56 protein-coding genes and 1 other RNA gene (2 of these 57 only partly in view) are annotated in these 56,121 nt (G+C 63.5%); 42 read left to right on the forward strand and 15 right to left on the reverse strand.

The annotated features are described in order from the left end of the window. From K8374_RS03940 to K8374_RS03950, 3 genes are all read left to right on the forward strand, one after another. A protein-coding gene (locus K8374_RS03940; RefSeq protein ID WP_224458008.1) for a MoaD/ThiS family protein crosses the window boundary here: on the forward strand, positions 1-129 show its 3' portion. 117 nt of this gene lie to the left of the window's left edge; 129 of the gene's 246 nt are visible here — the last part of the coding sequence; the start codon falls outside the window, past its left edge; its stop codon occupies positions 127-129. Between the two features lie 2 nt (positions 130-131). Then, positions 132-578 carry a molybdopterin synthase catalytic subunit MoaE gene (gene moaE, locus K8374_RS03945; RefSeq protein ID WP_224458009.1) on the forward strand — a complete coding sequence of 149 codons (447 nt, stop codon included), beginning with the start codon at positions 132-134 and terminating at the stop codon, positions 576-578. Positions 579-765: 187 nt separating this feature from the next. Beyond that, a complete protein-coding gene (locus tag K8374_RS03950) occupies positions 766-1,542 on the forward strand; it encodes an ABC transporter substrate-binding protein (protein ID WP_084857201.1) in 777 nt (258 codons plus the stop codon). Between the two features lie 36 nt (positions 1,543-1,578). On the opposite strand, the gene K8374_RS03955 is transcribed toward K8374_RS03950, so the two are convergent. The 3 genes from K8374_RS03955 to K8374_RS03965 all read right to left on the reverse strand — a co-directional run bounded on the left by K8374_RS03955 (position 1,579) and on the right by K8374_RS03965 (position 4,370). Further along, positions 1,579-2,205 carry a transcriptional regulator gene (locus tag K8374_RS03955; protein WP_043207432.1) on the reverse strand — a complete coding sequence of 209 codons (627 nt, stop codon included), beginning with the start codon at positions 2,203-2,205 and terminating at the stop codon, positions 1,579-1,581. A 73-nt stretch (positions 2,206-2,278) separates the two neighbouring features. Continuing rightward, positions 2,279-3,409 carry an NAD(P)/FAD-dependent oxidoreductase gene (locus tag K8374_RS03960; protein ID WP_224458010.1) on the reverse strand — a complete coding sequence of 377 codons (1,131 nt, stop codon included), beginning with the start codon at positions 3,407-3,409 and terminating at the stop codon, positions 2,279-2,281. A 10-nt stretch (positions 3,410-3,419) separates the two neighbouring features. Further along, positions 3,420-4,370, reverse strand: coding sequence for an ornithine cyclodeaminase family protein (locus K8374_RS03965; RefSeq protein WP_224458011.1), 951 nt, complete (start codon positions 4,368-4,370; stop codon positions 3,420-3,422). A 528-nt stretch (positions 4,371-4,898) separates the two neighbouring features. Here K8374_RS03965 and K8374_RS26285 point away from each other — a divergent pair. Both K8374_RS26285 and K8374_RS26290 read left to right on the forward strand, forming a co-directional pair. Continuing rightward, positions 4,899-5,396 carry an IS110 family transposase gene (locus tag K8374_RS26285; protein ID WP_318010858.1) on the forward strand — a complete coding sequence of 166 codons (498 nt, stop codon included), beginning with the start codon at positions 4,899-4,901 and terminating at the stop codon, positions 5,394-5,396. Beyond that, a complete protein-coding gene (locus tag K8374_RS26290) occupies positions 5,393-5,827 on the forward strand; it encodes a transposase (protein WP_318010859.1) in 435 nt (144 codons plus the stop codon). Before K8374_RS26285 ends, K8374_RS26290 begins: the two co-directional genes overlap by 4 nt. A 133-nt stretch (positions 5,828-5,960) precedes the next feature. On the opposite strand, the gene rhlB is transcribed toward K8374_RS26290, so the two are convergent. Beyond that, on the reverse strand, positions 5,961-7,397 hold the full coding sequence (rhlB, locus tag K8374_RS03975) for an ATP-dependent RNA helicase RhlB (protein ID WP_224458012.1): 1,437 nt from the start codon (positions 7,395-7,397) through the stop codon (positions 5,961-5,963). 101 nt (positions 7,398-7,498) lie between these two features. Further along, positions 7,499-8,155: an alpha/beta hydrolase gene (locus K8374_RS03980; RefSeq protein WP_224458013.1), complete on the reverse strand. Its 657-nt coding sequence runs from the start codon at positions 8,153-8,155 to the stop codon at positions 7,499-7,501. 335 nt (positions 8,156-8,490) lie between these two features. Here K8374_RS03980 and K8374_RS03985 point away from each other — a divergent pair, with 335 nt between their 5' ends. The 4 genes from K8374_RS03985 (at position 8,491) to K8374_RS04000 (ending at position 12,647) form a co-directional block, all read left to right on the forward strand. Next, entirely contained in the window at positions 8,491-9,519 is a 1,029-nt protein-coding gene (locus K8374_RS03985) for an amino acid ABC transporter substrate-binding protein (protein WP_196144377.1), read from the forward strand. 66 nt (positions 9,520-9,585) lie between these two features. Next, on the forward strand, positions 9,586-10,764 hold the full coding sequence (locus K8374_RS03990; RefSeq protein ID WP_224458014.1) for an amino acid ABC transporter permease: 1,179 nt from the start codon (positions 9,586-9,588) through the stop codon (positions 10,762-10,764). A 10-nt stretch (positions 10,765-10,774) separates the two neighbouring features. Further along, positions 10,775-11,872 (forward strand): amino acid ABC transporter permease, encoded by a 1,098-nt coding sequence (locus K8374_RS03995; RefSeq protein WP_224458015.1) that lies wholly within the window; start codon positions 10,775-10,777, stop codon positions 11,870-11,872. Between the two features lie 10 nt (positions 11,873-11,882). Then, positions 11,883-12,647, forward strand: coding sequence for an amino acid ABC transporter ATP-binding protein (locus K8374_RS04000; RefSeq protein ID WP_084857219.1), 765 nt, complete (start codon positions 11,883-11,885; stop codon positions 12,645-12,647). Between the two features lie 115 nt (positions 12,648-12,762). Here the strand turns inward: K8374_RS04000 and algW are convergent, their stop codons facing one another. Continuing rightward, positions 12,763-13,923, reverse strand: coding sequence for a Do family serine endopeptidase AlgW (algW, locus tag K8374_RS04005; protein ID WP_084857221.1), 1,161 nt, complete (start codon positions 13,921-13,923; stop codon positions 12,763-12,765). Positions 13,924-14,210: 287 nt separating this feature from the next. Here algW and K8374_RS04010 point away from each other — a divergent pair, with 287 nt between their 5' ends. The 5 genes from K8374_RS04010 to K8374_RS04030 all read left to right on the forward strand — a co-directional run bounded on the left by K8374_RS04010 (position 14,211) and on the right by K8374_RS04030 (position 19,401). Continuing rightward, a complete protein-coding gene (locus tag K8374_RS04010) occupies positions 14,211-14,969 on the forward strand; it encodes a Nif3-like dinuclear metal center hexameric protein (protein ID WP_084857223.1) in 759 nt (252 codons plus the stop codon). A gap of 260 nt (positions 14,970-15,229) precedes the next feature. Beyond that, the gene (gene cysD / locus K8374_RS04015) at positions 15,230-16,147 is read left to right on the forward strand and encodes a sulfate adenylyltransferase subunit CysD (protein ID WP_084857225.1); all 918 of its coding nucleotides are present in this window, start codon (positions 15,230-15,232) and stop codon (positions 16,145-16,147) included. Positions 16,148-16,163: 16 nt separating this feature from the next. Beyond that, the gene (cysN, locus tag K8374_RS04020) at positions 16,164-18,065 is read left to right on the forward strand and encodes a sulfate adenylyltransferase subunit CysN (protein WP_224458016.1); all 1,902 of its coding nucleotides are present in this window, start codon (positions 16,164-16,166) and stop codon (positions 18,063-18,065) included. A 155-nt stretch (positions 18,066-18,220) separates the two neighbouring features. After that, positions 18,221-18,595 (forward strand): tail fiber domain-containing protein, encoded by a 375-nt coding sequence (locus K8374_RS04025; RefSeq protein ID WP_224458017.1) that lies wholly within the window; start codon positions 18,221-18,223, stop codon positions 18,593-18,595. A 635-nt stretch (positions 18,596-19,230) separates the two neighbouring features. Then, the gene (locus K8374_RS04030) at positions 19,231-19,401 is read left to right on the forward strand and encodes a hypothetical protein (RefSeq protein WP_224458018.1); all 171 of its coding nucleotides are present in this window, start codon (positions 19,231-19,233) and stop codon (positions 19,399-19,401) included. 221 nt (positions 19,402-19,622) lie between these two features. On the opposite strand, the gene K8374_RS04035 is transcribed toward K8374_RS04030, so the two are convergent. Further along, positions 19,623-20,102: an Lrp/AsnC family transcriptional regulator gene (locus K8374_RS04035; protein ID WP_224458019.1), complete on the reverse strand. Its 480-nt coding sequence runs from the start codon at positions 20,100-20,102 to the stop codon at positions 19,623-19,625. Positions 20,103-20,229: 127 nt separating this feature from the next. On the opposite strand from K8374_RS04035, the gene K8374_RS04040 reads away from it, so the two are divergent. Both K8374_RS04040 and mdeB read left to right on the forward strand, forming a co-directional pair. After that, positions 20,230-21,441, forward strand: coding sequence for a methionine gamma-lyase (locus K8374_RS04040; protein ID WP_224458020.1), 1,212 nt, complete (start codon positions 20,230-20,232; stop codon positions 21,439-21,441). Positions 21,442-21,583: 142 nt separating this feature from the next. After that, complete coding sequence (mdeB, locus tag K8374_RS04045) at positions 21,584-24,277, forward strand: alpha-ketoglutarate dehydrogenase (protein WP_411969596.1); 2,694 nt, start codon at positions 21,584-21,586, stop codon at positions 24,275-24,277. Between the two features lie 137 nt (positions 24,278-24,414). Here the strand turns inward: mdeB and K8374_RS04050 are convergent, their stop codons facing one another. Continuing rightward, positions 24,415-24,852: a YhcB family protein gene (locus K8374_RS04050; protein ID WP_196144368.1), complete on the reverse strand. Its 438-nt coding sequence runs from the start codon at positions 24,850-24,852 to the stop codon at positions 24,415-24,417. A gap of 135 nt (positions 24,853-24,987) precedes the next feature. On the opposite strand from K8374_RS04050, the gene K8374_RS04055 reads away from it, so the two are divergent. The 3 genes from K8374_RS04055 to zapE all read left to right on the forward strand — a co-directional run bounded on the left by K8374_RS04055 (position 24,988) and on the right by zapE (position 28,177). Continuing rightward, entirely contained in the window at positions 24,988-25,623 is a 636-nt protein-coding gene (locus K8374_RS04055; RefSeq protein WP_224458021.1) for an alpha/beta hydrolase, read from the forward strand. Between the two features lie 25 nt (positions 25,624-25,648). After that, positions 25,649-26,998 (forward strand): tryptophan--tRNA ligase, encoded by a 1,350-nt coding sequence (locus tag K8374_RS04060; RefSeq protein WP_224458022.1) that lies wholly within the window; start codon positions 25,649-25,651, stop codon positions 26,996-26,998. An 84-nt stretch (positions 26,999-27,082) separates the two neighbouring features. Next, complete coding sequence (gene zapE, locus K8374_RS04065) at positions 27,083-28,177, forward strand: cell division protein ZapE (RefSeq protein ID WP_196156782.1); 1,095 nt, start codon at positions 27,083-27,085, stop codon at positions 28,175-28,177. A gap of 95 nt (positions 28,178-28,272) precedes the next feature. Here the strand turns inward: zapE and K8374_RS04070 are convergent, their stop codons facing one another. Beyond that, on the reverse strand, positions 28,273-29,169 hold the full coding sequence (locus K8374_RS04070; protein ID WP_224459267.1) for a GlxA family transcriptional regulator: 897 nt from the start codon (positions 29,167-29,169) through the stop codon (positions 28,273-28,275). Between the two features lie 298 nt (positions 29,170-29,467). Next, complete coding sequence (locus K8374_RS04075; RefSeq protein WP_224458023.1) at positions 29,468-30,508, reverse strand: NADP(H)-dependent aldo-keto reductase; 1,041 nt, start codon at positions 30,506-30,508, stop codon at positions 29,468-29,470. 257 nt (positions 30,509-30,765) lie between these two features. Here K8374_RS04075 and rplM point away from each other — a divergent pair, with 257 nt between their 5' ends. From rplM to K8374_RS04110, 7 genes are all read left to right on the forward strand, one after another. Further along, entirely contained in the window at positions 30,766-31,194 is a 429-nt protein-coding gene (gene rplM, locus K8374_RS04080; protein ID WP_043207468.1) for a 50S ribosomal protein L13, read from the forward strand. Between the two features lie 14 nt (positions 31,195-31,208). After that, on the forward strand, positions 31,209-31,601 hold the full coding sequence (gene rpsI / locus K8374_RS04085; RefSeq protein ID WP_054893989.1) for a 30S ribosomal protein S9: 393 nt from the start codon (positions 31,209-31,211) through the stop codon (positions 31,599-31,601). Positions 31,602-31,868: 267 nt separating this feature from the next. Beyond that, on the forward strand, positions 31,869-32,462 hold the full coding sequence (petA, locus tag K8374_RS04090) for a ubiquinol-cytochrome c reductase iron-sulfur subunit (protein WP_084857248.1): 594 nt from the start codon (positions 31,869-31,871) through the stop codon (positions 32,460-32,462). Then, a complete protein-coding gene (locus tag K8374_RS04095) occupies positions 32,462-33,673 on the forward strand; it encodes a cytochrome b (RefSeq protein WP_084857251.1) in 1,212 nt (403 codons plus the stop codon). The genes petA and K8374_RS04095 overlap by 1 nt, the downstream gene beginning before the upstream one ends. Further along, positions 33,673-34,455 (forward strand): cytochrome c1, encoded by a 783-nt coding sequence (locus K8374_RS04100; RefSeq protein WP_084857253.1) that lies wholly within the window; start codon positions 33,673-33,675, stop codon positions 34,453-34,455. The genes K8374_RS04095 and K8374_RS04100 overlap by 1 nt, the downstream gene beginning before the upstream one ends. 122 nt (positions 34,456-34,577) lie before the next feature. Then, a complete protein-coding gene (locus K8374_RS04105; protein WP_224458024.1) occupies positions 34,578-35,201 on the forward strand; it encodes a glutathione S-transferase N-terminal domain-containing protein in 624 nt (207 codons plus the stop codon). A gap of 10 nt (positions 35,202-35,211) precedes the next feature. Further along, positions 35,212-35,631, forward strand: coding sequence for a ClpXP protease specificity-enhancing factor (locus K8374_RS04110; RefSeq protein WP_084857257.1), 420 nt, complete (start codon positions 35,212-35,214; stop codon positions 35,629-35,631). 52 nt (positions 35,632-35,683) lie between these two features. On the opposite strand, the gene K8374_RS04115 is transcribed toward K8374_RS04110, so the two are convergent. The 5 genes from K8374_RS04115 to K8374_RS04135 all read right to left on the reverse strand — a co-directional run bounded on the left by K8374_RS04115 (position 35,684) and on the right by K8374_RS04135 (position 39,474). Next, complete coding sequence (locus tag K8374_RS04115) at positions 35,684-35,902, reverse strand: YgdI/YgdR family lipoprotein (RefSeq protein WP_084857259.1); 219 nt, start codon at positions 35,900-35,902, stop codon at positions 35,684-35,686. Positions 35,903-36,028: 126 nt separating this feature from the next. Next, a complete protein-coding gene (locus K8374_RS04120) occupies positions 36,029-36,607 on the reverse strand; it encodes a BON domain-containing protein (protein ID WP_224458025.1) in 579 nt (192 codons plus the stop codon). Continuing rightward, entirely contained in the window at positions 36,604-37,197 is a 594-nt protein-coding gene (locus tag K8374_RS04125) for a phosphoheptose isomerase (RefSeq protein WP_043207486.1), read from the reverse strand. The genes K8374_RS04120 and K8374_RS04125 overlap by 4 nt, the downstream gene beginning before the upstream one ends. 88 nt (positions 37,198-37,285) lie before the next feature. Next, positions 37,286-37,657 carry a YraN family protein gene (locus tag K8374_RS04130; RefSeq protein ID WP_224458026.1) on the reverse strand — a complete coding sequence of 124 codons (372 nt, stop codon included), beginning with the start codon at positions 37,655-37,657 and terminating at the stop codon, positions 37,286-37,288. After that, the gene (locus K8374_RS04135) at positions 37,657-39,474 is read right to left on the reverse strand and encodes a penicillin-binding protein activator (protein ID WP_224458027.1); all 1,818 of its coding nucleotides are present in this window, start codon (positions 39,472-39,474) and stop codon (positions 37,657-37,659) included. The genes K8374_RS04130 and K8374_RS04135 overlap by 1 nt, the downstream gene beginning before the upstream one ends. A gap of 220 nt (positions 39,475-39,694) precedes the next feature. Here K8374_RS04135 and rsmI point away from each other — a divergent pair, with 220 nt between their 5' ends. The 16 genes from rsmI to ftsA all read left to right on the forward strand — a co-directional run. Continuing rightward, complete coding sequence (gene rsmI, locus K8374_RS04140) at positions 39,695-40,537, forward strand: 16S rRNA (cytidine(1402)-2'-O)-methyltransferase (protein WP_224458028.1); 843 nt, start codon at positions 39,695-39,697, stop codon at positions 40,535-40,537. Positions 40,538-40,604: 67 nt separating this feature from the next. Continuing rightward, positions 40,605-40,964: RNase P RNA component class A (rnpB, locus tag K8374_RS04145), an RNA gene on the forward strand. Between the two features lie 310 nt (positions 40,965-41,274). Next, positions 41,275-41,730: a division/cell wall cluster transcriptional repressor MraZ gene (gene mraZ / locus K8374_RS04150; protein ID WP_011535546.1), complete on the forward strand. Its 456-nt coding sequence runs from the start codon at positions 41,275-41,277 to the stop codon at positions 41,728-41,730. Continuing rightward, positions 41,727-42,674, forward strand: coding sequence for a 16S rRNA (cytosine(1402)-N(4))-methyltransferase RsmH (rsmH, locus tag K8374_RS04155; RefSeq protein WP_411969597.1), 948 nt, complete (start codon positions 41,727-41,729; stop codon positions 42,672-42,674). The genes mraZ and rsmH overlap by 4 nt, the downstream gene beginning before the upstream one ends. Further along, complete coding sequence (gene ftsL, locus K8374_RS04160) at positions 42,671-42,964, forward strand: cell division protein FtsL (protein ID WP_070092339.1); 294 nt, start codon at positions 42,671-42,673, stop codon at positions 42,962-42,964. Before rsmH ends, ftsL begins: the two co-directional genes overlap by 4 nt. Beyond that, a complete protein-coding gene (locus tag K8374_RS04165) occupies positions 42,964-44,718 on the forward strand; it encodes a peptidoglycan D,D-transpeptidase FtsI family protein (protein WP_224459269.1) in 1,755 nt (584 codons plus the stop codon). The genes ftsL and K8374_RS04165 overlap by 1 nt, the downstream gene beginning before the upstream one ends. Then, the gene (locus K8374_RS04170) at positions 44,718-46,205 is read left to right on the forward strand and encodes a UDP-N-acetylmuramoyl-L-alanyl-D-glutamate--2,6-diaminopimelate ligase (protein ID WP_224458029.1); all 1,488 of its coding nucleotides are present in this window, start codon (positions 44,718-44,720) and stop codon (positions 46,203-46,205) included. Before K8374_RS04165 ends, K8374_RS04170 begins: the two co-directional genes overlap by 1 nt. Then, complete coding sequence (locus tag K8374_RS04175) at positions 46,198-47,565, forward strand: UDP-N-acetylmuramoyl-tripeptide--D-alanyl-D-alanine ligase (RefSeq protein WP_224458030.1); 1,368 nt, start codon at positions 46,198-46,200, stop codon at positions 47,563-47,565. Before K8374_RS04170 ends, K8374_RS04175 begins: the two co-directional genes overlap by 8 nt. Next, on the forward strand, positions 47,565-48,647 hold the full coding sequence (mraY, locus tag K8374_RS04180) for a phospho-N-acetylmuramoyl-pentapeptide-transferase (protein WP_084857275.1): 1,083 nt from the start codon (positions 47,565-47,567) through the stop codon (positions 48,645-48,647). Before K8374_RS04175 ends, mraY begins: the two co-directional genes overlap by 1 nt. A gap of 6 nt (positions 48,648-48,653) precedes the next feature. After that, positions 48,654-50,000: a UDP-N-acetylmuramoyl-L-alanine--D-glutamate ligase gene (gene murD, locus K8374_RS04185; RefSeq protein WP_224458031.1), complete on the forward strand. Its 1,347-nt coding sequence runs from the start codon at positions 48,654-48,656 to the stop codon at positions 49,998-50,000. Continuing rightward, on the forward strand, positions 49,997-51,211 hold the full coding sequence (gene ftsW / locus K8374_RS04190) for a putative lipid II flippase FtsW (RefSeq protein ID WP_084857279.1): 1,215 nt from the start codon (positions 49,997-49,999) through the stop codon (positions 51,209-51,211). Before murD ends, ftsW begins: the two co-directional genes overlap by 4 nt. Next, entirely contained in the window at positions 51,201-52,280 is a 1,080-nt protein-coding gene (gene murG / locus K8374_RS04195; RefSeq protein ID WP_224458032.1) for an undecaprenyldiphospho-muramoylpentapeptide beta-N-acetylglucosaminyltransferase, read from the forward strand. Before ftsW ends, murG begins: the two co-directional genes overlap by 11 nt. Next, positions 52,273-53,727: a UDP-N-acetylmuramate--L-alanine ligase gene (gene murC, locus K8374_RS04200; RefSeq protein ID WP_224458033.1), complete on the forward strand. Its 1,455-nt coding sequence runs from the start codon at positions 52,273-52,275 to the stop codon at positions 53,725-53,727. Before murG ends, murC begins: the two co-directional genes overlap by 8 nt. Beyond that, entirely contained in the window at positions 53,724-54,680 is a 957-nt protein-coding gene (locus tag K8374_RS04205) for a D-alanine--D-alanine ligase (protein WP_084857285.1), read from the forward strand. Before murC ends, K8374_RS04205 begins: the two co-directional genes overlap by 4 nt. 5 nt (positions 54,681-54,685) lie before the next feature. Next, complete coding sequence (locus K8374_RS04210; RefSeq protein WP_224458034.1) at positions 54,686-55,555, forward strand: cell division protein FtsQ/DivIB; 870 nt, start codon at positions 54,686-54,688, stop codon at positions 55,553-55,555. A gap of 14 nt (positions 55,556-55,569) precedes the next feature. Further along, positions 55,570-56,121, forward strand: partial view of a cell division protein FtsA gene (gene ftsA / locus K8374_RS04215; protein ID WP_224458035.1) — the 5' portion only. It continues 705 nt past the right edge of the window; the window shows 552 of its 1,257 coding nt (coding positions 1-552); it begins with the start codon at positions 55,570-55,572; its stop codon lies off the right edge, out of view.

The following is a 56,121-nucleotide window of genomic DNA, read 5'->3' on the forward strand; positions in this document are numbered from 1 at the left end:
GGCGGGCAGTATGAGGTGCTGGCGGACCAGAACCTGATGTGCGCGCGCAATCAGGATTTGTGCAAGCCCGACGAGCCGGTTGAAGAGGGGGACGAAGTGGCGTTCTTCCCGCCGGTAACCGGGGGCTGACCATGGGTATTCGGGTTCAGCAGCAGGCGTTCGATCCCGGCGTGGAAACCAATGCCATGCATGCCGCCAACGTTGGCGTCGGCGCGGTGGTGGCGTTCGTGGGCTACGTGCGCGATTTCAACGATGGCCAGGACGTGGCGGGGATGTTCCTCGAACACTACCCGGGCATGACCGAGAAGGCCCTGGCCAAGATCGTCGTCGAGGCCGAGCAGCGCTGGCCGTTGCTCAAGGTCGAGGTGCTGCACCGCATCGGTTCGCTGCAGCCGGGCGAGCCGATCGTCTTCGTCGGCGTGGCCAGCGCCCACCGTCAGGCGGCGTTCGACGCCTGTAACTTCATCATGGATTACCTGAAGACCCGGGCGCCGTTCTGGAAGAAAGAAGACACCCAGGATGGGCCGCGTTGGGTGGACGGCAAGCAGAGCGACCAGGACGCTGCCGGTCGCTGGTGAACCGGCCGGGCATGGGCGGGCCGGCATCCAGCCTGCCCTTGCCGTACGTTGCGGTTGGTAGTTGAGTTTCTATACAAAAAAGTCCAGTATGGAATCATAAGTACAAAATGATTCCAGGCAGCCTTGCGCCTGTCACTTTTCCTCTGTCTTGCACCACACCTCCAATAACGAGCGAGAGAGATCCCCCATGAGAAAGCTCACCCTGATCAGTGGTCTGGCCCTGGGCCTGTTGGCCGGTAGCAACCTGTACGCTGCCGAGAACGTCCTGCGTATCGGTATCGAGGCCGCCTACCCGCCATTTGCTTCGAAAAACGACAAGGGCGAAATCGTGGGCTTCGACTACGAGATCGGCAATGCCCTGTGCGCGCAGATGAAGGTCAAGTGTGTCTGGCACGAGGTCGAGTTCGACGGGCTGATCCCCTCGTTGAAGGTCAGGAAGATCGATGCGGCTTTGTCGTCGATGACCATCACCAAAGAGCGCAAGCAATCGGTGGACTTCACCCACAAGTACTACTTCACCTCATCGCGTCTGGTGATGAAGAAAGGGGCGGTGGTCGATGACCAATACCAGAGCCTCAAGGGCAAGACCATCGGCGTGCAGCGTGCCACCACCACCGACCGCTACGCCACCGAAGTGCTCGAGCCGATGGGGGTGAAGGTCAACCGCTACAGCAACAACGAAGAGATCTACATGGACCTGGCGTCCGGGCGTGTGGATGCCATTTTTGCCGATACCATTCCCCTGGAGGACTTCCTGTCAATGCCTCGTGGCGCCGATTTTGCCTTCGTAGGGCCGGAGCTGAAGGACCCCAAGTACGTCGGTGAAGGTGCCGGGATCGCAGTGCGCAAAGGCAACACCGAACTGGTGAGCCAGCTCAATAGCGCCATCGATGCCATCCGTGCCAATGGTGAATACCAGAAGATCCAGGCCAAGTACTTCAAGTCGGATATCTACGGCGACTGAAACAGGCCCGGCAATCGTCAATGAAGGCCTGACCGCTCAGGCCTTCAGCTCCTTCAGGTGCTTGTACACCGTCGCCCGTCCCATTCCCAGCACGTTGGCCACGTAGTTGGCCGCGCTCTTGCCCTTGAAGGCGCCCTCGGCATGCAGGGCCAGGACCAGCTCGCGCTTGTGATCGCGGGTCAGCAGGTTAAGGCTCAATTGACGTTGGCGCAGCCAGCCGTTGAGGAAGGTGTTGATGCGTTCCTGCCAGTCGTCGCGAAACAGCGCGTCGGGTTGGGGAATCAAGCGGCTGGGCGAAAGGAACAGGTCCAGCGCCGCCTTGGCGTTCTCGAACAGTGAGATATTCAGGTTGATGCACAGCATTGCCAGGGGCGTGCCTGCGGCATCGCGCAACACGGTGCTCAGCGAGCGGATCTTCTGCCCGTCCCAGTTGAGTTTTTCGTAAGGGCCGATGTTGGTTTCATCGGTGCCGTGTTCGAGCATGTCTTCCAGGGCCGCATCGTCGCCAATCTCGCGCTTGGACAGGTTGTTGGCGATGTAATCGATCTTCTGCGTGCGCAGGTCGTGCAGTACCACTTCGGCATGGGGGAAGAACAGCGTGGCGATGGCATCGGCGATGGCCCGGTAGTTGTCCAGGGCCGGGTCAGGGCGAGGGGATGGCATTGAGGCAGGCTCCAGGTTGTGTCAGCGCCCTGCGGCCAGGGCGCAGCGAGTGTGCCGCAATCGCGGCGGCGCGTCATCCCGACAGACGCGCCGGGGACAGCATGGCGGCCGTCAGGCCAAAGCCATGCAGGTGTTCTGGTAGCGCCTCGCCACGCACCAGAGCGGCGCTGGCCTGGCCCATGGCGGGTGAGGTCTGGATGCCGTAGCCGCCCTGGCCCGCGACCCAGAACAGCCCAGGTACCTGCGGGTCGAAGCCGGCGACCAGGTCGCCGTCGGCAACGAAACTGCGCAACCCGGCCCAGGTGCGGGTAGGGCGGCGGATGCGCAGGGTGGTGGCTTCCTCGATTTGATAGATGCCTAGGGCGATGTCGAGTTCTTCGGGCTGTACATCGTGCGGCTCCACCGGGTCGGCGTTGGCGGGAGAGCCAAGCAGCATGCCGGCATCCGGCTTCATGTAGAAGGACTCATCGAGGCTGACCAGCATCGGCCAGTGGTGGCAGTCGACGTCCTCGGGGGCGGCAAAGATGAAGGCAGCGCGGCGCTTGGGTTGCAGGCCGAGGGGGCGAGCGCCGGCCAACATCCCGATATGGTCCGCCCAGGCGCCCGCGGCGTTGATCAGCACTGGAGCGCTGAAACTGCCGTGGTTGGTATGCACCTGCCACAGCCCTTGGGCGTCACGCTCCATACGTTGCACCTCGCAATCGCTGCGCACCTCGCCCTGCTGCCGGCGAATGCCCCGCAGGTAGCCCTGGTGCAGGGCATCGGTGTCGATGTCGCTGGCGCTCGGGTCGTAGAGGGCGCCATGGACCCTGTCCCGACGCAGCACCGGCAGGCGGGCGCAGGCCTGGTCGGCATCGAGCAGCTCGAATTCGGGCACGCAGGCTTTGGCGCTGAGGTACTGGCGTTGCAGTTCGGTGGGGTCGCCGTTGAAGTCCACGGTCATCTCACCGCGCGGGGTGAGCAGTGGGTGCTCGGCGAAACCACTGGGCGGATGATCGAAAAAGGTGCGGCTGGCGAGGGTCAGGGCGCGTACCTGGGGTGTGCCATAGGCGGCGGTGTAGAGCGCCGCCGAACGGCCGGTGGAGTGATAGCCGGGCTGGGATTCGCGCTCGAGCACAAGCACGCGGCCATGGGCCGCGAGCCAGTAGCCGGTGGAGGCGCCGGCGATACCCGCGCCCACGATGATGTAGTCGGCAGTCTGCATGCTGTTCTCCTCAGGCTTCGCGCAGCAACTGATACAGCGCATTGGCCAGGGCAATGTCCTCCAGGCCCAGTCCGATGGAGCGGAAGAAGGCATGGCGTTGGTAGGCGGGCACGGGGGCCTTGCCACTGAGCAGTTGCGGCAGGTCGCCGACGATCGCATCTGCCTGCCACCCCAACTGTTCGGCGGCGATGCGCATTTCGCCCGCGCTGGCGGGGGTGGTTACCCGGTAATCGCAGTAGATATCCATCTCGGCCAGGCAGGCTGGCGGGATTTCATGGGCGCGCACGGCATTGGTGCTGATCGAGGTAATCAGCGCAGGTTTGCTCAGCGTGCGTGGGTCGATGACTGGCACGGCCGAGGAGGTGCAGAGCATGATCACGTCGGCATCGTCCAGGGCCTGATCCAGGTTTTCCAGCAGTTGCAGGCGACTGTCGAGGCTGGCCAGTTGTTCGCGTTGCGCCGCGCTCTGCTGGTGCAGGCTGGGGGAATACAGGCGAATGTCCTGCCAGTCGCGCAGGCCGCGCACGTAGTGCAGGTGAGCGCGGGCGATCGGGCCGCTGCCGATCACCGTCAGGCGACGGGCATGGCCTGGGGCCAGGGCGTCGATGGCCACGGCAGTGGTGGCGGCGGTGCGTGCGGTGGTCAGTTCGCCGGCGTCGCAGAGCATCAGAGGTTGACCGTTGTCCATGGACATCAGCAGGGTCCAGGCAGTGACCAGGGGGCCTTGGTCGCGAACGATATAGGGCGAGGTCTTCACCCCGTAGACCCGCTCCGTGGCCAATACGCCGCCATAGTTGATGAAGTCGCCCCGGCCAGCCGGAAACTCCACCAGTTGCTGGGGCGGCTGTACCGCCTGGCCGGCGGCCAGGTCACGGAACAGGTTGCGCAGGATGTGTGGAACATCCACCTGGGCGAGCAATTGGCGTGCGTGTTGTTGATCGACGACGAGGGGCGCGGTCATGCGAGACTCCAGATAAACTATTTTTTCCATTATGGACTTTTTGTTTATTTGGACAATATCGCAGGCGTAAAAAGGTTGGGTACAACAGTGGCAAAAAGGGAGGGGGCTGAGGAAAAGCGCTGGGGCTTTGCCCAGGAGACAGGCACGGCGGCTTGGCGCAGTTCTATTGAAGATTACCCGCCCTTCGGGCTGCGCTGTCGCAGAGAACCATGGGTTAGCGCTGCCCTCCTGTGGGTGCGGGCTTGTCCCGCGATTAGGTCGGGCCCGATATCACTGTCGCCTGGCAAGGGCTTCGCCCTTGATCGCGGGGCAAGCCCGCTTGTGTCTTCGCAAGAGGTAAGGTGTTAGGTGAGAGGGGTGGACGGCAAGCTGCTAGCTCGCGGTGCCATGAGCACGGGTAGGAGCCGAGCTGCCGTCCACTCTTCTCGCTCTGGCTCAAGCTCGAACAGTTGACTGAGTCCGACCTCGAACAACAAGCGTGAGCCAGGCCAGAGCGACCTCTCATCTTCAAGACTAGAGGCTTTACTCATGTCTGCCTATGCCGGAATCGATGTTTCCAAAAATACCTTGCAAGTGGCCCTGTATCCCGAGGCCTCCGAGCTTTGCGTGACCAATGATGCTGCAGGGCTCGAAGTTATCGCCCAACATTTCAAAGCCCATGCGGTCGAGCGTGTGCTGGTCGAAGCTACCGGCGGTTACGAAAAGCTGTCGATCCGGTTGCTGGCCAAGGCCGGTTTGAAAGTGCAGCGAATCAATCCTGCCCGGGCACGTCAATTCGCCCTAGCCATGGGCAAGCGAGCCAAGACTGACCCTATCGATGCACGGATGCTAGCCTTATTTGCCTCCGCCTTGGAGGACAAGCATTTCGTTGTACCTGACGAGGCTCGCGAGCACCTGACCGAACTGGTCAATCAGCGCGATAGCTGGTCCAGCAACGCGATGACAATCGTCGCCGCATCAAGCAGGCCTCGCTGCCTGTTGTGCTGGAGCACTATAAAACGCTCGAATCGACATTACGCGTCTTGATCAAGGCATGCGATGAACAGATCGCTGAGCAGAGTCGCCGTGTCGATGCAGACCTATTCGAACGCTTGAGCGAGATCAAGGGTGTGGGCAACGTCACCATTGCCAGTCTGTTCTGCTATCTGCCGGAACTGGGTGATCTGAACCGTGCGCAAGTAGCTGCCCTGGCGGGTGTGGCGCCCTACAACAACGACAGTGGGACCAAAAACGGAAAGCGCCATGTCTACGGCGGCCGGGCGAAACTGCGTCGTGCGGCCTACATGTGCACCTTGGTGATGGCACGCGTGAATCCAGATTTTAAAGCGCGATGGGCCCGGCTGCGCGCGAGCGGTAAGCCAGCAAAAGTAGCGCTGGTGGCATGCATGCGCGTGCTGCTGGTGAGGCTCAATGCCATGGTGCGTGATGGAACGCCATGGCGTGATCAGCCTGTCTGAAGGCACATCGGGTAGGCAGACTGGTGTCTGCCTACCGCTGATACGTGCATTGGTCGGGTGGAAGTGAAAGACAGTTGGCTCCTACAGGGCTCTGCACGTTCGCAATGGGGCACCAGGTGCCCCAGATTGGGGCTCAGTGATGCTTGCGCGGCACCGGCTTTAGCAGTTCGTCGGGCGGCATTTCGCACTTGATCTTGCGCCCCAGTAGCTCCTCGATGGCCGGTAGCTGGTAGGCGTCGTCCTCGCCCGCGAAACTGATCGACACGCCATTGGTGCCGGCCCGGCCCGTGCGGCCGATGCGGTGCACGTAGTCGTCCGGGTCTTCCGGCAGGGTGAAGTTGATCACGTGGCTGATACCATCGATGTGAATACCGCGGCCGGCCACGTCGGTGGCCACCAGCACGGCGATGCGGCCTTCACGGAAGCTTTCCAGGGTGCGGATGCGCTTGTGCTGCGGCACGTCGCCTGACAGCTGGGCGGCGTTGATGCCGTCGCGCACCAGGCGCTCCTCGACCCGCCGCACTTCGTCCTTGCGGTTGGCGAATACCATCACCCGTTCCCACTTGTTCTGGGTCACCAGGTTGTACAGCAGCTTGTACTTGTCGCTCGAGGCCACGGCATAGACGTGCTGCTCGACCGTTTCGCTGGCCACGTTCTCCGGCTCGATCTCGACGATGGCCGGGTTGGTGGTCCACTGCTTGGCCAGGTTCATCACATCGTCGGTGAAGGTGGCCGAGAACAGCAGCGTCTGGCGTTCGCTCTTGGGTGGGGTCTGGCGGATGATCTGGCGCACCTGCGGGATGAAGCCCATGTCGAGCATGCGGTCGGCTTCGTCCAGCACCAGTACCTCGACCATGTCCAGGTGCACCTCGCCGCGCTGGTGGAAGTCCAGCAGACGGCCCGGGGTGGCCACCAGGATGTCGCAATGGCGCGCTTCCAGTGCCTTGAGCTGCTTGTCGAAGTCCATGCCGCCCACGAACGTCATCACGTTCAGGCCGCTGTACTTGGTCAGGGCCATGGCGTCCTTGGCGATCTGCACCACCAGCTCACGGGTCGGCGCGATGATCAGCGCACGCGGCTCACCCATGTAGCGTTCTTTGGGCGGTGGGGTCTGCTGCAGCTGGGAGATGATCGAGATCAGGAACGCCGCAGTCTTGCCGGTGCCGGTCTGGGCCCGGCCGATGGCGTCCTTGCCACGCAGGGTATGGCCCAGCACCTGGGCCTGGATCGGTGTGCAGTAGGGGAAGCCCAGGTCGTGGATGGCATGCATCAGCTCGTTGGACAGCTTGAAGTCATGGAAGCGGGTCTTGCCTTCCTGGGGCTCGACCACGAAGTCTTCCGGCTTCCACAGGCTGGCCTGGGGCTTTGGCTTGCGCTCGCGGCGCGGCTTGTCCTTGGCTGCGGGTTTGTCTGCGCGCGGGGCAGCTGCCGGTGCTGGCGTTTCGACGGGTTGCACGGCCGCTGTCGGCGGCTCTGCCGCGGGCGGAGGGGTAATCACGTTGGCAACGGGCGCGACGGCCTGCGGGGCAGCGTCGGGCTTGCCGAATATTTTCTTGAGTGCCTTGAGCACGATCGTCTCGTCAACTGGTTAAGGAATGTACGCCGGGCAGTGTAATGCAAGAACCGGGCGCGGCGTAGTGGAGTGCGCCGACAACTACAGGCGAACCCTGCTTATTGCAGCTGCTTGCCCAGCCAGTCGTGGATATCGCCGAGTTCCTCGACCACCACTTCGTGTTCCATCGGGTATTCATGCCAGCGGGCGGCGACACCCCAGCTGTTCAGGTATTCGAAGGCGGTACGGCCCATGGAGGGGATCACCACCGGGTCGTGCACACCGTGCAGGCACAGGGCTGGGGTACGTTGCTGGCAGGCGCTCAGCTGGTGGGTATCACTGAAGGTCGGGGCGTAGGTAGACAGCGCGATCACGCCACCCAGCGCCTCCTGCCACTTTATATAGGCTGTATGCAGGACCACGGCGCCGCCTTGGGAAAAACCGGCCAGGAAGATTCGGGTCAGGTCGATGCCCTTGGCCCGTTCCGCTTCGATCAGGCCGATGATCTGCTCGGCCGATTCCTCCAGTTGCGCCTCGTCGATCGCGCGTGCCGGGGTCATGGCCTTGATGTCGTACCAACTGGGCATGGCGTAGCCGCCATTGATGGTCACCGGCCGGGTGGGTGCCTGGGGCATGACGAAGCGGGTGCTGAGCAGGCGCTCCTGCATGAATTCGGCCACAGGTAGGAAGTCGTAACGATCGGCCCCCAGGCCGTGCAACCAGATCACACAGGCGTCGGCGGTGTTCTGGGGTTCGAGGATCAACGGGTTGGTCATGGCTGCTCCGAAAGTGTGCGTACGCCCAGGTTCTGGTGCGTGAAAAGAAGGCGTGCATGGGTAATGCCACAAGAAGATGTCGCAACTCTACAACTTTTCCGCATTGACGACCGCTTAAACGCTCGAGTCCAGAACTGTGGTACGCCCTTTGCTACGGATCAACCGATGCGAAGGGATAGACCGGCGACGGTAACACCCTTGTGCGGATAGAAGGCTGTCATCAGAACAGCTCATTGCACCATTGACCCAATAACAAGCCAACCAGGGTCGGATGCGCCTCATAAGGGTGCGGTGCAATTCCGGCTCGATACAACAAGAGCGATTGGAGGTTGAGAATGAAGATGTTGAAAACCACCCTGGCAGTCCTGACCGCTGCCGCCGCGCTGGGCGCCACCAGTTTCGCCCAGGCCGGCGCGACCCTCGATGCGGTCAAGAAGAAGGGCTTCGTCCAGTGTGGCGTGAGTGACGGCCTCCCGGGCTTCTCGGTACCGGACAGCACCGGCAAGATCGTCGGTATCGACGCCGATGTGTGCCGCGCCGTGGCAGCGGCGGTGTTCGGCGATGCCACCAAGGTCAAGTTCAGCCAGCTCAACGCCAAGGAACGCTTCACCGCGCTGCAGTCGGGCGAAGTCGACGTGCTGTCGCGCAACACCACCTGGACCAGCTCGCGCGATGCCGGCATGGGCCTGGTGTTCGCCGGTGTCACCTACTACGACGGCGTCGGTTTCCTGGTCAACAAGAAGCTGGGCGTGTCCAGTGCCAAGGAGCTCGATGGCGCGACTATCTGTATCCAGGCCGGTACCACCACCGAGCTGAACGTCTCGGACTTCTTCCGCGCCAATGGCCTGAAGTACACCCCCATCACCTTCGACACCTCCGACGAAAGTGCCAAGTCGCTGGAGTCCGGCCGTTGCGACGTGCTGACCTCGGACAAGTCGCAGCTGTTCGCCCAGCGCTCGAAGCTGGCCGCACCGAGCGAATACGTGGTCCTGCCGGAAACCATCTCCAAGGAGCCGCTGGGCCCGGTTGTGCGCAAGGGCGACGAGGAGTGGTTCAGCATCGTCAAGTGGACCCTCTTCGCCATGCTCAACGCCGAGGAAGCGGGCATCACCTCGAAGAACGTCGAGGCCGAGGCCAAGTCCACCAAGAACCCCGACGTTGCCCGCCTGCTGGGCGCCGACGGCGAATACGGCAAGGACCTGAAGCTGCCCAAGGACTGGGTGGTGCAGATCGTCAAGCAGGTAGGCAACTATGGCGAAGTGTTCGAGAAGAACCTGGGCCAGAGCACCGACCTGAAGATCGACCGTGGCATGAACGCCCTGTGGAACAACGGCGGCATCCAGTACGCGCCTCCAGTGCGCTGATGGCTGCACCCTGCGGCGGCATCCCGCCGCCGCAGGTTGTTCGATCCCATCCTTGCGGGGCATTTCATGCAAAATCGAATCGGCGCGCAGAAGGGGTTTTCCCTGAGCGATCCACGTGTGCGCGCGTGGCTGTTCCAGGTGGTCACGGTGGTGTTTGTGGTCGGCCTGGGCTGGTACCTGTTCCATAATACCCAGGCCAACCTGCAACACCGGGGCATCACCTCGGGCTTCGACTTCCTCGAGCGCAGTGCGGGCTTCGGCATCGCCCAGCACCTGATTCCCTACGTGGAGTCGGACAGCTATGCCCGGGTATTCGTCATCGGCCTGCTCAACACGCTGCTGGTGACCTTAATCGGCATCATCCTGGCCACGCTGCTGGGCTTCGTCATCGGCGTGGCGCGGCTGTCGCCGAACTGGATGATCAGCAAGCTGGCGACCGTGTACGTGGAAACCTTCCGCAACATCCCGCCGCTGCTGCAGATCCTGTTCTGGTACTTCGCCGTGTTCCTCACGCTGCCGGGGCCACGGGGCAGCATCAACCTCGACGACACCTTCTTCATCAGCAACCGGGGCCTGAACATGCCCGGCGCGACCCTGGCCGAAGGCTTCTGGCCGTTCGTGCTGGCGCTGGTGCTGGCGGTCGTCGCCATCGCGCTGATGGTGCGCCTGGCCAACAAGCGTTTCGACGAGACCGGCGAGCCGTTCCACAAGTTCTGGGTGGGACTGCTGATGTTCATCGGTATCCCCGGCGTCTGCGTGGCATTGTTCGGCAGCCCGGTGCACTGGGAGGTGCCACAGCTCAAGGGCTTCAACTTCGTTGGCGGCTGGGTGCTGATTCCCGAATTGCTCGCCTTGACCCTGGCGCTGACCATCTACACGGCGGCGTTCATCGCCGAGATCGTGCGCTCGGGCATCCGCTCGGTCAGCCATGGCCAGACCGAGGCCGCGCGTTCGCTGGGCCTGCGCGAGGGGCCGACCCTGCGCAAGGTGATCATCCCCCAGGCCTTGCGGGTGATCGTGCCGCCGTTGACCAGCCAGTACCTGAACCTGGCGAAGAACTCATCCCTGGCGGCCGGCATCGGCTATCCAGAGATGGTCTCGCTGTTCGCCGGTACCGTGCTCAACCAGACCGGTCAGGCGATCGAGGTGATCGCCATCACCATGAGTGTCTATCTGGCCATCAGCCTCAGCATTTCGCTGCTGATGAACGGGTACAACAAGCGCATCGCGCTGATCGAGCGATGAGGGTACGCCTGTGACAGCCCATGTTTTCAAACCTGACATGCCGCCACCGGTGAAGACCGTCGGCGCGCTCGCATGGATGCGTGCCAACCTGTTCTCCAACTGGCTCAACACCGTGTTGACCCTGTTCGCCCTGTACCTGGTCTGGCTCATCGTGCCACCGCTGGTGCAGTGGGCGTTCATCGATGCCAACTGGGTCGGTACCACCCGGGCCGACTGCACCCAGGAGGGCGCCTGCTGGGTGTTCATCCAGCAGCGTTTCGGCCAGTTCATGTATGGCTACTACCCGGTGGAGCTGCGCTGGCGGGTCGATCTGACCGTCTGGCTCGCCGTGCTCGGCGCCGCGCCGCTGTTCATCAAGCGCTTCCCGCGCAAGGTGGTCTACGGCCTGGGCTTTTTGGTGCTGTACCCGATCCTGGCCTATACCCTGTTGCACGGCGGCTATCTGGGCCTTGCCACGGTATCCACCAGCCAGTGGGGCGGCCTGATGCTGACCCTGGTGATCGCCACCGTCGGTATCGTCGGTGCCTTGCCGCTGGGCATCCTCCTGGCGCTGGGGCGGCGTTCCAACCTGCCGGCGGTGAAGGTCGTCTGCGTGACCTTCATCGAGTTCTGGCGGGGTGTGCCGCTGATCACCGTGTTGTTCATGTCCTCGGTGATGCTGCCGTTGTTCCTGCCCGAGGGCATGAGCTTCGACAAGCTGCTGCGGGCCATGATCGGGGTGATCCTGTTCCAGTCGGCCTACATCGCCGAGGTGGTCCGTGGTGGCCTGCAGGCCATCCCCAAGGGCCAGTACGAAGCGGCCGCGGCCATGGGCCTGGGCTACTGGCGGGCGATGGGGCTGGTGATCCTGCCCCAGGCGCTCAAGCTGGTGATCCCCGGCATCGTCAATACCTTCATCGCCCTGTTCAAGGACACCAGCCTGGTGATCATCATCGGCCTGTTCGACCTGCTCAACAGCGTCAAGCAGGCCGCCGCCGACCCGGCCTGGCTGGGCATGGCCACCGAGGGCTATGTGTTCGCTGCCCTGGTGTTCTGGATTTTCTGTTTCGGTATGTCCCGCTACTCCATGCACCTGGAGCGCAAGCTGGACACTGGCCACAAGCGTTAGGAGTTTCGAAATGAGTGAAGCGAGCAAGCAGCCTGTCGGCCCCGAAGGCATCATCCAGATGCAGGGTGTGAACAAGTGGTATGGGCAGTTCCACGTGCTCAAGGACATCAACCTGAACGTGCGCCAAGGTGAGCGTATCGTGCTGTGCGGGCCTTCCGGTTCCGGTAAGTCGACCACCATCCGCTGCCTCAACCGCCTGGAAGAGCACCAGCAGGGTCGTATCGTGGTCGATGGCGTGGAGCTGACCAACGACCTCAAGCAGATCGAGGCGATCCGTCGTGAGGTGGGCATGGTGTTCCAGCACTTCAACCTGTTCCCGCACCTGAGCATCCTCGAGAACTGCACCCTGGCGCCGATGTGGGTACGCAAGATGCCCCGGCGCAAGGCCGAGGAAATCGCCATGCACTACCTGGAGCGGGTGCGTATTCCCGAACAGGCGCACAAGTATCCGGGGCAGTTGTCCGGCGGCCAGCAACAGCGCGTGGCGATCGCCCGGGCGCTGTGCATGAAGCCCAAGATCATGCTGTTCGACGAGCCGACCTCGGCGCTGGACCCGGAGATGGTCAAAGAGGTGCTCGATACCATGGTGGGCCTGGCCGAGGACGGCATGACCATGCTCTGTGTGACCCACGAGATGGGCTTTGCCCGGACGGTGGCGAACCGGGTGATCTTCATGGACAAGGGCGAGATCGTGGAACAGGCGGCACCGGATGACTTCTTCGACCGGCCGCGCAGTGACCGGACCAAGTTGTTCCTCAGCCAGATCCTGCATTGATGTGTTGGGGCCGCGTTGCGGCCCTTTCGCGGCACAAGGCCGCGCCTACCGGGAGACACGCGATTTCCTGTAGGCGCGGCCTTGTGCCGCGAACGAGCTGCAAAGCAGCCCTGGCTTACTTCTGTTCCTGCGCCGCAACCGGCGCGGGTGGCGGCCGCAGCCCCACTTCGGCGATCAGCTTGAGCTGCTCGCCATTGCGCATCACTTCGATGGAAATCTTCTCGTTGGGCTTGATCCGCGCCACCTGGTTCATCGACTTGCGCCCGTCACCGGCCGGTTCACCGTTGATGCTCAGGATCACGTCACCGAGCTGCAGGCCTGCACGTTGCGCCGGGCCGTCGCGGAAGATACCCGCCACCACGATGCCCGGGCGGTCCTTCATGCCGTAGGACTCGGCCAGTTCCTGGCTCAGCGGCTGTACCTCGATGCCCAGCCAGCCACGGATCACCTGACCGTGCTCGACGATCGACTTCATGACCTCCAGTGCCAGCTTGACCGGGATGGCGAAGCCGATGCCCTGAGAGCCACCGGACTTGGAGAAGATCGCGGTGTTGATGCCGATCAGGTTGCCGTTGGCATCGATCAGCGCCCCGCCCGAGTTGCCCGGGTTGATCGCCGCGTCCGTCTGGATGAAGTCTTCGTAGTTGTTCAGGCCCAGCTGGTTGCGGCCGGTGGCGCTGATGATGCCCATGGTCACGGTCTGGCCGACGCCGAAGGGGTTGCCGATGGCCAGGGACACGTCGCCGATGTGGATGGTGTCGGAGCGGCCGATGGTGATGGCCGGCAGTTTCTTCAGGTCGATCTTCAAGACCGCGAGGTCGGTTTCCGGGTCGCTGCCGATCACCCGCGCGAGGGTTTCACGGCCGTCCTTGAGCGCCACGACGATCTGGTCTGCGCCGCTGGTCACGTGGTTGTTGGTCAGCAGGTAGCCTTCGGGGCTCATGATCACCGCCGAACCCAGGCTCGACTCCCAGCGCCGTTGCTTGGGCAGGTTGTCGCCGAAGAAGCGGCGGAACTGCGGGTCTTCGAACAGCGGGTGCGAACTCTTGTTCACCACCTTGGTGGTGTACAGGTTGGCCACCGCCGGCGCGGCCAGGGTCACGGCGTCGGCATAGGACACCGGCCCCTGCACGATGCGCGAGGTCTGGGGGGCCTGCTGCAGGTTGACGTCCTGGCTGGGCAGGCCGACCCATTCGGGAAAACGCTGGATGATCAGCATGGCGATCAGTACGCCGGTAAGCAGGGGCCATCCAAAAAAACGCAAAGCCTTGAGCATCGAATGAATCCTGGGAGTGGGGCAGGGGCCGGTGGCTGCGCAGCAGGGAGCGAGCGCGCGCGATCATACACTGGTAACAGCGTGGTCGGCGACGCGGTAATCGTGGTGCCGGCTTCGCGGGTAAACCCGATCCCACACAAGGGGCGGGCTTACCCGCGAATGACGGTGCCACGAATGGATCCCCAGGCGATTGCAGCCGGTTTCCCCGAAGCCGGCGACGGCCCATAATGGCGGCCATTATACGGGCGTTGCGCCCACCGAACGTGCAGATTTCGAGGAGATTTTCCATGGCCGTCGCCCTGAGCACCCTGGTGGAGGAAGCCGAGCGCTACCTGGCCAGTGCCAAGATCCAGGATTACTGCCCCAATGGCCTGCAGGTCGAGGGTCGGCCGCAGGTCAGCCGCATCGTCAGTGGCGTCACCGCCAGCCAGGCCTTGCTCGATGCCGCGGTCGAGGCCGAGGCCGACCTGGTGCTGGTGCACCACGGTTACTTCTGGAAAGGCGAGAACCCCTGCATCACCGGCATGAAGCAGCGCCGCCTCAAGACCCTGCTCAAGCATGACATCAGCCTGCTGGCCTATCACCTGCCGTTGGACCTGCACCCGGAGGTGGGCAACAACGTGCAGCTGGCTCGCCAGCTGGACATCACCGTCGAGGGGCTGCTGGACCCGGACAACCCCAAGGTGGTCGGCCTGGTGGGTTCGCTCGCCGAGCCGGTGTCGGCGCGTGATTTCGCTCGGCGGGTGCAGGAGGTCATGGGGCGCGAACCGCTGGTGATCGAGGGCGAGCAAATGATCCGTCGGGTGGGCTGGTGCACCGGCGGTGGGCAGGGGTATATCGACACCGCCATTGCTGCAGGGGTCGACCTGTTCTTGAGTGGGGAGGCGTCCGAGCAGACCTTCCACAGCGCCCGCGAGAACGGCATCAGCTTCATCGCCGCTGGCCACCACGCGACCGAGCGTTATGGCGTCCAGGCGCTGGGCGACTACCTGGCACGGCGTTTTGCGTTGGAGCACCTGTTCATCGACTGCCCGAACCCGATCTGACGGCCTGGCAGGCCCAATCGCGGGACAAGCCCGCGCCCACAGGTACAGCGCTGTTCATGGGGCATGCGCGGTACTTGTGGGAGCGGGCTTGTCCCGCGTTTGGGCCTCAAAGCGGCCCTCGATTCCCCCCAAACCCGTAGTCATATCGTTAGATTCTTTCGGTCTATCCAACCTCCTAAATAGAATCAAGTGCTGTGATACAGTGCCAGCCTCGAACACGGCCCGCTGGCCGTCCATAAGATCGTTTTTCGTGAGTAGCCATGGTCGACAAACTGACGCACTTGAAACAGCTGGAGGCGGAGAGCATCCACATCATCCGCGAGGTGGCCGCCGAGTTCGACAACCCGGTGATGCTGTACTCGATCGGCAAGGACTCCGCCGTGATGCTGCACCTGGCGCGCAAGGCCTTCTTCCCGGGCAAGCTGCCGTTCCCGGTGATGCACGTCGACACCCAGTGGAAATTCCAGGAGATGTACCGCTTCCGCGACAAGATGGTCGAGGAGATGGGCCTGGAACTGATCACCCACGTCAACCCCGAAGGCGTGGCCCAGGGCATCAACCCGTTCACCCATGGCAGCTCCAAGCACACCGACATCATGAAGACCCAGGGCCTGAAGCAGGCGCTGGACAAGTACGGCTTCGACGCCGCGTTCGGCGGTGCCCGCCGCGACGAGGAGAAGTCCCGGGCCAAGGAGCGTGTCTACTCCTTCCGTGACAGCAAGCACCGCTGGGACCCGAAGAACCAGCGCCCGGAGCTGTGGAACATCTACAACGGCAAGGTCAACAAGGGCGAGTCGATCCGCGTCTTCCCGCTGTCGAACTGGACCGAGCTGGACATCTGGCAGTACATCTACCTCGAAGGCATCCCGATCGTGCCGCTGTACTTCGCCGCCGAGCGCGAGGTCATCGAGAAGAACGGCACCCTGATCATGATCGACGACGAACGGATCCTCGAGCACCTCACCGATGAGGAGAAGGCACGTATCGTCAAGAAGAAGGTGCGTTTCCGTACCCTCGGCTGCTACCCGTTGACGGGCGCGGTGGAGTCGGAGGCCGACAGCCTCACCGACATCATTCAGGAAATGCTCCTGACGCGCACTTCCGAGCGCCAGGGCCGCGTCATCGACCACGATGGCGCAGGCTCCATGGAAGACAAGAAACGTCAGGGCTATTTCTAATTCTCAGGGTTACTCCATGTCGCACCAATCCGATTTGATCAGCGAAGACATCGTCGCTTATCTGGCTCAGCACGAGCGCAAAGAACTGCTGCGTTTCCTCACCTGCGGCAACGTGGATGACGGCAAGAGCACCCTGATCGGGCGCCTGCTGCACGACTCCAAGATGATCTACGAGGACCACCTCGAGGCCATCACCCGCGATTCGAAAAAGGTCGGCACCACCGGCGAGGACGTGGACCTGGCGCTGCTGGTCGACGGCCTGCAGGCCGAGCGTGAACAGGGCATCACCATCGATGTCGCCTACCGCTATTTCTCCACTGCCAAGCGCAAGTTCATCATTGCTGACACCCCAGGCCACGAGCAGTACACCCGCAACATGGCCACCGGTGCCTCGACCTGCGACCTGGCGATCATCCTGGTCGATGCGCGCTACGGTGTGCAGACCCAGACCCGCCGCCACAGCTTCATCGCCTCGTTGCTGGGCATCAAGCATATCGTGGTCGCGGTCAACAAGATGGACCTGAAGAACTTCGACGAGCAGGTGTTCGAGTCGATCAAGGCCGACTACCTGAAGTTCGCCGAGGGCATCAACCTCAAGCCGTCGAGCCTGCACTTCGTGCCGATGTCGGCGCTCAAGGGCGACAACGTGGTCAACCGCAGCGAGCGTTCGCCGTGGTACACCGGCCCTGCGCTGATGGAAATCCTCGAGACCGTGGAAGTGGCGGCCGACCGTAACTTCACCGACCTGCGCTTCCCGGTGCAGTACGTCAACCGCCCGAACCTGAACTTCCGCGGTTTTGCCGGCACCATCGCCAGCGGCGTCGTGCACAAGGGTGACGAAGTGGTCGTGCTGCCCTCGGGCAAGAGCAGCCGGGTCAAGTCCATCGTCACCTTCGAAGGCGAGTTGGAAAACGCAGGGCCCGGCCAGGCCGTGACCCTGACCATGGAAGACGAGATCGATATTTCCCGTGGCGATCTGCTGGTGCATGCCGACAACGTCCCACCGGTGACCGACCAGTTCGACGCCATGCTGGTGTGGATGGCCGAAGAGCCGATGCTGCCGGGCAAGAAGTACGACATCAAGCGCGCCACCAGCTACGTGCCGGGCTCTATCGCCAGCATCACTCACAAGGTGGATGTGAATACCCTGGAGCAGGGCGCCGCCAGCGCGCTGCAACTGAACGAGATCGGCCGCGTCAAGGTCAGCCTGGACGCCGCTATCGCCCTGGACGGCTACGACAGCAACCGCACCACCGGTGCGTTCATCGTCATCGACCGCCTGACCAACGGCACCGTCGGCGCCGGCATGATCATCGCACCGCCGGTATTGCCGCACGGCAGCACCGGTCACCACGGCAAGCTGGCCCACGTTTCCACCGAGGAGCGTGCCCTGCGCTTCGGCCAGCAGCCGGCTACCGTGCTGTTCAGCGGCCTGTCCGGTGCAGGCAAGAGCACCCTGGCCTATGCCGTGGAGCGCAAGTTGTTCGACATGGGCCGTGCGGTATACGTGCTCGACGGCCAGAACCTGCGTCACGACCTGAACAAAGGCCTGCCGCAGGACCGCGCCGGCCGTACCGAGAACTGGCGCCGTGCCGCCCATGTGGCGCGCCAGTTCAACGAAGCCGGCATGCTGACCCTGGCGGCCTTCGTGGCGCCGGACGCCGAAGGCCGCGAGCAGGCCAAGGCGCTGATCGGCAAGGAGCGCCTGGTCACCGTCTACGTGCAGGCATCGCCGATCGCCTGCCGCGAGCGCGACCCACAAGGCCTGTATGCCGCCGACGGCGACAACATCCCGGGCGAAAGCTTCCCGTACGATGTGCCGCTGGATGCGGACCTGGTGATCGACACCCAGGTCACCAGCGTCGAAGAAGGTGTCAAGCAAGTGCTGGACGTGCTGCGCAAGCGCGGCGCGATCTGATCTTCGATGCCCCTAGACAACCCCGCTTCGGCGGGGTTTCTTTTTTCGCATTTCGGTAATTTTTCCGCTGGTCATTGTTGAAAAGCCAACTGGTTGCAGTGTGTCTCGTTTCGGCATCCTCGTACGGCAAATAAGCAATCCATGTAGGAAGATTCATGACCATCAAGAAAGTCGCCTCCATCGTGCTCCTCGCACTCTCCGCTACGGTGGCAAGCGTTGCCTACGCCGACATCGGCGCCAAGTGCTGCCCGTTCAGCGACGAGCGTTTGAAGACCAACGTCGAGACCCTGCTGGACTCGACCAATACCTTGACCAAGATCCACGGCGTGCGCTTCAAGTGGAAGGACTCGGGACGCGAGGACATCGGCGTCGTCGCGCAGAACGTCAAAGCGGTATACCCCGAACTGGTGCACGAAAAGGACGGCATGCTGACCGTCGATTACGAGAAGCTGGTGGGCCCGCTGATCGAGTCGGTGCGCGAGTTGAATCAGCGTATCGAAGTGCTGGAAAAGGCCCAGGTCGCCCATTGAGTTCCCGCGCGCTGCGCTGCCTAGAAAACAGGCGGTAGCGCTGCTCCTGTGGGGCGGGCCTGTCCGGCGATCGCGCCAGCCCAGGAATCGCTGCATGCTGCATCCCTGCCCCTACCTCCCGGCATGCTACCCAAGCCGGCAACGTCGCCAGCGTTCTCACAGGAGCATGACCATGAAAACAGCAATGAAGCAGGGCATTATCGACCTCCGTCGTGGTGGAGACGATGATGAGGGCGGGCAGTCCTGGCGCAAGCCGTAAGTCGGGTTGATGGCGGGCAATGATCATGTTGTTCCGCTGATGCAGAGCACCCCGCCAAGGGCTGCTATGCGGCCCATCGACAGGATCACGCAAACCCTCAAGGTGAGCGAGCTCCTTGTTGGAGCGGGCTTGTCCCGCGATGGGTCGCGTAGCGGCCCCAACTGCTTGAATGAGCGCCCTTGAGCCATGGCGGGTGTTTTTTCTTATGGACTGAATTTCAGCCACCTTTCTGCTTTCCTGGCCGTGTTACCCGCTTCAAGCTGTAGGATCTTTTATCCATCGAAAATGCTCTTGATAATCCATCTGCCGCTCGCAGCCTTGCTTGTAAGGGTCCATATCGCACTGGAAATGGATCTCTTGCTTGTCTGGAAGAATCATGGGCATTTCGCCGCTGCATCCACATAGCAAGAACATGGCCATCACTGCTAATTGCCTCATGGGGAGTCCGTCTATTTTTTTTTTGGGCTGGCCGTTTGTGCTCGATAAATTATTGTCGATTAATGGCGCTGAGGTGTGGTTGTTTCGTGCGGGAAAAATCCTTTTGTGATGTAGGATGTTTTTCCAATGGTTAGGTTGGAAGTTGCAGACGAGAGGCAACCCTACCGTTCGACGTTTCATCATGAGCGAGTGCATGAGCACTGCAGCACCCCGGGACGCTTATATGACCCATTTCGGGGACGAATAGCGTCCGCCAGCCATAGGAACCTGCGGCCTGGGCCTCCAAGCTACAAGGTATTATAAAGTAGCTTGGCGGTCGTTATCAGTGATTCAAATATGGGTTTCCGACACCGGTATTACGCGTTTTTCTTTTACCGCCTTGTAGGAAAAACTCGAATAAATTTCCTTCACCCCCGGCAACCGCTGCAACACTTCCCGGGTGAACTCCCCAAACGACTCCAGATCCCGCGCCAATATCTCCAGCAGGAAGTCATACCGCCCGGAAATGTTGTGACAAGACACGATCTCCGGGATCTCCAGCAAACGCTTTTCGAATGCCAGGGCCATTTCCTTGGTATGCGAATCCATCATGATGCTGACGAACGCCGTGACGCCGAAGCCCAGCGACTTGGGCGAAAGAATGGCCTGGTAGCCGGTGATATAGCCGTTGTCCTCGAGCAACTTGACACGCCGCCAGCAGGGCGAGGTAGTCAGGGAAACCTGATCGGCCAGTTCGGCGACGGTGAGGCGGGCGTTGTCTTGCAGGGCCGCGAGCAGGGCGCGGTCGGTGCGGTCCAGGGTCGAAGGCATGTCTTGCCCTCCCATTGTCGTGATTGTTGTTTTTATTCCAAAAAATCTGTGGGTGCGTGGGCGATTTTGGAAAAATACCCGCTGCCTGGTGGCATAAGCTTATAACAAACCACCAGAGGCTGTTGCCATGCGCGACTGCGATAACAAGACCGGTTTTTCCACGCGGGCCATCCACCATGGCTATGACCCGCTGTCCCACGGCGGCGCCTTGGTACCGCCGGTGTACCAGACCGCGACCTATGCCTTCCCGACCGTCGAGTACGGTGCCGCCTGTTTCGCCGGGGAGGAGAGCGGGCATTTCTACAGTCGCATCTCCAACCCGACCCTGGCCCTGCTCGAGCAGCGTATGGCGTCGCTGGAAGGCGGCGAGGCGGGCTTGGCGCTGGCGTCGGGGATGGGCGCCATCACCTCGACGCTATGGACGTTGTTACGCCCGGGCGACGAGCTGATTGTCGGGCGCACCCTGTATGGCTGCACCTTCGCCTACCTGCACCACGGCATCGGTGAGTTCGGCGTGAAGATCCGCCACGTAGACCTCAACGACGAAAGCGCCCTGAAGGCGGCCATCACGGCGAAAACCCGGATGATCTATTTCGAAAGCCCGGCCAACCCCAACATGCAGTTGGTCGATATCGCAGCCGTGGCCGACGCGGTGCGCGGGCATGACATCCACATCGTGGTCGACAACACCTATTGCACGCCCTACCTGCAACGCCCGCTGGAACTCGGCGCCGACCTGGTGGTGCATTCGGCCACCAAGTACCTGAGCGGCCATGGCGATATCACCGCTGGCCTGGTGGTGGGGCGCAAGGCGCTGATCGACCGGATCCGCCTGGAAGGCCTCAAGGACATGACCGGTGCGGTGCTCTCGCCCCACGATGCCTCGCTGCTGATGCGCGGCATGAAGACCCTGACGCTGCGCATGGAGCGCCATTGCAGCAATGCCCAGCAATTGGCCGAGTACCTGGCGCGCCAGCCCCAGGTGGAACTGATCCACTATCCAGGCTTGCCCAGCTTCCCTCAGCATGCGCTGGCCCAGCGACAGATGCGCCTGCCCGGCGGGATGATCGCCTTCGAGCTCAAGGGCGGCATCGAGGCGGGGCGGCGGTTCATGAATGCGCTGCAACTGTTCAGCCGCGCCGTGAGCCTGGGCGACGCCGAATCGTTGGCCCAGCACCCGGCGAGCATGACCCACTCCAGCTATACGCCGCAGGAGCGCGCCCACCATGGCATTTCCGAAGGCCTGGTGCGCTTGTCGGTGGGCCTGGAGGACATCGAAGACCTGATCGCCGATATCGCCCAGGCATTGAAGGCCTGTGCTTTCTCGGGGCAACGCTGAACGCTGTGGGAGCGGGCTTGCCCCGCGATTGGGCCGGTCTTGCCATCGCGGTTGCCTGGCAAGCGCTTCGCGGGACAAGCCCGCTCCTACAGGGACCGCGAAATCAGACAGTGATGCGTTTGTTCTGCGAAGGGGACACCCGATGGTGGCAATGATCAACCCGAACGAGCCATCCTCGGCTCAAGATGTCGATCTGGACAGCGACCCGGCCGAAACGGCTGAATGGTGCGATGCACTCGAGTCTACCCTGGCCCATTGCGGCCCGGCGCGGGCGCGCTACCTGTTGCAGCGCCTGCAGAACTATGCCCTGGAACTGGGTTTGGTGCGCGATGGCCAGCCGTTTTCCGCCTACCGCAACACCTTGCCGGTGGAGCAGCAGGGTGCCTACCCTGGTGACCTGGAGCTGGACGAACGCATCACCGGCATCCTGCGCTGGAACGCCCTGGCCATGGTGGTGCGGGCCAACCACGCCTACGGCGACCTGGGCGGGCATATCGCCAGCTACGCCTCGGCGGCGGAGATCTTCGAGGTCGGCTTCCAGCATTTCTTCCGGGGCGAGGGGGGAGGTGAGCAGCGTACCGGCGACCTGGTGTTCTTCCAGCCCCATTCGGCACCGGGTATCTATGCGCGTGCCTTCCTCGAAGGGCGGCTGAGCGAGGCGCAACTGGCCAACTATCGCCAGGAGGTCGCCGGCAACGGCCTGTGCTCCTATCCGCACCCCTGGCTGATGCCTGATTTCTGGCAATTTCCCACCGGCTCCATGGGCATCGGCCCGCTCAATGCGATCTACCAGGCGCGCTTCATGCGCTACCTGCAGCATCGCGGCCTGGCCGACACGGGCTCGCGGCATGTCTGGGGCGTGTTCGGCGACGGCGAAATGGACGAGCCGGAATCCATCGCTGGCCTGACCCTGGCGGCGCGGGAAGGGTTGGACAACCTGACCTTCATCGTCAACTGCAACCTGCAGCGGCTGGATGGCCCGGTACGCGGCAACGGTCAGATCATCCAGGAACTCGAGGCACTGTTCAGTGGTGCCGGCTGGAACGTGATCAAGGTGCTCTGGGGTTCCGAGTGGGACCCGCTGTTCGCCCGCGACCATGAGCACGTGCTGCTGCGCCAGCTGGCAGCGACGCCGGATGGGCAGTTCCAGACCCTCGGCGCCAAGGACGGCACCTACAATCTCGAGCACTTCTTCAACCAGCACCCGGCCCTGCAGCGGCTGGTGGCGCACATGAGCGCCGAGCAGATCAACGCTCTGAAGCGCGGTGGCCACGATTTTCGCAAGCTGCACGCGGCCTATGCCGCGGCCAAGGCCTGCAAGGGCCGGCCAACGGTGATCCTGGCCAAGACCAAGAAGGGCTACGGCATGAGCAGTGCCGGCGAATCAAGGATGACCGCGCACCAGGCCAAGAAGCTGGATGTCCAGGCGCTGCTGGCGTTTCGGGATCGCTTCCACCTGCCGTTGTCGGACGAGGCGGTGGCGCAATTGCGCTTCTATCGCCCGGCCGATGACAGCCCGGAAATGCTGTACCTGCGCCAGCGTCGAGCGGCGCTCGGTGGGCCGTTGCCGGTGCGGCGCAGCGACTGTCGCCGCTTGCCCTTGCCTGACCTGGAAACCTTCGGCGGTTTCGCCCTGCATGCCCAAGGCAAGGACATGTCCACCACCATGGCGGCGGTGCGCTTACTCGGGCATTGGCTCAAGTCGCCGGAGCTGGGGCCTAGGGTGGTTCCGATCGTCGCGGACGAGGCCCGCACCTTCGGCATGGCCAGCCTGTTCCGGCAGATCGGCATCTATTCCTCGTGCGGGCAACGCTACGAGCCGGAGGATGCAGGCTCGCTGCTGGCCTACCGGGAAGCCAGGGACGGCCAGTTGCTGGAGGAAGGCATCACCGAGGCTGGGGCTATTTCCTCGTGGGTAGCCGCGGCAACGTCCTATGCGGTACATGGCGAGCCGATGCTGCCGGTGTACATCTACTACTCGATGTTCGGCTTCCAGCGGGTCGGCGACCTGATCTGGGCGGCTGCGGACCAGCGTGCCCGCGGCCTGCTGCTGGGCGCCACGGCCGGGCGTACCACCTTGGGTGGCGAAGGGCTGCAGCACCAAGACGGTTCGAGCCTGGTGATGGCCGCGCTGGTTCCCAATTGCCGAGCCTGGGACCCCTGCTTTGCCGGTGAGCTGGCGGTGATCTTCGACCATGCCGCCCGGCGCATGCTGGTGGAGCAGCAGGACGAGTTTCACTACGTGGCGGTGATGAACGAAAACTACCCACAGCCTTCGTTACCCGAGAGCAAGCATGCGGATGTGCTGCGCGGCATGTACCTGTTCGCCAGCCAGCGCTTGCTGCAGTCGCGTGGCACGGTGCGGCTGCTGGGCTCGGGTGCGATCCTGCGTGAGGTTGTCGCCGCCAGTGAGCTGTTGGCCACCGAGTGGCAGGTCGACAGCGAGGTGTTCAGTGTCACCAGCTTCAGCGAGCTGGCTCGCGAGGCGCGGGATGCGCAGCGCACGGCGGTACGCGGACAGGGCGCTGGGCAAAGCCATGTAGGCCGTTGTCTGGCCGGTGATGCGCCCGTGGTCGCGGCCAGCGACTATGCGCGGGCCTGGCCGCAGTTGATCGCCGAGTACGTGCAGGCACCCTACATGACCCTGGGCACCGATGGTTTCGGGCGCAGCGACACGCGCCAGCAACTGAGGCGGTTCTTCGAGGTGGACAGGTTCAGTGTGGTGATGGCGGCGTTGTATAGCCTGGTCAGACAAGGGCGGTTGGGTGAGGGGGTGCTGGAGCAGGCGAGGGCGCGGTATGGCGTGGGCGAGGACATGGCGCCTTGGTATTGCTGAGGCGAGGACTGCGTCCTCTATCGCGGCGCAAGGCGGGGAGCGTCGCCGTGTTTGGAGCGGCCTTGTGCCGCGAAAGGAGGGCGCAGCCCTCCCGGCGGTGTCAATGAAAAAGGCCTCTTGCGAGGCCTTTTCGATGTTCAGCGCTTGAGCCCGTAGCTCTCGTCGAGCATGCCCGGCGAGTTCGGGGTCTTGGGCGCGTAGTCGCGAGGCACCTCGGCGGTGTCCTTCGGCGGGGTCAGGCGGTCACGTGGGCCCTGCGCGGCTTCGGAGTGCAGCGCGGCCAGCAGGCGCTGGCGGGTCAGATCATCCAGGGCCAGGCGGTTGGCGCCGTCGGCCAGGTGATCCTGCACGTCCTGGTAGCTCTGGGTCAGTTTCTTGACCAGGGCTGCAGTGCTGTTGAAGTGGGTGACCACTTCATTCTGGTAATTGTCGAAACGCTGCTGGATATCATCCAGCTGACGCTGGGTATTGCTGGGCGCTGCGTTGGGCAGCAGGCGGGCCACGACGAAGCCGACCACCACGCCGACGACGAGGGCCAGGGTCGGCAACAACCAAACAAGGAGCGAGAGTTCCACGAGTCCTTCCTCTATAAACGGCTTTGCTTTACGTTAACGGCTCAGACCTGCGCTGTATACCGCGAGCGATCGCAAATCAGAACAGAATTCTTCAGCTAGACGAGTCGACCCTTCCCGAGGTCACGGAGTTGTGCCTTGCTTATCCGCGAAACCCCCTTGTTCATCGATGGCCCCTGCGGCCAGCTGGAAGCCTTGTACCTGGATGTGGCCGATGCCCGCGGTGCGGTGCTGATCTGCCACCCGAACCCGGTGCAGGGCGGTACCATGCTCAACAAGGTGGTCTCGACCCTGCAGCGCACCGCCCGCGATGCCGGCTACATCACCTTGCGCTTCAACTACCGTGGCGTGGGCCAGAGTGCAGGCAGCCATGACATGGGCGCCGGCGAGGTCGCCGATGCCGAGGCCGCCGCCGCCTGGTTACGGGCCAAGCATCCTGGCTTGCCGCTGGTGCTGATGGGCTTCTCGTTCGGTGGTTTCGTCGCCGCCAGCCTGGCCGGTCGCCTGGAAGCCGATGCTGTCGAGCTGCAGCATCTGTTCATGATTGCCCCGGCCGTGATGCGCCTGAGCGAGCAGTTCCCGCTGCCCCAGCGTTGCCCGCTGACCGTGGTACAGCCGGAAACCGACGAAGTCGTCGACCCACAGCTGGTATACGACTGGTCCGACAAGCTGCCGCGCCCCCATGAGCTGCTGAAAGTGGCAGAATGCGGACACTTCTTCCATGGCAAGCTGACCGATCTGAAGGATCTGGTGCTGCCGCGTCTTTCGAACTGAGCCAAGCCTGATCAAGCGATAACCCATGACTACGCGCATCCTCACCGGTATCACCACCACCGGCACCCCGCACCTGGGCAACTACGCCGGCGCCATCCGCCCGGCGATCCTCGCCAGCCAGCAGCCCGGTGCCGACTCGTTCTACTTCCTGGCCGACTACCACGCCCTGATCAAGTGCGACGACCCGCTGCGTATCCAGCGCTCGCGTCTGGAAATCGCCGCCACCTGGCTGGCCGGCGGCCTGGACCCGGACAAGGTCACCTTCTACCGCCAGTCCGATATTCCCGAGATCCCCGAACTGACCTGGCTCCTGACCTGCGTGGCCGCCAAGGGCCTGCTCAACCGTGCCCATGCCTACAAGGCCTCGGTGGACAAGAACGTCGAGGCCGGCGAAGACCCGGACGCCGGCGTGACCATGGGCCTGTTCAGCTATCCGGTGCTGATGGCCGCCGACATCCTGATGTTCAACGCCCACAAGGTGCCGGTCGGCCGCGACCAGATCCAGCACGTGGAGATGGCCCGCGACATCGGCCAGCGCTTCAACCACCTGTTCGGCCAAGGCAAGGACTTCTTCGCCCTGCCGGAGGCTGTGATCGAGGAAAGCGTGGCCACCCTGCCGGGCCTGGATGGCCGCAAGATGTCCAAGAGCTACGACAACACCATCCCGCTGTTCACCAGCGCCAAGGACATGAAGGATGCCATCTCGCGCATCGTCACCGATTCCCGAGCCCCGGGCGAGCCGAAGGATCCGGACAACGCTCACCTGTTCACCCTGTTCCAGGCCTTCTCCACCCCGGCGCAATCGGCCGAGTTCCGTGAAGAACTGCTCCAGGGCCTGGGTTGGGGCGAGGCCAAGCAGCGCCTGTTCCAATTGCTCGACGGCCAGCTGGCCGGGCCTCGCGAGCAGTACCACCAGCTGATCGCCCGGCCTTCGGACCTGGAAGACATTCTCCTGGCTGGTGCCGCCAAGGCCCGCAAGATCGCCACGCCGTTCCTCGAGCAGCTGCGCGAAGCCGTTGGCCTGCGTTCGTTCCGCACCGCCGTGCAGGTGTCCACCGAAGTGAAGAAGAAGGCTGCCAAGAGCGCCCGCTTCGTCAGCTTCCGTGATGAAGACGGCAGCTTCCGCTTCCGCCTGCTGGCTGCTGATGGCGAGCAATTGCTGCTTTCGCGCAGCTTCGCCGATGGCAAGAGCGCCGGCGCCGTGAGCAAGCAGCTGCAGCAGGGCGGTGACGCCGATGTGCGCATCGAAGGCCTGGGTTTCTCGCTCTGGCTGAACGGCGAGCAGGTTGCCGACGGGCCGCAGTTCGACAGCGTCGAGGCCCGTGATTCGGCCATCCAGAGCCTGCACGAGGCCCTGGCGCCGCAGCAGGGCTGAGGCAATTCGCCGCAACGCCAATTGCCATTATGCGGGCCTGTCGCTACAGTGACGGCCCGTTTTTTGTTGCCTCGCTAACGAATCATGACGCCCCTCGAACGATATCAAGCAGATCTGAAACGTCCCGACTTCTTCCATGACGCGGCGCAGGAAACTGCGGTGCGTCACCTGCAGCGCCTGTACGACGACCTGCTGGCGGCGCAGAACAACAAGCCGGGCGTGTTCGGCAAGCTGTTCGGCAGGAAGGAACAGGCGCCGGTCAAGGGCCTGTACTTCTGGGGTGGGGTAGGGCGAGGCAAGACCTACCTGGTCGACACCTTCTTCGAGGCGTTGCCCTTCAAGCAGAAGATGCGTACGCACTTCCACCGCTTCATGAAGCGTGTGCACGAAGAGATGAAGACCCTCAAGGGTGAGAAGAACCCGCTGACCATCATCGCCAAGCGCTTCTCCGAGGAAGCCAAGGTGATTTGCTTCGACGAGTTCTTCGTTTCCGACATCACCGATGCCATGATCCTCGGCACCTTGATGGAAGAGCTGTTCAAGAACGGCGTGACCCTGGTGGCGACGTCCAATATCGTCCCCGACGGCCTGTACAAGGACGGCCTGCAACGCGCGCGCTTCCTGCCGGCCATCGCCCTGATCAAGCAGAACACCGAAGTGGTCAACGTCGACAGCGGCGTCGACTATCGCCTGCGCCACCTGGAGCAGGCCGAGCTGTATCACTACCCGCTCGACGATGCTGCCCACGAGAGCCTGCGCCAGAGCTTCCGGGCGTTGACACCCGAGTGCACCCAGGCGGTCGAGAATGACGTGCTGGTGATCGAAAACCGCGAGATCCAGGCCATCCGCACCTGCGACGACGTTGCCTGGTTCGACTTCCGCGCCCTGTGCGACGGCCCGCGCAGCCAGAACGACTACATCGAACTGGGCAAGATCTTCCACGCCGTGCTGCTGAGCAATGTCGAGCAGATGGGCGTGACCACCGACGACATCGCCCGCCGTTTCATCAACATGGTCGACGAATTCTACGACCGGAACGTGAAGCTGATCATCTCGGCAGAGGTAGAGCTCAAGGACCTGTACACTGGCGGGCGTCTGAGCTTCGAGTTCCAGCGCACCTTGAGCCGCCTGCTGGAGATGCAGTCCCACGAGTTCCTGGCGCGAGCGCACAAGCCTTGACCCAATGAATAAGGGGCCGCTCCTACAGGAGATCACGTACCTTCTGTAGGAGCGGCCTTGTGCCGCGAAAGGGCTGCAAAGCAGCCCCCAGGGTGTCAGGCTTCCTGCATGAATTGCTGCCGATACTGGTTCGGCGACAGTTCGGTGTGCTGGCGGAACAACCGCGCAAAGAAGCTGGCATCGTCATAGCCCACTTCGTAGCTGATGGTCTTGATGCTCTTGCGGGTGCTGGAGAGCAAGCCCTTGGCCGTCTCGATGCGCAGGCGCTGCAGGTAGTGCAGGGGCTTGTCACCGGTGGCGCTCTGGAAGCGGCGCATGAAGTTGCGAATGCTCATGCCGTGGTTGCGCGCCACGTCCTCGAACCGGAACTTGTCGGCGAAGTGCTCCTCCAGCCAGTGCTGGATCTGCAGGATGATCAGGTCCTGGTGCAGCTTCTGCCCGCCGAAACCCATGCGCCCTGGGGTATAGCTGCGCTGGACCTCGTAGAGAATGTCCCGGGCCACGGCGCGGGCGACGTTGGCGCCGCAGAAACGCTCGATCAGGTAGATGTACAGATCGCACGCCGAGGTGGAGCCGCCTGCGCAGTAAAGGTTGTCGGCATCGGTCAGGTGCTTGTCCTGGTTCAGGCGCACGTTCGGGAAGCGCTCGGCGAAGCTGTTGAAGAAGCGCCAGTAGGTGGTCGCCTCCTTGCCGTCGAGCAGGCCGGCCTCGGCGAGCCAGAACACGCCACTGGCCTCGCCACACAGCACGGCGCCGCGGGCGTGCTGTTCGCGCAACCACGGCAGGACCTGCGGGTAGCGTTGCTGCAGGGTGTCGAAGTCTTCCCAGAACGCCGGGAGAATGATCACGTCGGCATCACCCAGGCCGCCATCGACCGGCACCTGCACATTGCTGAAGCTGTCTACGGGTTTGCCGTCCGGGCTCACCAGGCAGATGTCGAACATCGGTTGCAGGCCCAGGCCCAATTGCTTGCTGTAGCGCAGGCTGGCCAGGTGGAAGAAATCCTTGGCCTGCATGAGGGTCGAGGCGAACACCTTGTCGATGGCCAGGATGCTGACGCGCCGCAGCGACGCGGAGGGTTGGGTGAACATCATTGTCATTGTTCTTATAGGGTAGAGTGGTCAATCACCGGCTGGATCGTCTTATTTTTTGGCGATTATGTCTACCCTGGCATACCGCGCGGGTTCCTTGATGGGTGTACCCGCTTCCACAAGTGCTCGACAGGCCAGAAAGGCAGTGAGGCCCAGTGGGAGCGGGTTTACCCGCGAACAGGGCGGCTCGGGGCTGCGCTCAAGGCGCCGGGTTGGGCTGCTCCTGATGGATCGCCTCGATGGCCGCGAGCAGTTCGTCGCTCAGGGTCAGGGCCAGGCTGTCCAGGTCGCTCTGCAGTTGCTCGACGCTGGTGGCGCCGAGGATATTGCTGGTCACGAACGGTTGGCGGGTCACGAACGCCAGGGCCATCTGCGCCGGGTCCAGGCCATGGGCCCGGGCCAGTTGTACGTAGCGGCTGCAGGCTGCCACGGTCTGCGGGTTGGAGTAGCGGGCGAAGCGGCTGAACAGGGTCAGGCGCGCACGCTCTGGCCGGGCACCGTCTTCGTACTTGCCCGAGAGCATGCCGAACGCCAGAGGCGAATACGCCAACAGCCCGCACTGTTCACGGATCGCCACTTCCGCAAGGCCCACCTCGAAGCTGCGGTTGAGCAGGTTGTAGGGGTTCTGGATCGACACTGCCCGCGGCCACCCGCGGGCTTCGGCCAGGTGCAGGAACTTCATCGTGCCCCAGGGCGTTTCATTGGACAGGCCGATGTGGCGTATCTTGCCTGCGCGCACCTGTTCGTCGAGCACTTCCAAGGTTTCTTCCAGCGGCGTGAAATGGTCGTGCGGCAAGTGCTGGTAGCCCAGCTTGCCGAAGAAGTTGGTGCTGCGCTCGGGCCAGTGCAGCTGGTACAGGTCGATGCGGTCGGTGTGCAGGCGGCGCAGGCTCTCGTCCAGGGCGGCGACGATGTGCTGGCGGTTGTGCTTGAGCTGGCCATCGCGGATATGGCTGATGCCGTTGCCGGGGCCGGCCACCTTGCTGGCCAGGACCCAATCGTCGCGATCGCCATGGCGGCGGAACCAGTTGCCGATGATGCGCTCGGTGGCAGCGTAGGTTTCCGGGCGCGGGGGCACCGGGTACATTTCGGCGGTATCGATGAAGTTGACCCCACTGGCCTTGGCCAGGGCGATCTGGGCGAAGGCTTCGGCCTCGTCGTTCTGCTCGCCCCAGGTCATGGTCCCCAGGCACAGGGCGCTGACGTTGAGGTCGGTACGGCCGAGCTGGCGGTATTCCATCAGGCATCGTCTCCTTGCAAATGAAGCCATCAAATCAGGTTGAAATTTTTTGCGCAATCTGGATAATTCTGCCCCTCTCCGTGTGGCGGAAGTGATGCACCACCATGCAGGAGGAACCCTTGTCGAACATTGGACGCGCCGACCCGAGCCCCCAATAGCGTCCGTGTGCGGCTGCGCGCTTGCCCTTGGCAAGCTGTGCACTATCCAGTAAGATTCGCCGTCTATTTTTCGCTGGGCGGCCTCTGAGGCTTTAGAGAATGAAAACTTTTACTGCTAAACCGGAAACAGTAAAGCGCGACTGGTACGTAGTTGACGCCGCTGGTCAGACCCTGGGTCGTCTGGCTACCGAAATCGCTCGTCGCCTGCGTGGCAAGCACAAGCCAGAATACACCCCTCACGTTGACACCGGCGACTACATCGTCGTCATCAACGCCGAGCAGGTACGTGTCACTGGTGCCAAGACTTCGGACAAGATGTACTACTCCCACTCCGGTTTCCCAGGCGGCATCAAGGAAATCAGCTTCGAGAAGCTGATCGACAAAGCCCCTGAGCGTGTTATCGAAACTGCGGTCAAAGGCATGCTGCCGAAGAACCCGCTGGGTCGCGACATGTACCGCAAGCTGAAAGTGTACGCGGGTGCTGCTCACCCTCACACTGCTCAGCAGCCTCAAGAACTGAAGATCTAACGGGATAGTTCATTATGTCGGCGACTCAAAATTACGGCACTGGCCGTCGCAAGACCGCAACCGCTCGCGTTTTCCTGCGTCCGGGTACTGGTAACATCTCCATCAACAACCGTCCTCTGGACACCTTCTTCGGCCGCGAAACCGCTCGCATGGTTGTTCGCCAGCCGCTGGAGCTGACCGAGACCGTCGAGAAGTTCGACATCTACGTCACCGTCGCCGGTGGTGGTGTCAGCGGTCAGGCCGGTGCGATCCGTCACGGTATCACCCGCGCGCTGATGGAATACGACGAAACCCTGCGTGGCGCTCTGCGTCGTGCTGGCTACGTCACCCGCGACGCTCGTGAAGTCGAGCGTAAGAAAGTGGGTCTGCGTAAAGCGCGTAAGCGTCCTCAGTACTCCAAGCGTTAATACCGCTTCGGCAGTCGAAAAAAAGCCCGGTTCCATATTTGGAACCGGGCTTTTTTTATGTCTTGAACTAACCTGTCAGCATGTCAGTGACAACTTGCCGCATAGACACAGATCAAGCAAAGCGAGGGTTGCAGCCCGACCGGGGGGTAATCACCTTGTCAGTGTGTGGACTTGTTCCTTACCATTGCGGCCAATTTTTAGTGCCACAGACATTACTAAGTAGATGCCTGATCCAACAGGCCAAAGCAGCTGATGGGAGAGGACTGAATGAGCAATGACGGCGTCAACGCAGGCCGGCGCCGCTTCCTCGTAGCCGCCACATCCGTGGTAGGCGCAGCGGGGGCAGTGGGGGCTGCGGTACCGTTCGTGGGGTCATGGTTCCCCAGTGCCAAGGCGAAAGCCGCAGGTGCACCGGTGAAGGTCAATATCGCCAAGGTCGAGCCGGGTCAGCAAATGGTGGCTGAGTGGCGGGGGCAACCTGTTTTCATTGTGCGACGAACCGAGGAGATCCTCGGCAACCTGAAGAAGATCACCGGGGATTTGTCCGACCCCGAGTCCAAGTCGTCGGTGCAGCCGACCTATGTCGATCCGCAGAACCGCGCCATCAAACCCGAGATTCTCGTTCTGGTCGGCCTGTGTACCCACCTGGGCTGCTCGCCCACGTTCCGTCCTGAAGTCGCACCCGCCGACCTGGGGCCGAAATGGGTGGGGGGCTACTTCTGCCCTTGCCATGGTTCGCACTACGACCTGGCTGGTCGCGTCTACAAGGCGCAGCCGGCACCTCTCAACCTGCCAGTGCCTCCGCACTCGTACGAGTCGGATGACATCATCGTCATCGGCGTCGATCAGGAGAACGCATGATGAGCAAGTTCATGGACTGGATTGATGCTCGCTTCCCCGCTACCAAGATGTGGGAAGACCACCTGAGCAAGTATTACGCGCCCAAGAACTTCAACTTCTTCTACTTCTTCGGCTCCCTGGCCTTGTTGGTGCTGGTCAACCAGATCGTCACTGGCGTCTGGCTGACCATGAGTTTCACGCCGTCGGCCGAAGAGGCGTTCGCCTCGGTCGAATACATCATGCGCGACGTGGAGTACGGCTGGATCCTGCGCTACCTGCATTCCACCGGCGCTTCGGCGTTCTTCATCGTGGTGTACCTGCACATGTTCCGCGGGCTGCTCTATGGCTCGTACCAGAAGCCGCGCGAGCTGGTCTGGCTGTTCGGCATGCTGATCTACCTGGCGCTGATGGCCGAGGCGTTCATGGGCTACCTGCTGCCTTGGGGGCAGATGTCCTACTGGGGCGCGCAGGTGATCATCTCGCTGTTCGGTGCCATTCCGGTGATCGGCGACGACCTGACCCAATGGATCCGCGGTGACTACCTGATCTCGGGCATCACCCTGAACCGCTTCTTCGCCCTGCACGTGATCGCCTTGCCGATCGTCATACTGGGCCTGGTGGTGTTGCACATCCTGGCACTGCATGAGGTGGGTTCCAACAACCCCGATGGCGTCGACATCAAGAAGAACAAGGACGAGAACGGCGTGCCGCTCGATGGCATTCCTTTCCACCCGTACTACACCGTGAAGGATATCGTCGGGGTGGTGGTGTTCCTGTTCGTGTTCTGCGCCGTGGTGTTCTTCTTCCCTGAAATGGGTGGCTACTTCCTGGAGAAACCGAACTTCGAGCAGGCGAACGCGTTCAAGACCCCCGAGCACATCGCGCCGGTATGGTACTTCACGCCATTCTACGCGATCCTGCGCGCCGTTCCTGACAAGCTGTTCGGCGTCATCGCCATGGGCGCCGCCATTGCCGTACTGTTCGTGTTGCCCTGGTTAGACCGCAGCCCCGTGCGCTCCATGCGCTACAAGGGCTGGCTGAGCAAGATCTTCCTGCTCGTGTTCTGCGTGGCCTTCATGATCCTGGGTGTGCTGGGCGTACTGGCGCCGACGCCGGGTCGGACCTTGCTGTCGCAGGTCTGCACCGTGCTGTATTTCGCCTACTTCCTCCTGATGCCGTTCTACACCAGGCTCGAGAAGACCAAACCGGTTCCGGAAAGGGTGACTGGCTGATGAAAAAGCTAATAGCAGTATTGTTCCTGGCAGTGATGCCCGCCTTGTCCTTCGCCGCCAGCGAGCACGGCCCGGTGCTGGACAAGGTCGATATCGACCTCACCGACAAGGCCGCCATGCAGGACGGCGCGCGTACCTTCGCCAACTATTGCATGGGGTGCCACAGCGCCAAGTTCCAGCGTTACGAGCGGGTCGCCGACGACCTGGACATCCCGCACGAGCTGATGCTCGAGAAGCTGGTGTTCACCGGGGCGAAGATCGGCGACCACATGAAGATCGGCATGCAGCCCGACGATGCCAAGACCTGGTTCGGTGCGGCGCCGCCGGACCTCACCTTGGTCGCCCGCGTGCGCGGCACCGACTGGCTGTACACCTACCTGCGCAGCTTCTATGAGGACAAGTCGCGTCCTTATGGGGTGAACAACAAGGTGTTCCCGAACGTCGGCATGCCTAACGTGCTGGTGGGCTTGCAAGGCAACCAGGTGATCGGCTGCAAGCAAGTGCAGACTGTGGTCGACGGCAAGAAGCAATTCGACCCGCTGACCGGCAGCCCATTGACCCATGAAGCTTGTGACCAGCTGACCATCGAGCCGAATTCCGGTACCCTGACGACCGAGCAGTTCGACGAGAAGGTCAAGAACCTGGTGACCTTCCTGGCCTATTCGGCCAACCCGGTCAAACTGGAAAGCCAGCGCATCGGTACCTATGTGTTGCTGTACCTGGCTTTCTTCTTCGTATTCGCCTACTTGCTCAAGCGCGAATACTGGAAGGACGTGCACTGATCACGCAGTAGTTTCTGGTAGTTGAACGCGCCCTGGGGCGCCCCTTCGCGATTGCGTCGGGGTCCTCCAGGGCGCGTTTGCATTTGGAGTTTCACAAGCATCCCCATGCGAGGAGGCGCTACATGGGCGCAACCAACAGGTTAGCCTGCTATTCCGACCCCGCTGATCACTATTCTCACCGGGTACGCCTTGTTCTCGCCGAGAAGGGCGTCAATGTACAGATTGTCGACGTCGACCCCGGTCGTCTGCCGCCCAAGCTGGTCGAAGTGAACCCTTACAGCAGTGTGCCGACGCTGGTCGATCGTGACCTGGCGCTCTACGAGTCCAGCGTGGTGATGGAGTACCTCGAGGAACGTTACCCGCACCCGCCCTTGATGCCGGTCTACCCGGTGGCCCGGGGCAACAGCCGCTTGCTGATGCATCGCATCCAGCGCGACTGGTGCGTACTGGCGGACACCATCCTCGACCCGCGCAGCACGGATGCGGCGCGTGCCGAGGCGCGCAAGGCCCTGCGCGAAAGCCTGACTGGTGTGTCGCCGTTGTTCGGCGAGTTCTCCTGCTTCATGAGCGAGGAGCAAAGCCTGGTCGATTGTTGTCTATTACCCATATTGTGGCGGTTGCCAGTCATGGGTATCGAATTGCCGCGGCAGGCCAAGCCGCTATTGGATTACATGGAGCGGCAGTTTGCCCGCGAGCCTTTCCAGGCGAGCCTGTCCGCTGCAGAACGTGAAATGCGCAAGCTTTAAGGAGCCGTTGATGAACTCCAGTCGCCCCTATCTGGTTCGAGCGCTGTATGAGTGGATCGTCGACAACGATTGCACCCCCCATATGCTGGTCAACGCCGAATATCCGGCTGTCCAGGTTCCCCAGGGATTCGCCAGTGACGGCCAGATTGTCCTGAACATCTCCCCCAACGCCGTGCGCAGCCTGCACATGGATAACGACGCCGTGAGCTTCGAAGGCCGCTTCAGTGGTGTGGCCCATTCGCTGTTCGTGCCGGTGGGCGCGATCCTGGGTATCTATGCCCGGGAGAACGGCCAGGGCATGGTGTTCGAGCTGGAGCCGCCATTGATGGGCGGCGACGACCTGGACGATGAAAGCGTCGAGCCGGATGACGATGGCCCGCCCGAGCCACCGCGCCCGAGCGGCCGGCCCAGCCTCAAGGTGGTCAAGTAAACAAAAAAGGCGATCCGGATGGATCGCCTTTTTTGTGTCGCGGAACCTGTGATTACAGGTCCTTGATGCTGCGCACCTGGTCCTTGTTGACGCGGGTGCGTTTGCCGTCCAGTTGCTCGAACTCATAGAAGCCCGAATCGGCGTCGTATTCCGGGGCGTCGGTGGTCTGGAATTCGCGGCCGTCGTTGAGGGTGATCTGGCTCGGGGTGGAGCAACCGGCCAGGGCGGCGAAGGCGCCGATTGCAAGGACGGACAGCAGGGACTTCTTCATGGGTACTTCCTGGGTTTTGGTTGAACGCTGTTGTTGCCGGTCATGGCTCATCGCCGGCAAGCCGGCTCCCGCAGTAACGCAGCGCATGACGGGCGGGAGCCGGCTTGCCGGCGATGCAGTTGGGTATCAATCGATGTATTCGAACAGCTTGACGATCTTCTGCACGCCCGACACACCCTGGACCACATTGGTGGCGGCGTTGGCTTCCTGTTGGGTCACCAGACCCAGCAGGTAGACGATGCCGTTCTCGGTGATCACCTTGATGCGCGTGCTTGGTACGTTGGCATCGCCGAGCATCTGTGCCTTGATCTTGGTGGTCAGCCAGGCGTCATTGTTGCGCGCCAGGATCGAGGAGGGCTGCATGACCTGCAGTTCGTTGTGCACCTTCTTGACCCGCTGTACCTGGCCTGCGGTTTGTTCGGCCAAGCTCTTGAGGTCGGCGCGCGGGGTCTGGCCGGCCAGCAGGACGATGCCGTTGTAACTGCTGACGACGATGTGCGAGCCCTTGTCGAGATCGGCGTGGGCCTTGGCGATGTTCACCGAGACCTTGGTTTCGATCAGCGAGTCGTCGATCTTGCTGCCGATGGTGCGGGTGCCGCGATCATCCTCGATGGGCGAGTTGCGGGCCGAGGTCAGTACCGAGCTGCAGCCGGAGATGCTCAGGCACAGGGTCAGGGCCATCAGGCCAAGGCGCTTGGGGATCATTCTTCACTCCCGAACAGTTGGCTGTCGATCAGGTCGCACAGGCAGTGGATCGCCAGCAGGTGGACTTCCTGGATTCGCGCGGTGACGTTCGACGGCACGCGGATCTCCACATCTTCAGGCAGCAACAGCGAGGCCATGCCGCCGCCGTCACGCCCAGTCAGTGCCACGACGATCATTTCACGGTCGTGCGCGGCCTGAATCGCTTGTATCACGTTGGCGGAATTGCCGCTGGTAGAGATCGCCAGCAGCACGTCACCCGGTTGCCCCAGGGCGCGGATCTGCTTGGAGAAGACTTCGTTGTAGCTGTAGTCGTTGGCGATCGAGGTCAGGGTCGAGCTGTCGGTGGTCAGGGCAATGGCCGGCAGGCTCGGGCGCTCGCGCTCGAAGCGGTTGAGCAGCTCCGAGGAAAAGTGCTGCGCGTCGCCGGCCGAGCCGCCGTTGCCGCAGGCAAGCATCTTGCCCTCATTGAGCAGCGCATTGACCATGACCAGGCTGGCCTGCTCGATGTGGGGTGCCAGGATGTCCATCGCCTGTTGCTTGGTATCGATGCTGGCCTGGAACAGCCGGCGAATTCGGGATTGCATGTCCATCTGGTGTGACCTTAAGTGGGGCGGTGGCCGACGCGACGCGCGACAGGAACCAGCCCGCGAAACATAGAGCTAAAAAATCGGAATGGGTTCAGCATTCGAAGGCGTTTTTCAGCCATTGCAGCGGCTGGCCCGCGTGGTGGCTGCCCTGCAGGGCGACAACGTCGAAGCGGCAGGGCTGGTTGGCCCAGCGCGGCTCCTTCTGCAGGAACAGGTTGGCGGCTAGCGCCAGTCGCTTCTGCTTGCGTCCGTCGATGCTGCCGACGGCGCCGCCGAAGGCCGCATGCAACCGGTAGCGGACTTCGACGAATACTACTGTATCGGCGTCGAGCATGACCAGATCGAGCTCACCGCCCTTGCATCGCCAATTGCGCGCCAGTAATCGCAGGCCATGCCCCCGAAGGTATTCGAGGGCATGGTTTTCCGCGGCAAGGCCTGCGCTGGAAGGCGATGCGTCGGGCATCAGCGTGGGGTGTCCGGCAGGCGCTTGACCTGGCCGCCGGAGAACTCGGCCCAGGGCAGTTGGCGCTCGACGCGCTGGCTGGGGCTCATGGTCAGGCTGCCGGAGAGGCCTTCGATGCGGTTGTCCGGCAGGGCCTTCAGCTGGCCCAGGCGAGGGGCCAGGCTGTAGGCGTCCACGCCCATGGCGTACAGGCGGCCGAGGCTGCCGGCGGCCTGGGGCCACTGCTGGACCACCTGCTGGCGCAGGCTGTTGCTGCTGTCGAGCAACCAAGGGGTCTCGCAGAAGCGGATGCCGTTCATGTCGTTGTACTGGTTCACGTCACCGCTGGCGCTGTAGAGGTTGGAGGTGGCGTAGACCGGCACGTCGCCCGCGTACTGGAAGTTCAGGGTCGGCTTGATCTGCTGGGCCTGCTGCGGTGTGGAGGCGAGGAAGATGAAGTCGATGTCCTGGCGGCGCGACGGTTGTGCGGCGATGGTGCCGCCAACGGTGCTCTGCAGGCTCTTGGCGCGGCCTTCGCTCTGGCGCAGTTGGAACAGCTCGGCGATCTGCTGGGCCAAGGCGACCGGTTGGGCGATGCGTTCGGCGGCCAGCAGCGTGCCGCCATGGCCTTCCCAATCCTGGCGGAAGGCGGCGAGCACGCGGTCGCCCCATTCACCGCTCGGTACCAGGGCCACGGCGCGGACCAGGCCATCGGCGCGGGCACGTCGCGAGACTTCGCGGGCTTCGTCCTCGGCGGCAAGGCCGAACTGGAACAGCTGGGGTGGTGCTTTCTGGCCGGCATCGGCGTAGTTCAGCGCCAGGGTGGTGATCGGCAGTTGCGGGTTGGCCGCGAGCTTCTTCACCAGCGGTTTTTCCAGCGGGCCGACCACCAGCTGCACGCCGGCGGCCTGGGCCTGGCGGTAGAAGTCGTCCAGCGAGGTCAGGCGCGAGCTGTCGAACACCTGTACGGCAGGAGCCGGCTGGCCGGATTGCTGGGCCTGGAAGTGGGCCGCCATGAAGCCGTCGCGCAGGGCGCGGGCGACGCCGGCCAGCGGTCCTTCCTGGGGCAGCAGCAGGGCGATCTTGGTCAGCGGTTGGCTGGCCAGTTCCTTGAGCTTGACCAGGGCCAGGGGCAGTTGCTTGGCGGCGGGGTGTTCCGGGTGCTGGTTGCGCCAGGTGTCGATGGCGGCCTGTTGTTGCTCCAGGGTGCCGGCGCTCTTCACCGCCAGGGCCAGGCTGGTCCAGCCGGCCAGGGTCTCGTTGGCGGCCGGCTGTTGCAGCTGTTCGGCCGGCAGCGAGGCGACCAATGCCCAGATCGAGTCGTTGTTGGCGGCAGCGGCCTGGTCGCTGAGCAGGGGCGCGAGCAATACGCGCTGCTGGGCGGCAGCCAGCGCCTGGCCATCGGCCTCGAGGGCGGCGGCGTGGACGCTGTAGGTGCGTGCCTGCTGCTCCTGCGGCAGTTCGCCCAGGCGCTGCAGGCTCGGGTGGGCGAGGGCGGTCAGGGCGGCCTTGGGCTGGTTGCGGCTCATGGCGAGCTCGGCAGCCAGGGTGCTGGCGAACACCTGCTGGGCAGGCTTGAGCGAGTCCAACGGGACCTGCTCGAGAATGCGTGCGGCGCGTGGGTAGTCCTTCTGCTTATAGGCCAGGTCGGCGGCGCTCAGGCGCAGCAGGGCGGCATCTTCAGCGGACTTGCTGGTGGCGGCCTTGTCGAGCAGTTGCTCGATGCTGGCATCTGGGGTGCGTGGCAGTTCGCCCAGGCTGGATGAGGGCGAGCTGGCGCAGGCTGCCAGCAGGGCAGTCAGGCAGAGGGCTGTGAACAGCCGCAGGCAAGCGATCATGTAAAAGTCCTGTTACTCGATCAAGTTGGCCGGCAATTGTACCCAAGCGTCGGCCGGGGCGCGATGTCGCTGACGTTGATCCTTCAATATAGGTCGCCTTGCGGGGGTTGCCGGTGAAGTTCTTTGCGCGTTGTTGCGGGCGCTCGGGCTACAATGGCGCCTTTGATCCACATGACAGGTATGCGCAGTGACTGATGTTGCAGGGGCTTCGAAATCCACGATGGGCACGCTTTACGTGGTCGCCACGCCGATCGGCAACCTCGAGGACATGAGTGCACGGGCCCTCAAGGTGCTGGCCAACGTGGCGCTGATCGCCGCCGAGGATACCCGTCACTCGGTGCGCCTGCTCCAGCACTTCGGCATCGATACACCTCTGGCCGCCTGCCATGAACACAACGAGCGCGACGAGGGTGGGCGCTTCATCACCCGCCTGCTGGCGGGCGACGACGTGGCCTTGGTGTCCGACGCGGGCACGCCGTTGATTTCCGACCCCGGCTACCACCTCGTGCGCCAGGCGCGCGCCGCCGGGGTGCAGGTGGTGCCGGTGCCGGGCGCTTGCGCCTTGATCGCCGCGTTGTCTGCGGCCGGCCTGCCGTCGGACCGGTTCATCTTCGAAGGGTTCCTGCCCGCCAAGGCGGCTGGCCGTCGCGCTCGCCTCGAGCAGGTCAAGGAGGAGCCGCGCACCTTGATCTTCTACGAGGCGCCGCACCGTATCCTCGAGTGCCTGGAAGACATGGAAGCGGTATTCGGCGCACAGCGCCCGGCGGTGCTGGGCCGTGAGCTGACCAAGGCCTTCGAGACGCTCAAGGGGTTGCCGTTGGGTGAGTTGCGTGCCTTCGTCGCAGGCGACAGCAACCAACAGCGTGGTGAGTGCGTGGTTCTGGTGGGTGGCTGGAGTGCTCCCGAGGACGAGCAGGCAATCAGCAGCGAAGCGCAGCGCGTGCTGGACCTGCTGCTGGCGGAGCTGCCACTCAAGCGTGCGGCTGCGCTGGCGGCGGAAATCACCGGTGTGCGCAAGAACCTGCTCTATCAGGTGGCATTGGAAAAACAAAAAGCGCAGTAGTGGCAAAGTGACATAGTTCATCGAGTCACTTGTTCTTGGGCGCCTGTGCCGTTAACCTTGTCGGCGGAGAGTCGATTGGACAGTCGCTGCCTTCTTTTGTTCCGCAAAAGAGGGGGGAGGAAAGTCCGGGCTCCATAGGGCAGAGTGCCAGGTAACGCCTGGGGGGCGCGAGCCTACGGAAAGTGCCACAGAAAACAACCGCCTAAGCACTTCGGTGCCGGTAAGGGTGAAAAGGTGCGGTAAGAGCGCACCGCGCGACTGGTAACAGTTCGTGGCTAGGTAAACCCCACTCGGAGCAAGACCAAATAGGGTTCCATACGGCGTGGCCCGCGTCGGAACCGGGTAGGTTGCTAAAGGCGTCCAGTGATGGCCGTCGTAGAGGAATGACTGTCCTCGACAGAACCCGGCTTACAGATCGACTCTCCACCTCCTTCCTTCCCTGCTTGAATCGTCAGCAGATACGTCCCGGTAATACCAAAAAAATCTTACTCTTAATAAATCACTTTAAGTTCTCACTCTATCCGCTTGAGTGAACTTGATTTTTCCCGCCAGTTTTTCCTTCCGGTAATGCTTCCTCCTTCCTTTGTTGCGCTAAATCTCCGTCCTATAAGGGATTTCCTTCTGAACGTGCCTTGACGGTGTGCCGGACGGATTCCTATAGTGTGCGCAAGTGGCAGAAAGTGGGATGAAGTGGGTTTTCTGACACAAAAAAGCTAACATTGTGGGGAATCGCAGCCGTGTTCCGCGGAGCTAACGCCGTCAGCCTCGATGCAAAGGGCCGACTCGCCATGCCGAGTCGGTACCGTGACGAGCTCGATTCGCGTTGCAATGGTCAATTGATCGTGACCATCGACGCGGTGGACCCCTGCTTGTGTGTTTATCCCCTCGATGAGTGGGAACAGATAGAAGCCAAGTTGCGTGCCTTGCCGTCGCTGCGTGAGGAAAACCGCCGTTTGCAGCGTTTGCTGATCGGTAATGCGGTGGACCTGGAGCTCGATGGCAGTGGCCGTTTCCTGGTACCGCCCCGCCTGCGCGAATACGCCAAGCTCGACAAGAAGGCGATGCTGGTGGGGCAGCTGAACAAATTCCAGCTGTGGGATGAGGATGCCTGGAACGCGGTTTCGGCAGCTGATCTTGCAGCTATCCAACAACCGGGCGCCATGCCCGACGATTTGCGTGACCTGATCCTGTGACGATAGATAGCGGCTTCAACCACATCACCGTGCTGCTCGACGAGGCTGTCGAGGCATTGGCCCTGCGCGCCGACGGTTGCTATCTGGACGGCACGTTCGGCCGGGGTGGGCATAGCCGCCTGATCCTCAGCAAGCTCGGGCCGCAAGGGCGGCTGCTGGGCTTCGACAAAGATCCACAAGCGATTGCCACGGGGCAAGCGCTGGCGGCCGAAGACGGCCGCTTTGTCATTGTGCAGCGCAGCTTTGCCGAGATGGGCGATGAAGTCGCCCAGCGTGGCTTGGACGGCAAGGTCAGCGGCGTACTGCTCGACCTGGGCGTGTCGTCGCCGCAGCTGGACGACCCGGAGCGCGGCTTCAGCTTCCTCAATGATGGCCCTTTGGATATGCGCATGAACCCGGACCAGGGCATCAGCGCTGCCGAGTTCATTGCCACCGCGCCCGAAGAAGAAATCGCTCGTGTCTTCAAAGAGTACGGCGAAGAGCGTTTCGCCAAGCGCATGGCGCGCGCCGTGGTGCAGCGCCGCGAGCAGCAACCGTTCACCCGCACGGGCGACCTGGCCGAAGTCCTCAAGGTCGCCAACCCGGCCTGGGAGAAGGGCAAGAACCCGGCGACCCGCGCTTTCCAGGGCCTACGCATCCATGTCAACAACGAACTGGGCGACCTGGAGGCGGGCCTGGAGGCTGCTATCGAGGCGCTGGAAGTCGGTGGCCGCCTGGCGGTGATCAGCTTCCACTCGCTCGAAGATCGCATCGTCAAACTGTTCATGCGCAAGCTGGCCAAGGGCGAGGCGGACAACCTGCCGCGCAACCTGCCGGTGCAGCACAAGGTGTTCGAGCCGAAGATCCGCCTGATCGGCAAGGCGCAGTTCGCCTCTGAAGCCGAACTCAAGGCCAACCCGCGGGCGCGCAGCGCCGTCATGCGGGTGGCGGAGAAATTGCGGTGAGCCGGCTGTTCGCCAAGCCCCTGCCAGGCGGAAGCTTCCTGATGCTTCTGCTGTTCGTCGGCGTCCTGGTTTCGGCCATTGCCGTGTCCTACAGCGCCCACTGGAACCGCCAACTGCTCAACACGCTGTACGGTGAGCTGAACGAGCGTGACAAGGCCCAGGCCGAATGGGGCCGGCTGATCCTCGAGCAAAGTACCTGGACGGCTCACAGCCGTATCGAGAACCTGGCCTCCGAGCAATTGAAGATGCGCGTGCCGGCCGCCGACGAAGTGCGGATGGTGGCGCCATGATGAAGCTTGAAGGCGCACTCTACCCCTGGCGCTTCCGGGTGGTGATCGCATTGCTGGCGTTGATGGTCGGCGCGATCGCCTGGCGCATCATTGACCTGCAGGTGGTCGATCGCGACTTCCTCAAGGGCCAGGGCGATGCCCGCAGCCTGCGCCATATTCCCATTCCCGCGCACCGCGGCCTGATCACCGACCGCAACGGCGAGCCGTTGGCCGTCAGTACGCCGGTCACCACCTTGTGGGCCAACCCCAAGGAAATGCAGGCCTCCCGCGAGCGCTGGCCGCAACTGGCCGCCGCACTCGGGCAGAATCCTCAACAGTTGGCCGACCGCCTGACCCAGCAGGCTGGCAAGGAATTCATCTACCTGGTGCGGGGTCTGACCCCGGAGCAGGGGCAGCAGGTGCTTGACCTCAAGGTGCCAGGTGTCTACGGCATGGAGGAATTCCGGCGCTTCTACCCGGCCGGTGATGTCACCGCGCACATGGTCGGCTTCACCGACCTGGACGACCACGGTCGCGAAGGGGTGGAGCTGGCCTATGACGAATGGCTCGCCGGGGTGCCCGGCAAGCGACAAGTGATCAAGGACCGGCGCGGCCGGTTGATCAAGGACATCCAGGTGACCAAGAACGCCAAGGCCGGCAAGACCTTGGCGTTGTCGATCGACCTGCGCCTGCAATACCTGGCCACCCGCGAGCTGCGCAACGCCATCGCCGAGCAGGAAGCCAAGGCCGGTAGCCTGGTGATCATGGACGTCAAGACCGGCGAGGTTCTGGCCATGGTCAACCAGCCGACCTACAACCCGAACAACCGCCGCAGCATGTTCCCCGCGGCCATGCGCAACCGGGCGATCATCGACGTGTTCGAGCCAGGCTCCACGGTCAAGCCGATCTCCATGAGTGCCGCCCTGCAGAGCGGTCGCTGGAAGCCTACCGACAAGGTCGAGGTCTACCCCGGCAGCCTGCAGATTGGCCGCTACACCATCAAGGACGTGTCCCGTAGCGAGGGGCCGATCCTCGACCTGACCGGCATCCTGATCAACTCCAGTAACGTGGGCATGAGCAAGATCGCCTTCGATATCGGTGGCGAGGCGATCTACCGGGTCATGTCGCAACTGGGGCTTGGCCAGTACACAGGCTTGGGTTTCCCGGGCGAGCGCGTCGGCAACCTGCCTAACCACCGTGAATGGCGCAAGGCCGAAACCGCCACCTTGTCCTATGGGTATGGCGTCTCGGTGACTGCCTTGCAGCTGGTGCATGCCTATGCCGCCCTGGCCAACGACGGCAAGATGGTGCCGTTGTCCATCGTCAAGGTCGACAAGGCACCGGAGGCCGTGCAGGCGATCCCGAAGGAAACGGCCGAAACCGTCCAGGCGATGTTGCAACAGGTGATCGAGGCGCCGCGGGGCGTGTTCCGTGCGCAGGTGCCGTTCTATCACGTCGGCGGCAAGTCGGGTACCGCGCGCAAGGCATCCGTGGGTGCCAAGGGCTACCGGGAAAATGCCTACCGTTCGCTGTTCGCAGGCTTCGGCCCGATGAGCGACCCGCGCTACGCCATCGTCGTGGTCATCGACGAGCCGAGCAAGGGTGGCTATTTCGGCGGTCTGGTATCGGCCCCGGTATTCAGCAAGGTGATGTCGGGCACCCTGCGCCTGATGAACGTGCCGCCGGACAACCTGCCACCGCCACCGGCCCCTTCGGCGACCCAGCCCCAGACCCAGCAGGCCAGCGCAGTACCCGCCAATGGAGGGCGTGGTTGATGACAATGCCATTGAGCAAGCTTTTCGCCCATGCCAGCCGCGATCCGTTGATCCGCGAGCTGACCCTCGACAGCCGCCTGGTCCGGCCGGGTGACCTGTTCCTGGCCGTTCCCGGTGCCAAGGTCGACGGTCGTGCGCACATTGCCGATGCACTGGCTCGCGGCGCTGCCGCCGTGGCCTACGAAGAGCAGGGCGCCAGCGTTCTGCCGATCACCGAGGCGCCCCTGATCCCGGTGCGTGGCCTGATCGGCCAGCTGTCGGAGATCGCCGGGCGCTTCTACGGCGAGCCCAGTCGCCAGCTCGACCTGGTGGGTGTCACCGGTACCAACGGCAAGACCAGCGTCACCCAGCTGGTGGCCCAGGCCCTCGATGCGTTGGGCCAGCGCTGCGGGCTGATCGGCACGCTGGGTACCGGTTTTTATGGCGAGCTGCGCAGCGGCCGCTTGACCACCCCGGACCCTATCGCTGTGCAGGCGACCCTGAACGACCTCAAGAAAGGTGGCGCCAAGGCCGTGGCCATGGAGGTTTCCTCCCACGCCCTGGAACAGGGCCGGGTCGCCGCCCTGGCCTTCGATATCGCGGTGATGACCAACCTGTCCCGCGATCACCTGGACTACCACGGCAGCATGGAGGCCTACGAGGCCGCCAAGGCCAAGCTGTTCGCCTGGCCGAACCTGCGTTGCCAGGTGGTCAACCTGGACGATGAGTTCGGGCGTCGCCTGGCTGAAGACTTTGCCCGGCGCCCGAGCCCCGAGCATGTCGAAACCCGGCTGCTCAGCTACAGCCTGGAAAACCCGGACGCTTCGCTGTTCTGCCGCGAAGCCCATTTCGATGACGATGGCGTGCGCGCCATCCTCGTCACCGCCCAGGGCGAACATACCCTGCGCAGCCAGCTGCTGGGCCGCTTCAACCTGAGCAACATGCTCGCCGCGGTCGCCACGCTGTTGGCGCTGGACTACCCGCTGGACGAAATCCTCAAGGTCACCCCGCAGCTGCAAGGCCCGGTCGGTCGCATGCAGCGCCTGGGAGGCGGCGACAAGCCGTTGGTGGTGGTCGACTACGCGCACACCCCGGACGCCCTGGAAAAAGTCCTGGAAGCCCTGCGCCCCCACGCCCATGGCCGCCTGCTGTGCCTGTTCGGCTGTGGTGGCGACCGCGATCGCGGCAAGCGTCCGCTGATGGCCGCAGTAGCCGAGCGCCTGGCCGATCGCGTGCTGGTCACCGATGACAACCCGCGCACCGAAGACCCCCTGCGGATCTTCGATGACATCCGCCCCGGCTTTGCCAAACCCGCCGACGTCGAGTTCGTCGCCGGTCGTGGCGAGGCCATCGCCCACCTGATCGCCACTGCGGCCGCGAACGACGTGATCGTGCTGGCCGGCAAGGGGCATGAGGATTACCAGGAGATCAATGGTCAGCGCCATGATTTCTCCGACTTGATCGAAGCCGAGAAGGCACTTGCAGCCTGGGAGGCGACCGATGCTTAAGCCCATGACACTCAGCCAGCTGGCCACGCCGCTGCAGGCACGTGTGGTCGGTGCCGATGCCAGCTTTACCGGCGTGAGCATCGACAGCCGGACCGTGGCTGCCGGCCAGCTGTTCGTCGCCCTGGCCGGGCCGCGCTTCGATGGCCATGACTACCTGGCTGACGTGAAGGCCAAGGGCGCCGTCGCCGCCCTGGTCGAGCGCGAAGTCGCCGATGTCGACCTGCCGCAGCTGCTGGTCGCCGACTGCCGCGTCGCCCTGGGCCAGCTCGGCGCCCTGAACCGTGCCGCGTTCGACAAGCCGGTGGTGGCCATCACCGGCTCCAGCGGCAAGACCACGGTCAAGGAAATGCTGGCCTGTATCCTGCGTACCCGTGGTCCGGTGCTGGCGACCCGTGGCAACCTGAACAACGACCTCGGCGCGCCGCTGACCTTGTTGGAGATCGCGCCTGAACACAGCGCCGCGGTGATCGAACTGGGGGCCTCGCGTATCGGCGAGATCCGCTACACCGTCGGCCTGACCCAACCCCAGGTGGCCATCATCAACAATGCCGGCACTGCCCATGTGGGCGAATTCGGTGGCCCCGAGAAAATCGTCGAGGCCAAGGGCGAGATCCTCGAAGGCCTGGGCGTGGGGGGGACCGCCATCCTCAACCTGGCCGACAAGGCCTTCGATACCTGGCGCAAGCGTGCGGGCGAGCACCGCATCCTGAGTTTCGCCCTGGACAATCCGCAGGCCGACTTCCACGCCAGCGACATCGGTCGCGACGCCCGGGGCTGCCCGTCGTTCACCTTGCATGGCCCGGACGGCAGCGTCCCGGTGCAACTGAACCTGCTGGGTACCCATAATGTCAGCAACGCCTTGGCTGCCGCTGCCGCCGCCCATGCCGTCGGTCTGAGCCTGAGCGGCATCGCCGCAGGCCTTGGCGCGGTGCAGCCGGTCAAGGGCCGTACCGTGGCGCAGATCGCCCCCAACGGCGTGCGGGTGATCGACGACAGCTACAACGCAAATCCCACCTCGATGTGCGCCGCCATTGATATACTCGCCGGCTTTTCCGGCCGCACCGTCCTGGTGCTCGGGGATATCGGCGAACTGGGGCAATGGGCGCAGGAAGGTCACCGTCAGGTGGGCGACTATGCGCGCGGCAAGGTCGACGCCCTGTACGCAGTGGGTACCAACATGGCCCATGCGGTCGCGGCGTACGGTGCCAATGGCCGTCATTTCGCTACTCAAGCTGAGCTTATCGATGCCGTTCGCGCCGAGACTGCCAGCGACACCACTATCTTGATCAAGGGCTCGCGCAGCGCTGCGATGGAAAACGTCGTGGCGGCTTTGTGCGGTGCCAGCGGGGAGAAACATTAATGCTGCTGCTGTTGGCCGAGTATCTGCAACAGTTCCACAAGGGCTTCGCGGTCTTCCAGTACCTGTCCCTGCGCGGGATCCTGGGCGTGCTGACCGCATTGTCCCTGGCACTGTGGCTGGGGCCGTGGATGATTCGTACCCTGCAGATCCGCCAGATCGGTCAGGCCGTGCGCAACGACGGCCCGCAATCGCACCTGTCCAAGTCCGGCACCCCGACCATGGGCGGTGCGCTGATCCTGTCCGCCATCGGCATCAGCACCCTGCTGTGGGCCGACCTGACCAACCGCTACGTCTGGGTCGTGCTGATCGTGACCCTGCTGTTCGGCGCCATCGGCTGGGTCGACGACTACCGCAAGGTGATCGAGAAGAACTCCCGCGGGCTGCCAAGCCGCTGGAAATACTTCTGGCAGTCGGTGTTCGGCCTGGGGGCCGCAGTGTTCCTCTACATGACTGCGCCGACCAGCGTGGAGACCACCCTGATCGTGCCGATGCTCAAGGACGTGACCATTCCGCTGGGCATCGGCTTCGTCGTGCTGACCTATTTCGTCATCGTCGGCTCGAGCAACGCGGTCAACCTGACCGACGGTCTCGATGGCCTGGCGATCATGCCGACGGTGATGGTCGGCGGTGCCCTGGGCATCTTCTGCTACCTGTCGGGCAACGTGAAGTTCGCCGAATACCTGCTGATCCCCTACGTGCCGGGTGCCGGCGAGCTGATTGTGTTCTGCGGCGCGCTGATCGGCGCCGGGCTGGGCTTCCTGTGGTTCAACACCTACCCGGCCCAGGTCTTCATGGGCGACGTCGGCGCCCTGGCGCTGGGCGCGGCCCTGGGCACCATCGCGGTCATCGTCCGCCAGGAGATCGTGCTGTTCATCATGGGTGGCGTGTTCGTCATGGAGACCCTTTCGGTGGTGATCCAGGTGGCCTCCTTCAAGCTGACCGGCAAGCGCGTGTTCCGCATGGCGCCGATTCACCACCACTTTGAACTCAAGGGTTGGCCCGAGCCGCGGGTGATCGTCCGATTCTGGATCATCACCGTGATTCTGGTGCTGATCGGCCTTGCCACCCTGAAACTGAGGTAGACGAGCGTGTCACTGATCGCTTCCGACCAATTCCGCATCGTTGTCGGCCTCGGCAAGAGCGGCATGTCCCTGGTTCGCTTCCTGGCGAACCGGGGCATCGCCTTTGCGGTCGCCGACACCCGCGAGCAGCCGCCGGAACTGGACACCCTGCGCCGTGAATACCCGCAGGTGGAAGTGCGCTGTGGCGAATTGGACGTGGACTTCCTGTGCCGCGCCAGCGAACTCTATGTCAGCCCTGGCCTGGCCCTGGCCACCCCGGCGCTGCAGCAGGCTGCCACACGTGGCGTGAAGCTGTCCGGCGACATCGAGCTGTTCGCACGTTTCGCCAAGGCGCCGATCGTGGCCATCAGCGGCTCCAATGCCAAGAGCACCGTGACCACCCTGGTCGGCGAAATGGCCGCCAAGGCTGGCAAGCGCGTGGCCGTGGGCGGCAACCTGGGCACTCCGGCGCTGGACCTGCTGGACGACACCGTGGAGCTGTACGTCCTGGAGTTGTCCAGCTTCCAGCTGGAGACCACCGACCAGCTCAACGCCGAAGTGGCCACCGTGCTCAACATCAGTGAAGACCACATGGACCGTTACAGCGGCCTGCCGGCCTATCACCTGGCCAAGCACCGGATCTTCCGTGGCGCGCGTCAGGTGGTGGTCAACCGCCAGGATGCCCTGAGCCGGCCTTTGCCGGTCGAAGGCCGCCCATGCTGGACCTTCGGTCTCAATACTCCGGACTTCAAGGCCTTCGGCCTGCGTGAAGTGAACGGCGAGAAACACCTGGCCTTCGAGTTCCAGGCATTGATGCCGGTGCGCGAGCTGAAGATCCGTGGTGCCCACAACCAGAGCAACGCCTTGGCCGCCCTGGCCCTGGGTCATGCCGTGGGCCTGCCGTTCGCCCCGATGCTCGAAGCCCTGCGCGAATTCGCCGGGCTCGCCCACCGCTGCCAATGGGTGCGCGAGCGCAATGGCGTCAACTGGTACGACGACTCCAAGGCCACCAATGTCGGTGCCGCCCTGGCGGCGATCGAAGGCCTGGGCGCGGATATCGACGGCAAGCTGGTGCTGATCGCCGGTGGCGATGGCAAGGGCGCCGATTTCTCTGCCTTGCGCGAGCCGGTGGCGCGTTTCTGCCGCGCGGTGGTGCTGCTCGGCCGTGACGCCGAACGCCTGGCCGAGTCGCTGGGCGAGGGCGTGCGCCAAGTCAGGGTCAAGACCCTGGACGAAGCGGTGCAGCAGTGCGCCGAGCTGGCCCAGCCCGGCGACGCCGTGTTGCTGTCGCCGGCCTGCGCGAGCCTGGACATGTTCAAGAACTTCGAAGAACGCGGGCGCCTGTTCGCCCAGGCGGCGGGAGGGCTGGCATGATCTTCGGCATCCTCAAGCCCTACCCATCGCCACTGATCAGCGGTCGCGGCATCGACCTGGACTTCGCCTTCCTCGCCGGTTGCCTGGCGCTGCTCGGCCTGGGCCTGGTGATGATCACCTCGGCGTCCTCGGAAGTCGCCGCGGTGCAGTCGGGCAACCCGCTGTACCACATGTTCCGGCACCTGGTGTACGTAGCCCTGGGCCTGGTCGCCTGCGGCGCCACCCTGCTGGTCCCGATCGCCACCTGGCAACGCATGGGCTTCACCATGCTGGTCGGCGCCTTCGGCCTGCTGGTGCTGGTGCTGGTGCCGGGCATCGGCCGGGAAGTGAACGGCTCGATGCGCTGGATCGGCTTCAGCTTCTTCAACGTCCAGCCTTCGGAGATCGCCAAGGTCTTCGTGGTCATTTACCTGGCTGGCTACCTGGTTCGCCGGCAACAGGAGGTGCGCGAAAGCTGGATGGGCTTCTTCAAGCCGTTCATCGTCCTGCTGCCGATGGCAGGCCTGCTGCTGATGGAGCCGGACTTCGGGGCCACTGTGGTCATGATGGGCGCCGCGGCGGCCATGCTGTTCCTCGGCGGGGTGGGTCTGTTCCGCTTCAGCCTGATGGTGGCGCTGGCGGTGGTGGCGGTGTTCGTCCTGGTCCAGGCGCAACCCTACCGGATGGCGCGCCTGATCACCTTCACCGACCCGTGGGCCGACCAGTTCGGCTCCGGCTACCAGTTGACCCAGGCGCTGATCGCCTTCGGTCGCGGCGAATGGCTGGGCGTGGGCCTGGGCAACAGTGTGCAGAAGCAGTTCTACCTGCCCGAGGCGCACACCGACTTCGTGTTCTCGGTACTGGCCGAGGAGCTGGGTGTGGTCGGCTCGCTGTGCACCGTGGCGTTGTTCGTCTTCGTCACCGTGCGTGCCCTGTACATCGGCCTGTGGGCCGAGAAGGCCAAGCAGTTCTTCGCCGCCTACATGGCATTCGGCCTGGCTTTCCTGTGGATCGGCCAGTTCCTGATCAACATCGGTGTGAACGTCGGCCTGCTGCCTACCAAGGGCCTGACCTTGCCATTCCTCAGCTACGGCGGCAGTTCCCTGGTGATCTGCTGTGCCTGTGTGGGCTTGTTGCTGCGCATCGAATGGGAGAGCCGCACGCACCTGGGCAGCGAGGAGCACGAATTCAAGGAAAGCGATTTTGCCGAGGAGACCTATCATGGCCGCTGACGGCAAGAACGTCCTGATCATGGCTGGCGGCACCGGAGGGCATGTGTTCCCGGCCCTGGCCTGTGCCCGCGAATTCCAGGCCCGTGGCTACAGCGTGCACTGGCTAGGTACCCCGCGTGGCATCGAGAACGAGCTAGTGCCCCAGGCTGGCCTGCCCCTGCACCTGATCCAGGTCAGCGGCCTGCGTGGCAAGGGCAAGCTGTCGCTGCTCAAGGCGCCCTTCACCTTGGTCAAGGCTGTGCTCCAGGCGCGGCGTGTCATTCGTCAGCTCAAGCCGGTATGCGTGCTGGGCTTCGGCGGTTATGTGACCGGTCCTGGCGGCGTTGCCGCACGGCTGTGCGGCGTTCCACTGGTGATTCACGAGCAGAATGCCCGCGCCGGTACCGCCAATCGGCTGCTGGTGCCATTGTCGGCCCGTGTCTGCGAGGCTTTCCCGGACACCTTCGAGGCCAGCGACAAGCGCCGTACCACCGGTAACCCGGTACGCCCGGAGCTGTTCCTGGATGCCCATCGCGCGCCCCTGGCCGAGCGCCGTGCACGCCTGTTGGTGCTCGGCGGCAGCCTGGGTGCGGAACCATTGAACAAATTGCTGCCTAAGGCCCTGTCGGAAGTGCCCGCCAGTGTACGCCCCGAGGTGTTCCACCAGGCCGGCAAGCAGCATGCGCCGATCACCGCCGAGCGTTATCGCGAGGCCGGGGTCGAGGCTCAGGTAGAGCCCTTCATCAAGGACATGGCCCACGCCTATGGCTGGGCCGACATGGTGGTCTGCCGGGCCGGTGCCCTGACCGTCAGCGAACTGGCGGCCGCAGGCCTGCCTTCGGTGCTGGTGCCCTTGCCCCATGCCATCGATGACCACCAGACCCACAACGCCCAATACCTGGCACGTGAAGGCGCCGCCTTCCTGATGCCACAAGCGACAACTGGCGCAGCGCAGCTCGCTGAACGCCTGAACGAGGTGCTGATGCAACCCGAGAAACTCAACACCATGGCCAGCACCGCACGGCGCCTGGCCAAACCTGCCGCAACCAGCACCGTGGTCGACATCTGCCTGGAGGTGGCCCATGGTTGAGAGCCAGAAAGCCATGCCCCAGCCGAAGATGGGCCGTATCCGTCGTATCCACTTCGTCGGTGTCGGCGGTGTGGGCATGTGCGGCATCGCCGAAGTGTTGCTGAACCTGGGTTACCAGGTGTCCGGCTCCGACCTCAAGGCCTCGCCGGTTACCGAGCGCCTGGAGTCGTTCGGTGCCGAGATCTTCGTCGGCCACCGTGCCGAGAACGCGGCCAACGCCGATGTGCTGGTGGTATCCAGCGCGATCAACCCGGCCAACCCGGAAGTTGCCACCGCCCTGGAACGTCGCATTCCCGTCGTGCCACGCGCCGAGATGCTCGCCGAGCTGATGCGCTACCGCCATGGCATCGCCGTGGCCGGCACCCATGGCAAGACCACTACCACCAGCCTGCTGGCCTCGGTATTCGCCGCTGGCGGCCTGGACCCGACCTTCGTCATCGGCGGCCGCCTGACTGCCGCCGGCACCAATGCCCAGCTCGGCACCAGCCGCTATCTGATCGCCGAGGCCGACGAGAGCGACGCCAGCTTCCTGCACCTGCAGCCGATGGTCGCGGTGGTCACCAATATCGACGCCGACCACATGGCCACCTATGAAGGCGACTTCAACAAGCTGAAGAAAACCTTCGTCGAATTCCTGCACAACCTGCCGTTCTATGGCCTGGCGGTGATGTGCCTGGACGACCCGGTGGTGCGTGAGATCCTGCCGCAGGTCAAGCGCCCGAGCGTCACCTACGGCTTCAGCGACGAGGCCGACATCCGCGCGATCAACGTGCGCCAGCAGGGCATGCAAACGCACTTCACCGTGTTGCGCCGCGACCGCGAGCCGCTGGACGTCTCGGTCAACATGCCGGGCAACCACAACGTGCTCAATGCCCTGGCCACCATCGCCATTGCCACTGACGAAGGCATCAGCGACGAAGCCATTGTCCAGGGGCTGTCCGGCTTCCAGGGCGTCGGCCGACGCTTCCAGGTGTATGGCGAGCTGCCGGTCGAAGGTGGCAGCGTGATGCTGGTCGACGACTACGGCCACCACCCGACCGAAGTGGCTGCGGTGATCAAGGCGGTGCGTGGCGGCTGGCCGAGCCGGCGCCTGGTGATGGTCTACCAGCCGCACCGCTACAGCCGTACCCGCGACCTGTACGACGATTTCGTGCAGGTGCTGGCCGATGCCAACGTGCTGTTGCTGATGGAGGTGTACCCGGCCGGCGAAGAGCCGATCCCCGGTGCCGACAGCCGCCAGCTGTGCCACAGCATCCGCCAGCGCGGTCAGTTGGACCCGATCTACATCGAGCGTGGTGTCGACCTGGCACCGCTGGTCAAGCCACTGCTGCGTGCCGATGACATCCTGCTGTGCCAGGGCGCCGGTGACATCGGCGGCCTGGCCCCGCAACTGATCAAGAGCCCGCTGTTCGCTGGCGCCGTCGCCAGCCCGGAGAAGTCGAAATGAGCAGCGCATACGCCAAGTTGCATTCCACCCTGGACGTGAAGGCCTTCGGGCGGGTCGCCGTGCTGTACGGCGGCAAGAGCGCCGAGCGCGAAGTCTCGCTCAAGTCCGGCAAGGCCGTGCTGCAGGCACTGACCGACGCCGGTGTCGACGTGGTCGGCATCGACGTGGGCGATGACCTGCTGGCTCGCCTGCAGAGCGAGAAGATCGACCGCGCCTTCATCATCCTCCATGGTCGTGGCGGCGAAGACGGCAGCATGCAGGGCCTGCTGGAGTGCCTGGGCATTCCCTACACCGGCAGCGGCATCCTCGCCTCGGCGCTGGCCATGGACAAGCTGCGTACCAAGCAGGTCTGGCAGAGCCTGGGCATCCCGACCCCGCGCCACGCCGTGCTGGGTAACGAAAACGATTGTGTCGAGGCCGGCACGGAACTGGGCTTCCCTTTGATCGTCAAACCGGCCCATGAAGGTTCCAGTATCGGCATGGCCAAGGTGAACAGCGTCGAAGAGCTGGTCGCTGCCTGGAAGGATGCCGCCAAGTACGATTCCCAGGTGTTGGTCGAACAGTGGATTCGCGGCCCGGAGTTCACCGTCGCGGTGCTGCGTGGCCAGGTGCTGCCGCCGATCGCGCTGGGCACCCCGCACGTGTTCTACGACTACGACGCCAAGTACATCGCCAATGACACCCAGTACCGCATCCCGTGCGGGCTGGACAGTGCCAAGGAACAGGAACTGATCGACCTGACCGCGCGCGCCTGCGATGCCATTGGTATCGAAGGCTGGGGCCGGCTGGACGTGATGCAGGACGAGCAGGGCCGGTTCTGGCTGCTCGAAGTCAACACCGCACCCGGCATGACCGACCATAGCCTGGTGCCCATGGCGGCCCGCGCGGCCGGCCTGGACTTCCAGCAATTGGTGCTGGCGATCCTGGCCGCCAGCGTCGAGACGCGAGGTTAACAGCCATGCAAGGCGCGATGTTACGTCATCAGCAACCCGCCACCGGCCGTAGCAAGCCGGTGCCGCGTGGTGCCAGCCGACTGGTGGCCAAGGAGCCAATGTCGGCGCGCCTGCCCAAGGCCAATTTCAGTGTGTTCAAGCGCCTGCTGTGGCCGGTGCTGCTGGTCGCCGCGGGCTTCGGTGCCTATGAAGGTGCCGTGCGCCTGATGCCGTACGCCGATCGGCCGATCACCAAGATCGCCGTGCAGGGCGACCTGAGCTACATCAGCCAGCAGGCGGTGCAGCAGCGGATCGCGCCCTACGTGGCCGCGAGCTTCTTCAGCGTCGACCTCACGGCGATGCGCACGGAGCTCGAGCAGATGCCGTGGATCGCCCATGCCGAAGTCCGCCGTGTCTGGCCGGACGAGGTGGTGATCCGCCTGGAAGAACAGTTGCCGGTGGCGCGTTGGGGCGACCAGGCCCTGATCAACAATCAGGGGCAGGCCTTCACCCCGCGCGAACTGGCCAACTACGAGCACCTGCCGCAGCTGTTCGGGCCGCAGCGCGCTCAGCAACAAGTCATGCAGCAGTATCAGGTATTGAGCCAGATGCTGCGCCCCTTGGGCTTTTCCATCGCTCGCCTGGAGCTGCGCGAGCGAGGCAGCTGGTTCCTGACCACCGGCGCGGGCAGCGCCGGGCCTGGGATCGAGCTGCTGCTGGGGCGCGACCACCTGGTGGAGAAGATGCGCCGTTTCATTGCCATTTACGACAAGACACTCAAAGAGCAGATCACCAACATCGCCCGCGTTGATCTGCGGTACGCCAACGGGCTTGCCGTTGGCTGGCGGGAACCGATTGCACCGACGACGGCCCAACCCGCCGTTGCGAAGAATTAGAGAGAGGCAGGACCATGGCAAACGCGCATAGCGGCAAAATGATCGTCGGGCTGGACATCGGCACCTCCAAGGTGGTGGCGCTGGTGGGTGAAGTGGCCGACGACGGCTCCCTGGAGATCGTGGGGATCGGCACCCACCCGTCCCGCGGCCTGAAGAAGGGCGTGGTGGTGAACATCGAATCGACCGTGCAGTCGATCCAGCGCGCCGTGGAAGAAGCGCAGCTGATGGCCGGCTGCCGTATCCACTCGGCATTCGTCGGTGTCGCCGGCAATCACATCCGCAGCCTGAACTCCCACGGCATCGTCGCCATCCGCGACCGGGAAGTGAGCACCGCTGACCTCGAGCGCGTGCTCGACGCTGCCCAGGCCGTGGCCATTCCGGCCGACCAGCGGGTGCTGCACACCCTGCCGCAGGACTACGTGATCGACAACCAAGAGGGCGTGCGCGAGCCCCTGGGCATGTCGGGCGTACGCCTGGAGGCCAAGGTTCACGTGGTCACCTGCGCGGTCAATGCCGCGCAGAACATCGAAAAATGCGTGCGCCGCTGCGGCCTGGAAATCGACGAC

The sequence above is a fragment of the Pseudomonas sp. p1(2021b) genome (genome assembly GCF_020151015.1).
GTDB classification, from domain to species: Bacteria; Pseudomonadota; Gammaproteobacteria; order Pseudomonadales; family Pseudomonadaceae; genus Aquipseudomonas; species Aquipseudomonas putida_K.

Bases quoted from the DNA above. Each gene is read 5' to 3' on its own strand.
- moaE (WP_224458009.1), top strand. From the start codon at position 132: ATGGGTATTCGGGTTCAGCAGCAGGCGTTCGATCCCGGCGTGGAAACC.
- K8374_RS03950 (WP_084857201.1), top strand. From the start codon at position 766: ATGAGAAAGCTCACCCTGATCAGTGGTCTGGCCCTGGGCCTGTTGGCC.
- K8374_RS03955 (WP_043207432.1), bottom strand. From the start codon at position 2,205: ATGCCATCCCCTCGCCCTGACCCGGCCCTGGACAACTACCGGGCCATC.
- K8374_RS03960 (WP_224458010.1), bottom strand. From the start codon at position 3,409: ATGCAGACTGCCGACTACATCATCGTGGGCGCGGGTATCGCCGGCGCC.
- K8374_RS03965 (WP_224458011.1), bottom strand. From the start codon at position 4,370: ATGACCGCGCCCCTCGTCGTCGATCAACAACACGCACGCCAATTGCTC.
- K8374_RS26285 (WP_318010858.1), top strand. From the start codon at position 4,899: ATGTCTGCCTATGCCGGAATCGATGTTTCCAAAAATACCTTGCAAGTG.
- K8374_RS03980 (WP_224458013.1), bottom strand. From the start codon at position 8,155: ATGACCAACCCGTTGATCCTCGAACCCCAGAACACCGCCGACGCCTGT.
- K8374_RS03985 (WP_196144377.1), top strand. From the start codon at position 8,491: ATGAAGATGTTGAAAACCACCCTGGCAGTCCTGACCGCTGCCGCCGCG.
- K8374_RS03990 (WP_224458014.1), top strand. From the start codon at position 9,586: ATGCAAAATCGAATCGGCGCGCAGAAGGGGTTTTCCCTGAGCGATCCA.
- K8374_RS04000 (WP_084857219.1), top strand. From the start codon at position 11,883: ATGAGTGAAGCGAGCAAGCAGCCTGTCGGCCCCGAAGGCATCATCCAG.
- algW (WP_084857221.1), bottom strand. From the start codon at position 13,923: ATGCTCAAGGCTTTGCGTTTTTTTGGATGGCCCCTGCTTACCGGCGTA.
- K8374_RS04010 (WP_084857223.1), top strand. From the start codon at position 14,211: ATGGCCGTCGCCCTGAGCACCCTGGTGGAGGAAGCCGAGCGCTACCTG.
- cysD (WP_084857225.1), top strand. From the start codon at position 15,230: ATGGTCGACAAACTGACGCACTTGAAACAGCTGGAGGCGGAGAGCATC.
- cysN (WP_224458016.1), top strand. From the start codon at position 16,164: ATGTCGCACCAATCCGATTTGATCAGCGAAGACATCGTCGCTTATCTG.
- K8374_RS04025 (WP_224458017.1), top strand. From the start codon at position 18,221: ATGACCATCAAGAAAGTCGCCTCCATCGTGCTCCTCGCACTCTCCGCT.
- K8374_RS04030 (WP_224458018.1), top strand. From the start codon at position 19,231: ATGGGCATTTCGCCGCTGCATCCACATAGCAAGAACATGGCCATCACT.
- K8374_RS04035 (WP_224458019.1), bottom strand. From the start codon at position 20,102: ATGCCTTCGACCCTGGACCGCACCGACCGCGCCCTGCTCGCGGCCCTG.
- K8374_RS04040 (WP_224458020.1), top strand. From the start codon at position 20,230: ATGCGCGACTGCGATAACAAGACCGGTTTTTCCACGCGGGCCATCCAC.
- mdeB (WP_411969596.1), top strand. From the start codon at position 21,584: ATGGTGGCAATGATCAACCCGAACGAGCCATCCTCGGCTCAAGATGTC.
- K8374_RS04060 (WP_224458022.1), top strand. From the start codon at position 25,649: ATGACTACGCGCATCCTCACCGGTATCACCACCACCGGCACCCCGCAC.
- zapE (WP_196156782.1), top strand. From the start codon at position 27,083: ATGACGCCCCTCGAACGATATCAAGCAGATCTGAAACGTCCCGACTTC.
- K8374_RS04075 (WP_224458023.1), bottom strand. From the start codon at position 30,508: ATGGAATACCGCCAGCTCGGCCGTACCGACCTCAACGTCAGCGCCCTG.
- rplM (WP_043207468.1), top strand. From the start codon at position 30,766: ATGAAAACTTTTACTGCTAAACCGGAAACAGTAAAGCGCGACTGGTAC.
- rpsI (WP_054893989.1), top strand. From the start codon at position 31,209: ATGTCGGCGACTCAAAATTACGGCACTGGCCGTCGCAAGACCGCAACC.
- petA (WP_084857248.1), top strand. From the start codon at position 31,869: ATGAGCAATGACGGCGTCAACGCAGGCCGGCGCCGCTTCCTCGTAGCC.
- K8374_RS04095 (WP_084857251.1), top strand. From the start codon at position 32,462: ATGAGCAAGTTCATGGACTGGATTGATGCTCGCTTCCCCGCTACCAAG.
- K8374_RS04100 (WP_084857253.1), top strand. From the start codon at position 33,673: ATGAAAAAGCTAATAGCAGTATTGTTCCTGGCAGTGATGCCCGCCTTG.
- K8374_RS04105 (WP_224458024.1), top strand. From the start codon at position 34,578: ATGGGCGCAACCAACAGGTTAGCCTGCTATTCCGACCCCGCTGATCAC.
- K8374_RS04110 (WP_084857257.1), top strand. From the start codon at position 35,212: ATGAACTCCAGTCGCCCCTATCTGGTTCGAGCGCTGTATGAGTGGATC.
- K8374_RS04115 (WP_084857259.1), bottom strand. From the start codon at position 35,902: ATGAAGAAGTCCCTGCTGTCCGTCCTTGCAATCGGCGCCTTCGCCGCC.
- K8374_RS04120 (WP_224458025.1), bottom strand. From the start codon at position 36,607: ATGATCCCCAAGCGCCTTGGCCTGATGGCCCTGACCCTGTGCCTGAGC.
- K8374_RS04125 (WP_043207486.1), bottom strand. From the start codon at position 37,197: ATGGACATGCAATCCCGAATTCGCCGGCTGTTCCAGGCCAGCATCGAT.
- K8374_RS04130 (WP_224458026.1), bottom strand. From the start codon at position 37,657: ATGCCCGACGCATCGCCTTCCAGCGCAGGCCTTGCCGCGGAAAACCAT.
- K8374_RS04135 (WP_224458027.1), bottom strand. From the start codon at position 39,474: ATGATCGCTTGCCTGCGGCTGTTCACAGCCCTCTGCCTGACTGCCCTG.
- rsmI (WP_224458028.1), top strand. From the start codon at position 39,695: ATGGGCACGCTTTACGTGGTCGCCACGCCGATCGGCAACCTCGAGGAC.
- K8374_RS04165 (WP_224459269.1), top strand. From the start codon at position 42,964: ATGAAGCTTGAAGGCGCACTCTACCCCTGGCGCTTCCGGGTGGTGATC.
- K8374_RS04170 (WP_224458029.1), top strand. From the start codon at position 44,718: ATGACAATGCCATTGAGCAAGCTTTTCGCCCATGCCAGCCGCGATCCG.
- K8374_RS04175 (WP_224458030.1), top strand. From the start codon at position 46,198: ATGCTTAAGCCCATGACACTCAGCCAGCTGGCCACGCCGCTGCAGGCA.
- mraY (WP_084857275.1), top strand. From the start codon at position 47,565: ATGCTGCTGCTGTTGGCCGAGTATCTGCAACAGTTCCACAAGGGCTTC.
- ftsW (WP_084857279.1), top strand. From the start codon at position 49,997: ATGATCTTCGGCATCCTCAAGCCCTACCCATCGCCACTGATCAGCGGT.
- murG (WP_224458032.1), top strand. From the start codon at position 51,201: ATGGCCGCTGACGGCAAGAACGTCCTGATCATGGCTGGCGGCACCGGA.
- murC (WP_224458033.1), top strand. From the start codon at position 52,273: ATGGTTGAGAGCCAGAAAGCCATGCCCCAGCCGAAGATGGGCCGTATC.
- K8374_RS04205 (WP_084857285.1), top strand. From the start codon at position 53,724: ATGAGCAGCGCATACGCCAAGTTGCATTCCACCCTGGACGTGAAGGCC.
- K8374_RS04210 (WP_224458034.1), top strand. From the start codon at position 54,686: ATGCAAGGCGCGATGTTACGTCATCAGCAACCCGCCACCGGCCGTAGC.